52 protein-coding genes, 1 tRNA gene, 2 rRNA genes, 1 pseudogene and 1 other annotated feature are annotated in these 57,671 nt (G+C 28.9%); of the genes and pseudogenes, 48 read left to right on the forward strand and 8 right to left on the reverse strand.

Features of this window, described 5'->3' with window-relative positions:
- The 4 genes from WJW32_RS02385 to WJW32_RS02400 form a co-directional block, all read left to right on the forward strand.
- Positions 1 to 82 (forward strand): 23S ribosomal RNA (locus tag WJW32_RS02385); the annotation flags it as partial.
- Positions 83 to 131: 49 nt separating this feature from the next.
- Positions 132 to 205: transfer RNA gene (locus WJW32_RS02390), tRNA-Gly, on the forward strand.
- Between the two features lie 4 nt (positions 206 to 209).
- Positions 210 to 326: ribosomal RNA gene (gene rrf, locus WJW32_RS02395) — 5S ribosomal RNA — on the forward strand.
- Positions 327 to 353: 27 nt separating this feature from the next.
- A complete protein-coding gene (locus tag WJW32_RS02400; protein ID WP_340254428.1) occupies positions 354 to 815 on the forward strand; it encodes a CPBP family glutamic-type intramembrane protease in 462 nt (153 codons plus the stop codon).
- Positions 816 to 888: 73 nt separating this feature from the next.
- Here WJW32_RS02400 and WJW32_RS02405 read toward each other — a convergent pair whose 3' ends face one another.
- Positions 889 to 1,245: a hypothetical protein gene (locus WJW32_RS02405; RefSeq protein WP_340254431.1), complete on the reverse strand. Its 357-nt coding sequence runs from the start codon at positions 1,243 to 1,245 to the stop codon at positions 889 to 891.
- 194 nt (positions 1,246 to 1,439) lie between these two features.
- On the opposite strand from WJW32_RS02405, the gene WJW32_RS02410 reads away from it, so the two are divergent.
- The 5 genes from WJW32_RS02410 to WJW32_RS02430 all read left to right on the forward strand — a co-directional run bounded on the left by WJW32_RS02410 (position 1,440) and on the right by WJW32_RS02430 (position 7,545).
- Positions 1,440 to 1,883 carry a YkvA family protein gene (locus WJW32_RS02410; RefSeq protein WP_340254434.1) on the forward strand — a complete coding sequence of 148 codons (444 nt, stop codon included), beginning with the start codon at positions 1,440 to 1,442 and terminating at the stop codon, positions 1,881 to 1,883.
- Positions 1,884 to 2,095: 212 nt separating this feature from the next.
- Positions 2,096 to 3,184 carry a DNA-processing protein DprA gene (gene dprA / locus WJW32_RS02415; protein ID WP_340254437.1) on the forward strand — a complete coding sequence of 363 codons (1,089 nt, stop codon included), beginning with the start codon at positions 2,096 to 2,098 and terminating at the stop codon, positions 3,182 to 3,184.
- An 18-nt stretch (positions 3,185 to 3,202) separates the two neighbouring features.
- Entirely contained in the window at positions 3,203 to 5,269 is a 2,067-nt protein-coding gene (topA, locus tag WJW32_RS02420) for a type I DNA topoisomerase (protein ID WP_340254440.1), read from the forward strand.
- Between the two features lie 134 nt (positions 5,270 to 5,403).
- Complete coding sequence (codY, locus tag WJW32_RS02425) at positions 5,404 to 6,183, forward strand: GTP-sensing pleiotropic transcriptional regulator CodY (RefSeq protein WP_340254443.1); 780 nt, start codon at positions 5,404 to 5,406, stop codon at positions 6,181 to 6,183.
- Positions 6,184 to 6,276: 93 nt separating this feature from the next.
- Complete coding sequence (locus tag WJW32_RS02430; RefSeq protein WP_340254446.1) at positions 6,277 to 7,545, forward strand: replication-associated recombination protein A; 1,269 nt, start codon at positions 6,277 to 6,279, stop codon at positions 7,543 to 7,545.
- A 176-nt stretch (positions 7,546 to 7,721) separates the two neighbouring features.
- On the opposite strand, the gene WJW32_RS02435 is transcribed toward WJW32_RS02430, so the two are convergent.
- The gene (locus WJW32_RS02435; RefSeq protein WP_340254449.1) at positions 7,722 to 9,053 is read right to left on the reverse strand and encodes an aminotransferase class V-fold PLP-dependent enzyme; all 1,332 of its coding nucleotides are present in this window, start codon (positions 9,051 to 9,053) and stop codon (positions 7,722 to 7,724) included.
- A gap of 364 nt (positions 9,054 to 9,417) precedes the next feature.
- Between WJW32_RS02435 and WJW32_RS02440 the strand changes: the two genes are divergently transcribed.
- The 29 genes and pseudogenes from WJW32_RS02440 to WJW32_RS02575 all read left to right on the forward strand — a co-directional run bounded on the left by WJW32_RS02440 (position 9,418) and on the right by WJW32_RS02575 (position 43,488).
- Complete coding sequence (locus WJW32_RS02440; protein ID WP_340254452.1) at positions 9,418 to 12,852, forward strand: pyruvate carboxylase; 3,435 nt, start codon at positions 9,418 to 9,420, stop codon at positions 12,850 to 12,852.
- Positions 12,853 to 13,136: 284 nt separating this feature from the next.
- The gene (locus tag WJW32_RS02445; RefSeq protein ID WP_340254454.1) at positions 13,137 to 13,430 is read left to right on the forward strand and encodes a hypothetical protein; all 294 of its coding nucleotides are present in this window, start codon (positions 13,137 to 13,139) and stop codon (positions 13,428 to 13,430) included.
- Between the two features lies 1 nt (position 13,431).
- The gene (locus WJW32_RS02450; RefSeq protein WP_340254456.1) at positions 13,432 to 13,809 is read left to right on the forward strand and encodes a ribosomal maturation YjgA family protein; all 378 of its coding nucleotides are present in this window, start codon (positions 13,432 to 13,434) and stop codon (positions 13,807 to 13,809) included.
- Positions 13,810 to 13,948: 139 nt separating this feature from the next.
- On the forward strand, positions 13,949 to 14,212 hold the full coding sequence (locus WJW32_RS02455) for a hypothetical protein (protein WP_340254459.1): 264 nt from the start codon (positions 13,949 to 13,951) through the stop codon (positions 14,210 to 14,212).
- A gap of 57 nt (positions 14,213 to 14,269) precedes the next feature.
- Positions 14,270 to 14,335, forward strand: a pseudogene (locus WJW32_RS14865) (TetR family transcriptional regulator); the annotation flags it as partial.
- A gap of 39 nt (positions 14,336 to 14,374) precedes the next feature.
- Positions 14,375 to 14,674 carry a hypothetical protein gene (locus tag WJW32_RS02460; RefSeq protein WP_340254462.1) on the forward strand — a complete coding sequence of 100 codons (300 nt, stop codon included), beginning with the start codon at positions 14,375 to 14,377 and terminating at the stop codon, positions 14,672 to 14,674.
- Positions 14,675 to 14,842: 168 nt separating this feature from the next.
- Positions 14,843 to 15,757, forward strand: coding sequence for a tetratricopeptide repeat protein (locus tag WJW32_RS02465; protein WP_340254465.1), 915 nt, complete (start codon positions 14,843 to 14,845; stop codon positions 15,755 to 15,757).
- A gap of 20 nt (positions 15,758 to 15,777) precedes the next feature.
- Positions 15,778 to 17,826: a YgiQ family radical SAM protein gene (locus WJW32_RS02470; protein ID WP_340254468.1), complete on the forward strand. Its 2,049-nt coding sequence runs from the start codon at positions 15,778 to 15,780 to the stop codon at positions 17,824 to 17,826.
- A gap of 151 nt (positions 17,827 to 17,977) precedes the next feature.
- Positions 17,978 to 20,029: a methyl-accepting chemotaxis protein gene (locus WJW32_RS02475; RefSeq protein ID WP_340254471.1), complete on the forward strand. Its 2,052-nt coding sequence runs from the start codon at positions 17,978 to 17,980 to the stop codon at positions 20,027 to 20,029.
- Between the two features lie 139 nt (positions 20,030 to 20,168).
- Positions 20,169 to 21,737: a murein biosynthesis integral membrane protein MurJ gene (gene murJ, locus WJW32_RS02480; protein WP_340254474.1), complete on the forward strand. Its 1,569-nt coding sequence runs from the start codon at positions 20,169 to 20,171 to the stop codon at positions 21,735 to 21,737.
- A 347-nt stretch (positions 21,738 to 22,084) separates the two neighbouring features.
- Entirely contained in the window at positions 22,085 to 25,324 is a 3,240-nt protein-coding gene (gene hsdR, locus WJW32_RS02485) for a type I restriction-modification system endonuclease (RefSeq protein ID WP_340254477.1), read from the forward strand.
- Positions 25,325 to 25,326: 2 nt separating this feature from the next.
- On the forward strand, positions 25,327 to 26,745 hold the full coding sequence (locus WJW32_RS02490) for a class I SAM-dependent DNA methyltransferase (RefSeq protein WP_340254480.1): 1,419 nt from the start codon (positions 25,327 to 25,329) through the stop codon (positions 26,743 to 26,745).
- Entirely contained in the window at positions 26,746 to 28,194 is a 1,449-nt protein-coding gene (locus WJW32_RS02495) for a restriction endonuclease subunit S (protein ID WP_340254483.1), read from the forward strand.
- Positions 28,195 to 28,284: 90 nt separating this feature from the next.
- A complete protein-coding gene (locus WJW32_RS02500) occupies positions 28,285 to 29,265 on the forward strand; it encodes a hypothetical protein (protein ID WP_340254486.1) in 981 nt (326 codons plus the stop codon).
- Between the two features lie 165 nt (positions 29,266 to 29,430).
- Positions 29,431 to 29,856, forward strand: a complete 426-nt coding sequence (locus WJW32_RS02505; protein WP_340254489.1) for an RrF2 family transcriptional regulator — start codon at positions 29,431 to 29,433, stop codon at positions 29,854 to 29,856.
- 30 nt (positions 29,857 to 29,886) lie between these two features.
- Positions 29,887 to 31,074, forward strand: coding sequence for a cysteine desulfurase NifS (gene nifS / locus WJW32_RS02510; RefSeq protein WP_340254492.1), 1,188 nt, complete (start codon positions 29,887 to 29,889; stop codon positions 31,072 to 31,074).
- Positions 31,074 to 31,517, forward strand: coding sequence for a Fe-S cluster assembly scaffold protein NifU (gene nifU, locus WJW32_RS02515; RefSeq protein WP_445330195.1), 444 nt, complete (start codon positions 31,074 to 31,076; stop codon positions 31,515 to 31,517). The genes nifS and nifU overlap by 1 nt, the downstream gene beginning before the upstream one ends.
- Positions 31,518 to 31,697: 180 nt before the next feature.
- Positions 31,698 to 32,783, forward strand: a complete 1,086-nt coding sequence (gene mnmA, locus WJW32_RS02520; RefSeq protein ID WP_340254498.1) for a tRNA 2-thiouridine(34) synthase MnmA — start codon at positions 31,698 to 31,700, stop codon at positions 32,781 to 32,783.
- Positions 32,784 to 32,853: 70 nt separating this feature from the next.
- Complete coding sequence (locus WJW32_RS02525) at positions 32,854 to 33,039, forward strand: hypothetical protein (protein ID WP_340254501.1); 186 nt, start codon at positions 32,854 to 32,856, stop codon at positions 33,037 to 33,039.
- Between the two features lie 54 nt (positions 33,040 to 33,093).
- Positions 33,094 to 33,317: a binding site (T-box leader), on the forward strand.
- Positions 33,318 to 33,416: 99 nt separating this feature from the next.
- Entirely contained in the window at positions 33,417 to 36,053 is a 2,637-nt protein-coding gene (alaS, locus tag WJW32_RS02530) for an alanine--tRNA ligase (RefSeq protein ID WP_340254503.1), read from the forward strand.
- 222 nt (positions 36,054 to 36,275) lie between these two features.
- Positions 36,276 to 36,533, forward strand: a complete 258-nt coding sequence (locus WJW32_RS02535) for an IreB family regulatory phosphoprotein (RefSeq protein ID WP_340254581.1) — start codon at positions 36,276 to 36,278, stop codon at positions 36,531 to 36,533.
- Positions 36,534 to 36,543: 10 nt separating this feature from the next.
- Positions 36,544 to 38,685: a hypothetical protein gene (locus tag WJW32_RS02540; protein WP_340254506.1), complete on the forward strand. Its 2,142-nt coding sequence runs from the start codon at positions 36,544 to 36,546 to the stop codon at positions 38,683 to 38,685.
- 65 nt (positions 38,686 to 38,750) lie between these two features.
- Positions 38,751 to 39,701, forward strand: a complete 951-nt coding sequence (locus WJW32_RS02545; RefSeq protein WP_340254508.1) for an aldo/keto reductase — start codon at positions 38,751 to 38,753, stop codon at positions 39,699 to 39,701.
- A 9-nt stretch (positions 39,702 to 39,710) separates the two neighbouring features.
- Positions 39,711 to 40,130, forward strand: a complete 420-nt coding sequence (gene ruvX / locus WJW32_RS02550; RefSeq protein ID WP_340254511.1) for a Holliday junction resolvase RuvX — start codon at positions 39,711 to 39,713, stop codon at positions 40,128 to 40,130.
- A 72-nt stretch (positions 40,131 to 40,202) separates the two neighbouring features.
- Positions 40,203 to 40,463, forward strand: a complete 261-nt coding sequence (locus WJW32_RS02555; RefSeq protein WP_340254514.1) for a DUF1292 domain-containing protein — start codon at positions 40,203 to 40,205, stop codon at positions 40,461 to 40,463.
- Between the two features lie 133 nt (positions 40,464 to 40,596).
- Complete coding sequence (locus tag WJW32_RS02560; protein ID WP_340254517.1) at positions 40,597 to 40,815, forward strand: FeoA family protein; 219 nt, start codon at positions 40,597 to 40,599, stop codon at positions 40,813 to 40,815.
- 11 nt (positions 40,816 to 40,826) lie between these two features.
- Positions 40,827 to 42,689: a ferrous iron transport protein B gene (feoB, locus tag WJW32_RS02565; protein WP_340254520.1), complete on the forward strand. Its 1,863-nt coding sequence runs from the start codon at positions 40,827 to 40,829 to the stop codon at positions 42,687 to 42,689.
- Positions 42,690 to 42,762: 73 nt separating this feature from the next.
- Complete coding sequence (locus WJW32_RS02570) at positions 42,763 to 42,909, forward strand: hypothetical protein (RefSeq protein ID WP_340254523.1); 147 nt, start codon at positions 42,763 to 42,765, stop codon at positions 42,907 to 42,909.
- A gap of 144 nt (positions 42,910 to 43,053) precedes the next feature.
- Positions 43,054 to 43,488: a Fur family transcriptional regulator gene (locus tag WJW32_RS02575; protein WP_340254526.1), complete on the forward strand. Its 435-nt coding sequence runs from the start codon at positions 43,054 to 43,056 to the stop codon at positions 43,486 to 43,488.
- A gap of 33 nt (positions 43,489 to 43,521) precedes the next feature.
- Here the strand turns inward: WJW32_RS02575 and WJW32_RS02580 are convergent, their stop codons facing one another.
- On the reverse strand, positions 43,522 to 44,262 hold the full coding sequence (locus WJW32_RS02580) for a metal-dependent hydrolase (RefSeq protein ID WP_340254529.1): 741 nt from the start codon (positions 44,260 to 44,262) through the stop codon (positions 43,522 to 43,524).
- A 196-nt stretch (positions 44,263 to 44,458) separates the two neighbouring features.
- Between WJW32_RS02580 and WJW32_RS02585 the strand changes: the two genes are divergently transcribed.
- Positions 44,459 to 46,132, forward strand: a complete 1,674-nt coding sequence (locus WJW32_RS02585; protein ID WP_340254532.1) for a ribonuclease J — start codon at positions 44,459 to 44,461, stop codon at positions 46,130 to 46,132.
- A 162-nt stretch (positions 46,133 to 46,294) separates the two neighbouring features.
- On the forward strand, positions 46,295 to 47,437 hold the full coding sequence (locus WJW32_RS02590; protein WP_340254535.1) for a D-alanyl-D-alanine carboxypeptidase family protein: 1,143 nt from the start codon (positions 46,295 to 46,297) through the stop codon (positions 47,435 to 47,437).
- A 174-nt stretch (positions 47,438 to 47,611) separates the two neighbouring features.
- Here WJW32_RS02590 and WJW32_RS02595 read toward each other — a convergent pair whose 3' ends face one another.
- Both WJW32_RS02595 and WJW32_RS02600 read right to left on the reverse strand, forming a co-directional pair.
- Positions 47,612 to 48,226, reverse strand: coding sequence for a YhcN/YlaJ family sporulation lipoprotein (locus tag WJW32_RS02595; RefSeq protein ID WP_340254538.1), 615 nt, complete (start codon positions 48,224 to 48,226; stop codon positions 47,612 to 47,614).
- Positions 48,227 to 48,310: 84 nt separating this feature from the next.
- Positions 48,311 to 48,553: a hypothetical protein gene (locus WJW32_RS02600; RefSeq protein WP_340254541.1), complete on the reverse strand. Its 243-nt coding sequence runs from the start codon at positions 48,551 to 48,553 to the stop codon at positions 48,311 to 48,313.
- 173 nt (positions 48,554 to 48,726) lie between these two features.
- On the opposite strand from WJW32_RS02600, the gene WJW32_RS02605 reads away from it, so the two are divergent.
- From WJW32_RS02605 to scpB, 3 genes are read left to right on the forward strand one after another with little or no spacing between them, the layout of a single operon-like run.
- Positions 48,727 to 49,320 (forward strand): site-2 protease family protein, encoded by a 594-nt coding sequence (locus WJW32_RS02605; protein ID WP_340254544.1) that lies wholly within the window; start codon positions 48,727 to 48,729, stop codon positions 49,318 to 49,320.
- Positions 49,321 to 49,330: 10 nt separating this feature from the next.
- A complete protein-coding gene (locus tag WJW32_RS02610; RefSeq protein WP_340254547.1) occupies positions 49,331 to 50,035 on the forward strand; it encodes a segregation and condensation protein A in 705 nt (234 codons plus the stop codon).
- Between the two features lie 5 nt (positions 50,036 to 50,040).
- Complete coding sequence (gene scpB / locus WJW32_RS02615; RefSeq protein WP_340254550.1) at positions 50,041 to 50,571, forward strand: SMC-Scp complex subunit ScpB; 531 nt, start codon at positions 50,041 to 50,043, stop codon at positions 50,569 to 50,571.
- Positions 50,572 to 50,630: 59 nt separating this feature from the next.
- On the opposite strand, the gene WJW32_RS02620 is transcribed toward scpB, so the two are convergent.
- Positions 50,631 to 51,170 (reverse strand): helix-turn-helix domain-containing protein, encoded by a 540-nt coding sequence (locus tag WJW32_RS02620; protein WP_340254553.1) that lies wholly within the window; start codon positions 51,168 to 51,170, stop codon positions 50,631 to 50,633.
- Between the two features lie 180 nt (positions 51,171 to 51,350).
- On the opposite strand from WJW32_RS02620, the gene WJW32_RS02625 reads away from it, so the two are divergent.
- The 4 genes from WJW32_RS02625 to WJW32_RS02640 all read left to right on the forward strand — a co-directional run bounded on the left by WJW32_RS02625 (position 51,351) and on the right by WJW32_RS02640 (position 53,828).
- The gene (locus WJW32_RS02625; protein WP_340254556.1) at positions 51,351 to 51,950 is read left to right on the forward strand and encodes a hypothetical protein; all 600 of its coding nucleotides are present in this window, start codon (positions 51,351 to 51,353) and stop codon (positions 51,948 to 51,950) included.
- Positions 51,951 to 51,953: 3 nt separating this feature from the next.
- Positions 51,954 to 52,433 (forward strand): GerW family sporulation protein, encoded by a 480-nt coding sequence (gene ytfJ, locus WJW32_RS02630; RefSeq protein WP_340254559.1) that lies wholly within the window; start codon positions 51,954 to 51,956, stop codon positions 52,431 to 52,433.
- A gap of 148 nt (positions 52,434 to 52,581) precedes the next feature.
- Positions 52,582 to 53,529: a hypothetical protein gene (locus tag WJW32_RS02635; protein WP_340254562.1), complete on the forward strand. Its 948-nt coding sequence runs from the start codon at positions 52,582 to 52,584 to the stop codon at positions 53,527 to 53,529.
- Positions 53,526 to 53,828 carry an FAD-dependent oxidoreductase gene (locus tag WJW32_RS02640; protein ID WP_340254565.1) on the forward strand — a complete coding sequence of 101 codons (303 nt, stop codon included), beginning with the start codon at positions 53,526 to 53,528 and terminating at the stop codon, positions 53,826 to 53,828. The genes WJW32_RS02635 and WJW32_RS02640 overlap by 4 nt, the downstream gene beginning before the upstream one ends.
- A gap of 5 nt (positions 53,829 to 53,833) precedes the next feature.
- Here the strand turns inward: WJW32_RS02640 and WJW32_RS02645 are convergent, their stop codons facing one another.
- A complete protein-coding gene (locus WJW32_RS02645; RefSeq protein WP_340254569.1) occupies positions 53,834 to 55,462 on the reverse strand; it encodes a recombinase family protein in 1,629 nt (542 codons plus the stop codon).
- Positions 55,463 to 55,595: 133 nt separating this feature from the next.
- Between WJW32_RS02645 and WJW32_RS02650 the strand changes: the two genes are divergently transcribed.
- Positions 55,596 to 57,269, forward strand: a complete 1,674-nt coding sequence (locus WJW32_RS02650) for an AAA family ATPase (RefSeq protein WP_340254572.1) — start codon at positions 55,596 to 55,598, stop codon at positions 57,267 to 57,269.
- A 6-nt stretch (positions 57,270 to 57,275) separates the two neighbouring features.
- Here the strand turns inward: WJW32_RS02650 and WJW32_RS02655 are convergent, their stop codons facing one another.
- Positions 57,276 to 57,539 (reverse strand): hypothetical protein, encoded by a 264-nt coding sequence (locus WJW32_RS02655; protein WP_340254575.1) that lies wholly within the window; start codon positions 57,537 to 57,539, stop codon positions 57,276 to 57,278.
- Between the last annotated feature and the right edge of the window lie 132 nt (positions 57,540 to 57,671).

Here is a 57,671-nt window from a genome sequence, read left to right on the forward strand (position 1 = left end):
GACTACCTGGTTGATAGGTTCAGGGTGTAAGCTCAGTAATGAGTTCAGCTGATGAATACTAATAGATCGAGGACTTAACCTAATTTAAATCTGGTCAATTTTGAAGGTATTAATTTGTAATATTTTAATATGCGGGTGTAACTCAGTGGTAGAGTTCTGGCCTTCCAAGCCAGCTGCGAGGGTTCGACTCCCTTCACCCGCTCCAAATATGTGGTTATTATAGCAAAGAGGATACACCTGTTCCCATTCCGAACACAGAAGTTAAGCTCCTTAGCGCCGATGGTACTTGGGGGGCAGCCCCCTGGGAGAGTAGGACGTAGCCACGTAATCTTTTTTGTTTAGGTGGAAATTGTATGTTTAAAAGATTAGATAACTTCCTAAAAAATTTACCTGCTATATTATTCATATTCACTATGCTTATTATAAATTATTGTATAGCTAGAATGAATTTGTTTAGTTTTTTATCAGATAATAACGGAACTAGGCATATATTTATATCTAAATATAATCAATTTTTAGAAAGTGTAATTATAGCACCTTTTTTTGAGACTTTAATTTATCAAAAGGTTCTAATATCATTGTGTTGTATGTGGGATGAACTTAGAAAAAGAAAATATTTGATAGTCATTATATCCTCTTTTATGTTTTCTTTAAATCATAGATATAGTCCTCAGTATGCAGTAGAAACATTTTTCTCTGGGGGGATGATATTTGCATATTCATACTTAACTTATAAAGATAAAAGTAAATATAGTTTCTGGATAGTATTTTCGATTCACTCTTTATGGAATTTATTCGTTATGATATCTAATTGAAATTATATAGTTTCGTTAAATAAAAAAAATGGATGTCTCAAGATTATCTTGAGATATCCATTTTTTTTATTATTTAACGATAGAACATAGAGAACATATAAGAGAATAGAGCTACTCTAAAGAATAAACTTCCAACAGATGTCACAATTCCTATACCTACAGCCCAATAGCCAAGTGTCTTAGCACCTGAATAGATGGAGATTACGCCAAGTATTATACCAATTACACCAAATGTTACTGGATAAGTAAATAAAGATACTATAGAAGCAAAAATAGCTAGATATCCCATAATACTTACATTAGAACTATCTTTTCTTTTTTCTTTTCTATAAAATCGACTATCTGCTGTTAATTCTGGGGCATATTCTGCTTTATCTTGTTTACCAATTGAATCATCATATCTGTTAGAATCCTTATATTCTTTGCTCACAAAATCACATCCTTTTTTATATATTTAATATTATTCTTTTCAATTTTCAAAATAATAATTAGTTTTTTAATGGATATTGAGTTAAGATTTAACTATAATATTAAGTAGTTATTAAATCTATATAAAAGCTATATATATGTATATTATTTTGATATAATATTACTATAATTAATGTAGAAAGGATGGTTTATTTAATGATAAATCCAAGTCAAGTAGCTAAAGATATATTGAGTTCTGAGTACTTTAAAAATGCTAGAAAAAATGCTCAGATTTATTCAAATGATATTAATAAAATAGAAGAGATACTTTTACAAGTAGATTATAAATTAAATAACATGAAGTTTAATGAAAATGAAGAAAAAGTAGTTGAACTTGTTAGCAATATGAAAAATTTATATAGATTAGTTAAAGTGTATTATTCGGATGAATATGAAGATATAAATATAGAATCTATAGTATGGGCTATAGTAGCGATTAACTATTTTATAAGTCCAGTTGACTTTATACCCGATTCTATGGAAAATGTAGGGTATATAGATGATATGATAGTAGTGTACTTTGTATTAAGCAATATAAAATCGGAATTAGATGAATTCTTAATATGGGAAAAGAATAAAGAAAATATCTTCGCTTTATAAAGCGAAGATATTTTCTTTATAACGAATAGGAAATTATATTCCTCGTTGAATTGTGGATAAGTATAATTTTCGTTATGAGTTTCAAAAAAGTCTACCACTGAAAGCTTTTAAAAGAAAACTTTTTTATTTTGCATTTTAATTTATTTAATGTATAATGGTATGTAAAATGTGCATAATATCCAATAAATTATAAAATGTTGAGGAGTTTATTTATGAATATGGATGATATGTACCTTTTGTTGTCTCATATAAAAGGTATAGGATATAAAACTATACAAAAAATAGATGATTATTTTACTGATATTCAAAATTTTGATATTGTATCTGATGAAGAAATATATAAAATACCAAATATAAGTTTAAAAATAAAGAAAAATATAGTAAACTATAGAAGTTCGACTTATTTAGAGCAGATAAAGGAAAATCTAAAAAAACATGAAATGAATTACATAACAATAAATAATTCTAATTATCCTAAGAGGTTAAAAAATATATATGATCCACCTCATATACTTTATTTTAAGGGAAATAAAGATTTGTTAAATGAGTTTTGTATAGCTATGATAGGATCGAGAAAACCTACGAATTATGGAGTGTTCTGTGCAACTAAAATTAGCAAAGAACTATCATTACTTGGAATTAATATAATAAGTGGTATGGCAGTAGGGATAGATTATTATAGTCATGTAGGTTGTTTAAATGGACATTCAAAGACTATAGCGGTATTAGGATCTTCTATAGACATGCCTTATCCAAAACAGAATATACACCTTATGAACAATATAATTGAAAGTGGAGGAATTGTATTGAGTGAATATCCACCTGGAACAGAGGCTAGACCAGGATACTTTCCTATGCGAAATAGAATAATCAGCGGTATATCTGATGGAGTGTTAATAGTTGAGGCAAGTGAAAAAAGTGGATCATTAATAACCATGAACTACGCTTTAGATCATGGGAAAAATGTTTTTGCTATTCCTGGAAATATTAATTCTTTTATGAGTAAAGGAAGCAACAAGATAATAAAAGAAGGTGCTAAACTTGTTTCCAGTGTAGATGACATACTTGAGGAATACGATATTGTTTATAATAATGTAAAAAAAGAAAATGAATATCAAATAGATTTGTCTAATGATGAGGGAAAAATAGTTACTTTATTAAAGAATAATGGATCATTACATGTAGATTTTATTTGTGAGTATACCAGACTAAATATAAAAGATATATTAGGTATTTTAAACATTTTAGAAATAAAGGGTATAGTAACGGAGTTAGGAAATAAAATATATAGTATAAAATGAATTGTGGGGGTGCACTTAATGGCAAAGAACTTAGTTATAGTTGAATCACCAGCTAAAGCTAAAACTATAGGTAAATTTTTGGGTAGAAATTATACAGTCAAAGCATCCGTTGGACATGTTAGGGACTTACCTAAAAGTAAATTAGGGGTAGATGTAGAAAATGATTTTGAACCTTACTACATTAATATAAGGGGAAAAGGACCTGTTATTAATGAGTTAAAAAAGGAAGCTAAAAAAGCTGAAAAAGTTTTTCTGGCTACTGACCCCGATAGAGAAGGTGAAGCAATATCTTGGCATTTAGCTCATATTCTAAAACTAGAGGAAACGTCTAACTGTAGAATAGAATTTAATGAAATAACAAAGGAAGCTATAAAAAAAGCTATAAAAAATCCAAGAGAAATAGATGAAAAGGTCGTAGATGCTCAACAAGCTAGAAGGGTACTCGATAGATTGTTAGGATATAAAATAAGTCCTCTTTTATGGCAGAAAATAAGAAAGGGTCTTAGCGCAGGAAGGGTTCAATCGGTTGCTACTAAAATAATATGTGATAGGGAAAGAGAAATAAATAAGTTTGAACCTGAAGAATATTGGAGCATAGATGCAATATCTAAAATAGAAGATAAAGAAGTTGAGTTTAAATTTTATGGAAAATCAAATGAAAAAATAGACTTAAAAAATAAAGATCAAGTAGATGCTATATTAAATGAGATATCTAATAAGGATTTAACAATAGAAAATATAGAAGTTAAGGAAAGACGTAAATCTGGTCCTAAACCATTTACAACAAGTGCTCTGCAGCAAGAAGCAGCTAATAAATTGGGATTTTCTACAAAGAAAACTATGATAGTAGCACAACAGTTATATGAAGGTATAGATATTAAAGGTCAAGGAACAGTAGGTCTTATATCTTATATAAGAACAGATTCATATAGAATATCAGATGAAGCATTAGGAAAAGGAAAAGATTATATATTAGAAAATTTAGGTGAAAACTATTATAAAGGTTTTGAAAATAAGCAAAGAAAAGGGAAAAAAGTACAAGATGCTCATGAGGCTATAAGACCTACAGGTATAGATAGAACACCTGAACTAATTAAGGAATCTTTAAGTGATGAACAATATAAGCTATACAATCTTATATGGACAAGGTTTGTATCAAGTTTGATGGAAGATGCTGTATATGAGAGTTACAATGTAAAAGCTAAGGTTGGGGATTATATATTTAAAACAACAGGTCATAAGCTTAAATTTGATGGTTTCTTAAAAGTATATATATTTTCAAATAAAGAAGATAAGTTAATTCCTAAAATAGAAGAAGGTATGGAAGTTAAGATGGATAATATAATTCCAAAACAACACTTCACACAACCACCAGCAAGATATACAGAGGCAAGTCTGGTTAAAATCTTAGAAGAACTAGGTATAGGAAGACCTAGTACATACGCTCCTACAATAGGGACTATACTTGCTAGAGAATATGTAGAAAAAAAAGGAAATAGTTTGTATTTAACTGAACTTGGACTATTAGTAAATGAAATAATGGAAGAAAATTTCCAAAAATTTATAGATTTAGATTTTACTGCAGATATGGAGAATATGCTTGATTCAGTTGAAGAAGGGGATATACCGTGGAAGGATGTAGTAAAACAGGTATATAAGCCATTAGAAGAAGCTATAGAAATAGCACAGGAAAAAATAGAAAAAATAACTATAGAGCAAGAAACAGATGAAATATGCGAAAAATGTGGATCTAATATGGTTATAAAATATGGTAGATTTGGAAAATTTCTAGCGTGCAAAAATTATCCTGAATGTAAAACTACAAAACCTCTTTTGAATAAAGCTGGCGTTAAATGTCCTAAATGTAAAGAAGGCGAAATAATAATTAGAAAAAGTAAAAAAGGAAGAATATTTTATGGATGTGATAAGTATCCTGAATGTGATTTTATTTCGTGGAATAAACCTACTGGAGAAAAATGTGAGAAATGTGGCGAGTATTTAGTTCATAAAGAAACAAAAAAAGAGAAAAAAATAATATGCTCAAATAAAGAATGTGATTACGAAAAAAAGTCGAAAATTAGCTAAAAAACGTTGATTAATTTTAAAAATTGTGATAACATTTCAGATGTGTCATGTATATAGTGTGGAAAATTATAAAAATTCTAAAAACTTTTTTTGTTTTCATATAGTAAGATATACAGTGTAAAGAGGAGGATATTATGGCTAGCGAATTACTTGACAAAACTAGAAAAATAAATAAAATATTACAAAGATCAGGTACACAACCTGTTTCTTTCCCACAATTATGTGAAATATTAAGTGAAGTGTTAAATACTAATACTTATATAATAAGTGGAAAAGGCAAAATATTAGGAGCTCATCTATCAGATATCAAAGGAAGCCTTATTATATCTGATAAAGATACTGGAGAAGAAAAACTACCAGATGAATATACAGCCAATATAATGAAGGTTACAGAGACTGTTGAGAATATAACTGGAGATAAATTCTTAGAAATATTTAATGATGATATTGAAGGTGCTGACAAGTTTACAACTATAGTTCCTATTATAGGTAGCGGACAAAGAGTAGGAACTTTACTACTTTCTAGATTTGATAATGAATTTACAGATGAAGATCTAGTATTAGCTGAGTATAGTGCTACAGTTGTATGCTTAGAAATTCTTAGAGCTAAATCTGAAGAGATGGAAGACGAAATGAGAAAAAAGGCTGTAGTTCAAATGGCTATAGGAACTCTTTCTTATTCAGAACTTGAAGCTGTCGAGCATATATTCAAAGAACTTGATGGAATGGAAGGACTAGTTGTTGCTAGTAAAATAGCAGATAGAGTAGGAATAACTAGATCTGTTATAGTTAATGCTTTGAGAAAGTTTGAAAGTGCAGGAGTTATAGACTCTAGATCATTAGGTATGAAGGGAACTCATATAAGAATACTTAATGCTAAATTATTAGACGAGCTGAATAAAATTAAAAAGTAATATTATTTAAAGTCCTGTGTTATTTATACTAAAAAGTAATAAATAATATTAGGGCTTTTTTTAATTAATAATACCAAGAGAGTGGTGGGGAATATGAAACCATTAGCTGATAGAATAAGACCTAAAGAAATAGATGATATAGTAGGACAAAGACATTTAATAGGGAAAAATAAAATATTAAGCCGAATATTAAAATCTGGATATATAACTAATATGATATTTTATGGACCTCCTGGAGTAGGAAAAACTACTGTTGCTAACATAGTGGCTAATAAAACTAATAAAAAATTTTACAAAATAAATGCAACCAATTCATCTTTAGAAGATGTAAAAAAAATTATAAAAGATTTAGATAGTCTAGAATGTATAAATGGTATTTTACTTTATTTAGATGAAATACAAAACTTTAACAAAAAACAACAGCAATCGCTTCTTGAGTTTATGGAGAATGGAAAGATAACATTGATTGCAAGTACTACAGAAAATCCATATCATTATATTTATAAGGCTATACTAAGTAGATCTACTATATTTGAATTTAAGAGTATACAAAAAAATGATATAATGCAAGGAATTAGAAGGGCTATATCAATTATAAAAAAGGATTTATTTGATATAAATATAGTATTTGACGAAAATGCAATAGAATATGTAGCCAGTGTAAGTGGTGGAGATTTAAGGCGAGCTATTAATAGTGTTGAACTTTGTGTGTATTCAACTAATCCAAATGAAAATGGAGAAATAGCTGTAAATATAGAAAAGGCTAAGGAATGTACTCAAAAAAATATTTTAGATTATGACAAATCTGGAGATAGCCACTATGATATATTAAGTGCGTTTCAAAAGTCTATTAGAGGAAGTAATCCTGATGCTAGTATACATTATTTAGCAAGACTTATAAAGGCGGGAGATCTTATAAGTATATGCAGAAGGTTATTGGTTATTGCTAGTGAGGATATAGGGATGGCTTATCCAAATGCTATTACAATAGTAAAGTCTTGCGTAGATAGTGCTAATCAATTGGGGTTTCCGGAAGCTAGAATACCCCTTGCTCAAGCAACCTTATTACTTGCCACTTCTCCTAAGTCAAATTCTGCTTATAAAGCTATAGATAAGGCTCTTTATGAACTAGATACAAAAGATGTTGGTCAAATACCTAATCATATTAAAGATTCCCATTATAATGGTGCTAAGAATCTAGGTAGGGGTGTACAGTATAAATATCCTCATGATTATAAGAATAATTATGTAGAACAACAATATTTACCTGATAATATAAAGGATTCTATATATTATAGTCCAGGTGATAATAAAATGGAAAGAAATATAGAAAGTTATCTAAAGTTTATAAGCGAAAATTAAAAGGGTTTAGTATATATTTAAATATATACTAAACCCTTTTTAATGAGTAGAAAATTAGATGATTTTAAATCTATGGATAATCTTTTAATAAAGCTATATTTACAACTATTTTTGAGCAATAAAGACCGTAGGGATTGTTGGCGATATGAGTCACTGCGTTAGCGAGTAGACGAATTTTAACATCTGTGAATCGCATTTTTATCTTCGTAGTTATCTATATAATGTTGTTTGTTATTAGCTATCTTATATAAAGCTTTTATTAATACATCTATTTCATTAAAGTCATTGTATATGCCAAAACTTACTCTGACCATTCCTGGTTTTGGAGAATTAGGAATTAACATTTTTTCTTTTATTTCTTCTTTTGATACATTAAGAAGGTTTTGTATATAAGGCTGAGCACAAAAGCACCCATTTCTAACACCTATTCCGTATTCTAAAGATAGTATTTTTGCTACTGCTTCATGAGAAATCCCTTCAATATTAAATGGAATAATACTGGTTCTGTCTTTTATATTATCAGTATCTCCATAAATTTTTATATCAGGAATATCTTTCATAAACCTCATAGCGTAATTTAATAGGTTATCCTCGTATTTTTCTAGATTTTTCATATTTATTAATGATAAAGTCTTGATTGCTCTTGTAAGGGCTATTACACCCATTAAATTAGGAGTTCCCGCTTCATCCTTATCTGGAGGATCGGCCCAGATGACAGTTTCGTGAGTAACAATATCTACTGTTCCACCTCCAACATAGTCAGGACCGTTGTTTTGAAATGTAGACTTAGGTCCTATCAATACTCCGCTTCCAAAAGGTGCATACATTTTATGAGCAGAAAAAACTAAATAATCTATATGTTCTGGTGAATCTATATTTTTCATATTTACTTTTGTATGAGGAACTAGTTGAGCTCCATCTACTAGTATTTTTGAATTGTATTTGTGTGCTATTTTAGCTATTTTGTGTATTGGATTCTTATATCCTGTTACATTGGATACACCTGTAACTGTAACAAGTTTTACGTCTCCATTATATTTAATTAATTTTTCTTCTAGATCATTTAAGTCAAGTCTTCCTAAATTATCTATTTTCACATAATCAATGTTTCCTTTTCTCCATGGCAAATCGTTAGAATGATGCTCCATACAAGTTGATAAAACAACAGAGTTATTGTTATCTTTAGAAAGTATATTAGAAAGCATATTGATACCTTCTGTTGCATTTTTTACATATATAATTTCCTTATCATTTATATCTGTTCCTACGAAATTAGCAACTATATCTCTGGATTCGTCGTATAAGTCGGAAGAAAGCTGTGATTTATATCCCTTGCCTCGATGAATGGAGGAATACCAGTTTGAGAAAGAAAGTATTTCTTTAAGTACAGACATAAAAGGTGGAGTTGTAGCAGCATTATCGAAGTTTATATAATTAACCATCTTTTTATTTTTAAGTGGGACCTTGGTATTAACTCCCGCTATTAAAAATCTATATTTATTAAACATTAAATTATTCACCTACTTTAAAGAATAAGTATTTACAATTAACTTATGTTGATTTTAATTTAAAGGTGAATGAATAATTATATGAATAAATTGAACAATAAGAACGTATTGAATGATTGACAATTTATTTAATTAAGAATATAATGAAATGAGTTAATAAAATAAAGCATAAACACTTAAAAAATTAATTAAATAAAGAAGAAAATATAAACATAAGAAATGTTTAAGATTTAAAAAACAAGTTTTGATTTAAATTAATATGATAATAATATGGATTAAGTAAAAGAAAAATATAAGAAATACAGGAAAATACGAACAATATATGATAAAATAAAGATATAATTCGAAGAAAGAGGGCGTAGAGATGATTAAAAAATTTAAAAAAGTATTGGTAGCTAATAGAGGAGAAATAGCTATAAGAATATTTAGAGCTTGTTCAGAGCTTGGAATTAGAACTGTAGGAATATATTCAAAGGAAGATAAGTATAGTCTTTTTAGAAGTAAATCAGATGAATCATATCTAATAGGAGAAGATAAGGGGCCTATTGAAGCTTATCTAGATATGGAATCTATAATTCATATAGCAAAGAAAAAGAATGTAGATGCTATACATCCTGGATACGGTTTTTTATCAGAAAATGCTGAGTTTGCTAGAATGTGTAGAGAAAATGGTATAGAGTTCATAGGACCATCTCCTGAGGTTATGGATAGAATGGGAGATAAAATAAACTCTAAAAAGGTTGCTAAAGAAGCAAATGTACCTACAATACCTGGAGTGGATCATTCTATTGAAACAGCAGAAGAAGGAATTAGAATAGCAAAACAAATAGGATACCCTATTATGCTTAAGGCCTCTAATGGTGGTGGCGGAAGAGGTATGAGAGTAATAGAGAGGGAAGAAGATTTAGCGTTAGAGTTTGATAGAGCTGTTAGTGAGTCTAAAAAAGCTTTTGGTAAGGCTTGTATATTTATAGAAAAGTACTTGAAAAAGCCAAAGCACATAGAGGTTCAAATACTTGGAGACAAAAATGGAAACATAGTTCATCTTTATGAAAGAGATTGTTCTGTTCAAAGAAGACATCAAAAGATCATAGAATTTGCTCCTGCATTTGGACTTAGTGAAGATGTTAGAGATAGAATATGTGAAGATGCTCTAAAACTTGCAAAGCACGTAGGATATCATAGTGCAGGAACTTTAGAGTTTCTAGTTGATGCTGATGAAAATTATTATTTCATAGAGATGAATCCTAGAATACAGGTTGAACATACTGTATCTGAAATGGTAACAGGAATTGATATAGTTCAAAGTCAAATACTTGTAGCTCAAGGTTATTCATTAAATAGTGAAGAAATAAATATAAAGTCTCAACAAGATATAAAGTTAAATGGATATTCGATACAGTGTAGAATAACTACAGAAGATCCTAAGAACAACTTTATGCCAGATACAGGTAAGATACATGTTTATAGAACTGGATCAGGTTTTGGTATAAGACTTGATGGAGGAAATGGATTTACAGGATCTGAAATAACACCTCACTATGATAGTTTGTTGGTTAAAACTATATCTTGGGATAGAACGTTTAAAAATTCTATAAGAAAGATGCTAAGATCTATAAAGGAAATTAGAATAAGAGGGGTTAAGACTAATATAGGATTTTTGGTAAATGTATTAAATCATCCTGATTTTGTAGAGGGTAAGTGTGATACTAAGTTTGTTGATGAAACAGATGAATTATTTGAAATAAGAGAAGGTAAAGATAGAGGAACTAAGCTTTTACAATTTATAGGGAATGTAACAATTAATGAAGCTAAAGAAATTAAAAAAGATTTTGATATGCCAAAAGCACCTAAGGTAGATGAATCTATAATAATGAATAATGGCTCTAGAGATTTACTTAAAAAACTTGGAACTAAAAAGTTTATGGAGTATGTTAAAGATGAAAAGAAGCTATTCATAACTGATACTACTATGAGAGATGCTCATCAATCATTATTTGCTACTAGAGTAAGAACTAACGACCTTTTAAAAATTTCAAAATCAGTAAGTCATAATATGAATGATTTATTTTCGCTTGAAATGTGGGGAGGAGCAACTTATGATGTTGCATATAGATTCCTTAAAGAGTCGCCATGGTTAAGACTTGAAAAGCTTAGAGAAAATATACCTAATATAATGTTCCAAATGCTTCTTAGAGCATCTAATGCTGTTGGATATAAAAACTATCCAGATAATGTGTTAAAGGAATTTATTAAAGAATCATCAAGTAAAGGAATTGATATATTTAGAATATTTGACAGTTTAAACTGGGTTGAAAATATGAGACTACCTATATACGAAGCTTTAAATACAGGAAGTCTAGTAGAAGGTACTATATGCTATAGTGGAGACATACTAGATCCTACTAAAACTAAATACACTACTAAATATTATGTGAATATGGCTAAAGAACTTGAAAAAATGGGAGTTAATATGATAGCTATAAAAGATATGGCAGGTCTTTTAAAGCCTTACGCAGCATATGAACTTGTAAAGGCATTAAAAGAAGAAGTAGGAGTTCCAATCCACCTTCATACGCATGATACTAGTGGAAATGGACTATCAACACTTCTTATGGCATCACAAGCTGGAGTTGATATAGTAGATACTGCTGTTGAATCTATGGCAGGACTTACAAGTCAACCGTCTATGAACAGTTTAGTAGAAGCATTAAAAAATACAGGTAGAGATACTAAAATAGATCTTGAAGGAATATACGAAATAGGAGAATACTATAGAGAACTTAGAAATGTATATTCTAAATTTGAAAGTGATTTAAAAACATCATCATCGGAAATATACAAATATGAAATACCTGGTGGACAATATACTAACTTAAAACCTCAAGTTGAAAGTTTAGGACTTGGAAATAAGTTTAAAGAAGTAAAAGATAATTATAAAGAAGCCAATGAAATTTTAGGAGATATAATAAAAGTTACACCTTCATCAAAAGTAGTTGGAGATTTAGCTATATTTATGACTAAAAATAGTCTTGATAAAGAAAACATAGCTACAAAAGGAGCGGAAGTTTCATTCCCAGATTCTGTAGTAGATTACTTTAGAGGAATGATAGGTCAACCAGAAGGTGGATTCCCTGCAGATGTTCAAAAGGTTGTATTAAAGGGAGAAAAACCAATTGATGTAAGACCAGGAGAACTTTTAGAAGATGTAGATTTTGATGAAATTAAGAAAATGTTAGATGAAAAGTTTAATATGAAAACTAATATGAGAAATGTGATAAGCTATTGCTTATATCCTAAGGTATATGAAGAGTATCTGTCTCACCTTAAAGAGTACAATGATGTATCGAAGCTTGAAAGTGATGTATTCTTCCACGGATTAAACAAGGGTGAAGAGTGTGAAGTAGAAATAGAGTCTGGTAAGGTTTTAACTATAAAATTGGTAGAAATAGCAGATGCTAAAGAAGATGGAAAGAGAACACTTACATTTGAATTGAATGGTATGAGAAGAGAAGTTGAAATAGAAGATAAAAACTTTGCAATGAATGTAAAAACAGTTCTTAAAGCTGACCTTGATAACAAATTTGAAGTTGGTGCTAGTATTCCTGGAAAAGTGGTAAAGATATTAGTTAACGAGGGGGATGAAGTTAAAGAAAATCAACCTGTTATAATAATAGAGGCTATGAAGATGGAGACTACTATAGTTTCTAGAAGTAATGGGATAATAGATAAGGTTTATGTAAAGGAAGCTGACGTGGTTTCTGATAGAGAGTTATTAATTGCAATAAAAGAAAAGTAGAAAAACTAAAAGAATCCTCAATTATGGGGATTCTTTTTTTGAAACTATAAAATACAAATGCGGTTAATTGAAAAATGGCACTCATTAAAATACCGCTACTTAGTAGCTAACATTTTAATGAGCGCCATTTTTTAGTTTAGGTTTGATAATGATTGTTATAAATGAATAAACCTAAATATCCAATAAGAGTAAAACAGCAATTAGTATTACAAAATATGGAACATTACTGAATTAAATGATAAAATAAAATTATTAAGAATCAAATAGTTAAAGGGGTAGCTTTTATGTATAGTATTATAAAAAAGTATGATTTTAAAATACACTTAATAATTTCTTTATGTATGTCCATGATTATAAGTTTAATAAGATATATACATAGTGCAAAAGAAGCTTATTCAATAGGGGTTATAGGAGGAGCTGATGGACCTACTGTTATATACGGATCAGATAATATATCTTATTTACTTATAAAGTTTTTGTTTATTATTAACAAATTCTGTTTTATACCAGTATTTATAATTTTGGTTTTATTGTATAAGCCGGTTAAATACAGCATAGATAAAATTAAGGAGGTGTAGAATGGATAAGCGAAATAGATATTTGTATTTTATTCTTATAATCATAGTTATAATGATGGGATTATTATCTAGAAAAGTAGATAGTATGCCAACTTTTATCAAAACATATCTTCCTGATACCTTATGGGGTCTTATGGTATTTTTTATAATGGCATTTATATTTAATAAATCTAGTACATTAAAGATTACTATATATTCTTTGATATTTAGTTACTGTATAGAAATAAGTCAACTATATCATGGCGTGTTTATAGATAATATAAGAAGAACTACACTTGGGGGATTAGTTTTAGGGTTTGGGTTTTTGTGGTCAGATTTAGTTTGTTACAGTGTAGGAGTTTTAATTGGATACTTGTTGGATAAGTATTATATAAAGTGAAACTTAATTCAGATGGAGTTTTTACTCAAACTGAATTTTAGTTGAACCAATCCAGAAAATGTAGAGTTCTTATCTATAGCCTTAAGAGGGGGTGTATTAGAACTCTTAGCTTTCGGATAAATAAAAAGGGGGATTATCAATGCATAGATTAAGTTATAAAGATATGATGTACTTAAAAGAAATAGGTTTATATTCTTATGGATACGCTTATATACTTAGATATTTACTAGAAGATGAATATGAAGGGATAAAGAAGATTGAGGATATAAAAGAACAGGTTGAAAAAGTTCTTGAAATTTTGAATAATAGAAAACAATTGCCTCAGGAATATAAGGATTTAGTAGATAATTATAATGGTTTTTGTGGAGTATTAATACCTAAAGAAGAAATAATGTGTGATTAAAAAAATTCTCTAAAGAGAATCTTCGATTGAAGATTCTTTTTATTTTTAGCTACGACAATTTTAGAAATAGCTCAAAGAGCACAAGTTGCAGAAGTAACTTTATTTAGGTATTTTCCTAAAAAGAAAGATATTTTACATTTTGCAGTTTTGGATTTTGTTGATGTGTTTACAGGGAAATTTGCTTTTAATAGTTTAAAGTTAATAGTGGATAATAATAAACATAAATCTATAAAAGAAATACTAAAATTTATTATGCAAAATATAACTGTGAGGCTTACGGCTTTTTCTCTTGTAAGGGAAAAAGGGACTTTAGAATTATTAATAGTAACACTTATAAAATCATCAGAACTTATAATAGGTAAGATGATACCTTATATTTTAATAGGAAGTATAGATTTTATAATATCATTGTTCTTTGGAACATTATGGTTTGATGTTCCTATTAAAGGGTATTGGATTTAGCTATTTAATGAAGGATGTAGTTGTTTTATTGATATTTGGAACTTTATTATTATGTATATTTTCGATTAAATTTAAGAAAAAATTAGATTAAAACTCTAAAAATGTTGTAAAATATCTAACTATTGATATAATTAATGGGTAATATAATACATTAGAGAGGTACAAAATATGAAAAATACTTATATGATAAATAATTATAAAAATATTGCCAATAAATTCTGTGAAGATGGAAATTTTATTAAGGCTATAAATTTTTACAACAAAGCTTATGATTTAGAAGGTGGTAGTGAAGATATAGATCTACTTTTAGATATGGCTCTTGCATACGATGACATGGAAAACTATGATTTTGCAAAACAAAAGTATGAAGAAGTATTGAGCATAGATAAAAATGAAGCTAGAGCTTATTTTGGACTTGGGGTTTTATATGATAATAAAGAAGAGTATATAACTTCTATTGACTATTATAAGAAAGCTGTTGAGATTGATGATAAATACGATAGAGCTTATTTTTTCTTAGCTAGTGCCTATGATGAGATAGAAGAGAGTGAAGATGCTATAAAAAATTATAAAAAGGCTATAGAACTTAATCCGGATGATTTTTGGGCATATACTAATTTAGGTTCATTGTATGAAGAAATGGATGAAAATGAATTAGCTTATGAAATGACTAAAAAAGCTTTAGGAATTATTTCTAATCACTTTACAGCACTTTTCAATATGGGAGTTATACTTAAAAAGCTAGGAAGAGAAAATGAATCTATAAAATATTATGAAATGTGTATAAAAAGGGATAAAGAAAATCCTTACTCTTATTTGAACTTAAGTATTATATACAAGGGACAACAGAAATATAAAAAAGCTAAGGATATTATAAGTGAAGGGATAAAAAATAGCCCTAAAACATCAGTTTTATATTATAATAGAGCATGTTTTTATGTTAAGCTTGGAATGTATGAATTAGCTCTTGAAGATTTAATAAAAGCAATAGAGATTAGTGAGAAACTTCTTGAATATGCAAAAGAAGATGAAGAATTGGCTCCTATTAGGGAACTCAAAGCATATAAAATTATGTTTGAATAAAAACAGGCAGGTGAATTGGTATGACACAAAATAAATTTTTACCTATTAGTAAAAATGATATGATAGATAGAGGTTGGGACGAATTAGATTTTATAATAGTAACTGGTGATGCATATGTTGATCACCACAGTTTTGGTACGGCTATAATATCTAGGGTATTAGAAAATGAAGGATATAAGGTTGGAATAATAGCTCAACCTGATTGGAAAAGTACTGATGATTTTAAAAAGCTTGGAAAACCACGTCTTGGATTTTTGGTTAACTCTGGGAATATGGACTCTATGGTAAATCATTACACGGTTAGTAAAAGAGCAAGAGAAAAAGATTTTTATTCTCCAGGTGGAAAGATGGGTCTTAGACCTGATAGAGCTACGATTGTTTATTGCAATAAGATAAGAGAGGTATATAAAGATATCCCTATAATTATAGGTGGAGTAGAAGCCAGTCTTAGAAGATTTGCTCATTATGATTACTGGGAAAATAAAGTTAGAAAATCAATGCTTGTAGATAGTGGAGCAGATTTACTTATATATGGTATGGGAGAGAGACCTGTTGTTGAGCTTGCAAATAACTTAAATGATGGATTTGATATAAAGTATATAAGACATATAGATGGAACTTGTTATATAGTAGATGAAAAAGAAGAGTTGTATGAGGATTATGTAGAGGTACCATCTTTTAAGGATGTATTTAAAGATACGGTTGAGTATGCAAAAGCATTTAAGATTCAATATGAAGCACAAGATCCTATAACGGGAACTATGATTGTGCAAAAGCATGCCAATAAGTATCTTGTTCAAAATAAACCTCAAATGCCGTTATCAAGAGAAGAACTAGATAAGGTATACAATTTACCTTATCAGAAAAACTACCATCCTATATATGAAAAACAAGGTGGGATAGCTGCTATTGAAGAGGTTAAATTCAGTATAGTAAGTTCTAGAGGATGCTTTGGAAGTTGTTCTTTTTGTGCTATAACATTCCATCAAGGAAGAATAGTTCAAAGTAGAAGTGAAGAATCTATAATTAAGGAAGCTAAGGAAATAACTAGGTATCCAGACTTTAAAGGATATATTCATGATGTTGGTGGACCTACTGCAAACTTTAGAAATCCTGCTTGTGCAAAACAGTTAAAATCAGGAGCTTGTAAGAATAAGCAATGTTTATCTCCAAGTCCATGTAAGAATATGGATGTTGATCATAGTGAATATTTAGGAGTTCTAAGAAAACTTAGAAAATTACCTAATATTAAAAAAGTATTCGTAAGATCAGGTCTTAGATATGATTATATAATGGCTGATAAGAGTGATAAATTCTTTAGAGAATTAGTAGAACACCATGTCAGTGGACAGTTAAAAGTAGCTCCTGAGCATATATCTCCTAAGGTTCTTAAGTATATGGGAAAACCAGCAGGAAAGACTTATGATAAATTTAGAGAAAAATTCTATAAGATAAATGATCAATTAGGAAAGAAACAATTTATAATACCTTATTTAATGTCAAGTCATCCAGGTAGTACACTTGATACTGCTATAGAGCTTGCTGAGTATTTAAGAGATATTAAATATCAACCGGAACAGGTTCAAGATTTTTATCCAACTCCTGGAACCTTATCTACGACAATGTTTTATACAGGACTGAATCCTTTAACTATGGAAAAGGTATATATACCAAAGACTAAGAGTGAGAAAGCTATGCAAAGAGCTCTTCTTCAATATAGAAATCCTAGAAATTATGATTTGGTTTATGAAGCTTTGATGAAAGCTGGAAGAGAAGATCTTATAGGTTTTGGTCCTAAGTGCTTAATAAAGCCAAGAGGTGCTAGAAGAAAAGAAGATTATAGTAAATTTAATAAAAAAACTAGTGGTAAGACTAGAAATAATAGAAAGTCAAATGATAAGCCAAAGGGTAAATTCGATGATAAATCTAAAGGCAAATTTAGTGAAAAATCAGATGATAAATTGAACGGCAGACCTAATAAAAAGAGTAATGGCAAGTTTGATAATAAAAACAATAAAAAAACTGATAATAGAAAAAATAAATTTAAAGGAAAAAAAAGAAAAGGGTAGTATAATATTGGGATTTAGAAAATATATAATAAAGAATAGTGATTATGTAAATATATAGTTTGATAAAGTAGGTTATAAAACTTAACTTAGAATTGAAATTAAAAAAATTTCAATTCTAAGTTAAAGTATATTATACAGGGGGTATAGACCAATGATACAATTTAAAACTATAAAAAGTACAATGTTAAGTATTATTATTCCCTTAGTTATTGTAGCAATGCTTACATTGGCAATATTAGGATATTTTTATTCGAAAGCTATTATAAACGATGAAATAAGCAAAAAGATGAATTATCAGTTAGATTATGTGATAGAAAACATTGAAAAGAGATTATCTAAGCACAATCAATTAGCATTAGGACTAGCAAAGGCTGTAGAAGCTTCTATTGAAACAGGAAAAGAAGAAACTTATTTATCTATGGTTGAAAAAGTTGTTTCTACAAATGAAGAAACATTTGGTTCTGGTATATGGTTAGAACCATATATGCTAAATGATAATGAAAAATATTTTGGACCATATGCATATAAACACAATGATAAAATTAGCCTAACAATGGGTTATAGTAATGAAAAATATGATTATTTTCAATATGAATGGTATCAAGGTGTAAAAAACATAAAGGACACTTCTATTTGGTCAACTCCTTATTACGATGAAACAACAGATATTACTATGATTACAACTTCAGTACCTCTTTATAATAAAAATGGTGAATTCATAGGAGCTGTTACAGCGGATACAAATTTAGGGAGCATTCAAAAAATGATTCAGGATACAAAGGTAGGAATAGAAGGAAGGGCATTTTTAATTAGCGAAGATGGAACTTATATTGCAGATAAAGATAAGGAAAAGGTTATGAAAGTAAAAGTTCTAAATGATTCTAATAAAAGCCTTGCTAATATTGGGAAAAAATTAGTACAAAGTGAAAAAGGAAATGGCATTTATAAAGATAAAAATGGAGATAATGAGATATATTATGCAAGAATTCCACAAACAAAATGGATTGTTGCATTGACTATTCCACAAAAAGAATTATACGCACCTCTAAAAAACTTAGTAAAAAATATAATTATTACCATAATAATAAGTTTATTTATTGTAATTAGTGGTATCGTAATGTATGCAAATCGTTTAAGTGAAAATATTTCTATATTGAAAGAAAGTGCACACTCTATAGCACAGGGAGATTTTACGGTAAAATCAGATATTAAGTTAAAGGATGAAATTGGACAATTATCAAGTAACTTTAATACAATGGTACAAAATGTTAAAATCCTCTTGTTAGATTCAAAAGAAGTAAGTGAAGCGGTATCAGAGTCTGCAATTAATTTAGCAGCAACATCTGAGGAAACAAGTGCTTCAGCAGAAGAAATAGCAAGAGCAATTGAAGAAATAGCAATGGGAGCAACTAAGCAGGCACAAGATGCAGGAGAAGGAGCAAAAATTTCCTCTAATTTAGATAATAAGTTTACAAAATTAACAAATAATAGTGAAAATATGTACCAAAAGGCAAATGAAGTAAGCGAAATAAATAAATTAGGTGTGGAAGTAGTGAAAGAGTTAAAAGAAAATACGGATTTAAATAATACATCTATTGATAATATAGAAATGGCAATAAAGCAATTGAGTATGAAATCCAATAATATTGGTGGAATATTAGAAACGATAAGATCTATAGCAGAACAAACAAACTTATTAGCACTTAATGCATCCATAGAATCAGCTAGAGCAGGAGAGGCAGGAAGAGGATTTGCAGTGGTTGCTGATGAAATTAGAAAACTTGCGGAAGGATCACGAGAAGCAACAGATAAAATAAAAGAAATTGTAGAAGATATTCAAAAAGAAAGTTATAATACAGTAGAACTGATGAATGAAGTAAAAGAGATATCCTTAAAGCAGACAAAATCTGTAGTAGATGTAAACGGTGCATTTCAAAAAATATCTTATGGAATAGAAAGTATTGCAATCAATATAAATGATGTAAATGAATTTATTAATAATATGATTTACGATAAGAATGAAATTGTAAGGTCTATAGAAAATATCTCAGAGGTATCAGAGGAAACAGCTGCTTCGTCTGAAGAAGTAACTGCATCTGTAGAACAGCAATCCATGGCAGTAGAAGACGTAGCAAATAATGCAGAAAAACTCACACAATTATCTTTAAAATTAAATGATCAAATAAATAAATTTAAAATATAAGTGTAGCATAGCCATCAAGCTAAGACGTATAAAAGCTTGATGGCTTGTAATTTATGTTAGAGAAATACTGTAGTTGACACAATAATAAGATAAAATTATAATTACATAGTAACTTACATATAACGAGAGGGAGTACTATATGAAAAATAACAAAAAAACAACAACTAAAACAGTAGTATTTGTAATGTTAATAATGATACTTAGCAGACTACTAGGATTTATACGAGAAATCATAATGACCAATAAATTTGGTATAGGAGTAGAAACTGATGCGTTCTTTGCAGCATTTACTATTCCTGATATGATGTATTATCTTTTAATAGGGGGTGCTTTAAGTTCTGCATTCATACCTGTATTTACTAGCTATTTATCAAAGGGAGATGAAGAGGAAGCTTGGAAGGTTGCTTCTACTTTTATAAATATAACTGTACTACTTTTGATGGTACTATCTATTTTAGGGATTACATTTGCGCAATATTTAGTTCCGCTTGTAGCTCATAAATTCCAAGGAGAACAGTTGGATCTTACTATAGAACTTACGAGATTTATGTTTCCTGCTGTAACATTTACTGCACTTGCGGGTCTTGAAACTGGAGTTTTAAACTCTTATAAGATATTTAATGCTCCATCAATAGGACCTATACTGTATAATTTTGGTATTATATATGGAACTATATTTTTAACATCTAGATTTGGGATAAGAGGTATGGCCATAGGAGTTGTTATAGGTGCTATATCAAATGCTCTATATCAATTTATATTTGTATCTAAAAAGGCTAAACACTATAGATTTACATTTGATCTAAATCATCCTGGTGTTAAGAAAATATTTAAGCTAATAGTTCCTGCTATGATAGGTTTATCTGTTACTCAAATAAACCTTGTAGTAAATCAAAATATAGCTTCGGCTTTTGATAAGGGAAGTATAACAGCATTAAGACTTGCAAATAGAATAATGCAGCTTCCACTTGGTATTTTTGCTATGAGTATATCAACTGTTATATTTCCAACTATAACTGCTCAAATAGCAAAAGGAGAAATAAGTGATTTTAGAGATACTTTTGCCATGGGTATGAGAAATATATTCTTTGTTACAATACCATCAGCAGTAGGTCTTATGACTTTAGGGGTACCATTGATAAGATTATTATTTGTAAGAGGTGCTTTTAATGAAGACGATGCAATGGTAACTGCTACAATACTTGTTTTTTATACATTGGGACTAGCTTTTCAAGGTGGAGTACAGCTTTTAACAAGAGGTTTTTATGCAAATCATGATACCAAAACCCCTGTAAAAATAAGTTTTATGGCTATGTTTGGAAATATAATACTAAGCTTATTGTTAGCTTATTATACACCTTTAAAGGTAAATGGATTAGCGCTTGCATATTCTATAACAAGCTTTGTAAATATGACTATGTTATTTAAAACTTTAGGCAAAAAAATGGATGGAATAAACTCAAAAGAAATAGTTTCTTCTTTCTTCAAATCTACGATTGCATCTATTGTTATGGGTGTGGTAATAGTTATATTAAATGTAATATTTAATAAATATTTTGATGTTAATGATAAGACTATACAGATAATTCAAGTAACAGTTGATACATTAATTGGAGCTGGAGTATTCTTTGTAGTTGCGAATATTTTAAATATGCAAGAGGTAAATGATATTAAAGAAATAATCAAGAGGAAGAGAAGTAGAAGATAAGGTATTGAGAATAATGTGCTTAACCCCAAAATAAAGGGTATCAAAATACCGCAAACGTGTTAAATGTTTTTAATAAAACTAGGAATTACATCTTATTGAATATCCTAAAAGTTCTAAACTCCCTAAGGGTCAGACAACGAACTTTCTTAACGGATATTCAAACGATGTAATTCAAGTTTTCTACAAAAACATTTAAATCATTTGCTAACATTTTGACACCCTTTATTTTTTATTGTAGCTCTTAAATTTTAAATTTGTAAAGTCCATCTATGATATACTAGTATAAGAATATATTGGAAAATAATATAATTATATGCAAAAATAGATATGTATTTGGAGGGATAGGCTTGGTTAAAAGCAACTTTACTTTTTTAGAATCTAAATGGCCAGTTCTTAGCGATTTAGGAAAACTTGCAGAAAAGAATATATACAATGATTCAAACACTACATTGATTAAATTAGGGATGATTGGAGAACATATAGTTGATTATATGTTTGCGTATGATGATTTAGATAGTCCCCAAGATAATAAACAAATTACAAAAATAAAAATATTAAAAAATAATGACTTATTACCTTATGAAATAGATCAAATACTATATGTACTTAGAATAAATAGAAATAAAGCAGCGCATAAAAATTATAGCAATGTAGAAGATGCTAAAACTAATACAAGTCTAACTTTTAAATTAGGGGTATGGTTTATGCAAACTTATGGTGACTGGGATTTTGAACCAGATAAGTTTATTATGCCAGATGAAAGTACATATATATTATCAGAAAATAATGAGATACTTAAGGATTATGAAGAAAAGTTGTTGATTTTAGAAGAGGAACTAAAAAAACTTAGAACAAATGAAAAGAAAATAACAGTAGAAGAAAGACAAGAAAAATCATTGAAATCAGCATCTTTAATTCAACTTAGTGAAGATGAAACTAGACAAATAATAGATATGCAGCTTAGAAACTGTGGTTGGGAAGTTGATACAAAGAACTTAAGATATGCTAATGGGACAAGACCTGAAAAAAATAAAAATTTAGCTATAGCTGAATGGCCAACTAAAGGTGGAAGAGCAGATTATGCTTTATTTATTGGTGAAAAGTTTGTAGGAATTATAGAAGCTAAAAAAGGAAGTAAGGATATATCGTCAGATATTAATCAAGCTAAAGAATATGCTAGAAATATAAAAAAAGAACATTTTAAATATATTATAGATACGTGGAATGATTATTGTGTACCATTTATATTTGCGACAAATGGAAGACCGTATTTAAAACAATTAGAAGAAAAATCTGGAACATGGTTTTTAGATACAAGAAAGAGTACCAATCATTCAAGAGCTCTTCAATCATTCTATACACCTGAAGGAATTATGGATTTAATTGAGAGAGATATTGAAAAAGCACAACAAACTTTAGAAAATGAATCTTTTGATTACTTAACAGATAAAAATGGACTTTCACTTCGAGATTATCAAGTAAGGGCTATAAAAGCTGTCGAAAATGCAATTTCAAATTATAAAAAGAATATTTTACTATCTATGGCAACTGGTACAGGAAAAACAAGAACCATAGTAGGTCTTATATATAGATTTATAAAAGCTAAAAGATTTAAAAGAATACTGTTTTTAGTAGATAGATCAGCTCTTGGAAATCAAGCGGAAGACACGTTCAAAGAAGCAGTAATAGAAGATTTACTTACATTTACTCAGATATATGATGTGAAAGGATTGGAGCATAAACATCCAGATCAGTCAACGAAACTACATATAACAACAGTACAAGGTATGGTAAAAAGAATAATGTATAGTAGTGATGAAGAAATGATTCCTAATATTGATGATTATGATTGTATAATAGTAGATGAAGCTCATAGAGGATACATACTAGATAAAGAAATGGGAGAAGATGAGCTTAGATTTAGAAACCAGAATGATTATATAAGTAAATATAGAAAAGTCTTAGAGTATTTTGATTCTGTAAAAATAGGTATTACAGCAACTCCAGCACTACATACAAGTGCTATTTTTGGAAAACCAATATTTGAATATTCATATAGAGAAGCTGTTATAGATGGATATTTGGTAGACCATGAACTTCCACATCATTTACAGACAACACTAAATACAGAAGGGATTAAATATAAAAAAGGAGATGTTGTCCCTATATACGATCCTTTTACCAATCAAATAGTCAATAGTGATGAGCTAACAGATGATATTAATATAGAGGTGGATAAGTTCAATAAAAAAGTTATAACAGAGAGTTTTAATAGAGTAGTTCTAGAAGAAATAACAAAAGATATTTGTCCAGATGGACCAGAAAAAACACTAATATTTGCAGCTACAGATATTCATGCAGATATGATAGTTAGACTTATAAAAGAAATTTATGAAAAAAGAGGAATAGAAATAGAAGATGATGCAGTAATGAAAATTACAGGTTCTATTAATAAACCACTAGAAACAATTAAAAAGTTTAAAAATGAATTATATCCAACTATTGCAGTTACAGTAGATTTATTAACTACGGGAGTTGATGTACCTTCTATTACAAACTTAGTATTTCTAAGAAAAGTAAAATCAAGAATATTATATGAGCAAATGCTTGGAAGAGCTACAAGATTGTGTTCTGATATAGAAAAAACTCATTTTAATATATATGATCCAGTAAGACTTTATGAAACTTTAGAATCTGTAAACAATATGAAACCAGTTGTGGCAAATAATACTGTAAAGTTTAATACACTATTATATGAATTATTAAAGCTTGAGACAGAGGAAAAACAAAAAACACATATAGATCAAATAATAGCAAAACTTCAAAGAAAGAAGAAAAATATAAAAAATGATGATATAGATATGTTTATATCTTATGCTGATGGATTAGATATTGATGAATTTATTAGTAATTTAAAAACAAGTAGTACAATAGACTCTGTAAATAAGTTAAAAGGTAAAAAAGACTTATTTGAATTCTTGGATAAACCTAGAAAGGTATATGATGATCCAACTATAGTTTCATACCATGAAGATGAATTAAAAGAACATTCGCTAGGATATGGAGATGGAAAAAAACCAGAAGATTATATGATTGAGTTTAAAGACTTTATCGATAATAATATAAATAAAATACAAGCACTTCAAATTGTTTGCCAAAGACCTAAAGAGCTTACAAGAGATTCTTTAAAATCATTAAGACTTGAGCTGAACAAACATGGTTTTTCAGAAACACAGCTTAATAGTGCTTATAAAAATATGACTAATGAAGATATAACAGCAGATATAATAAGTTTTATTAGACAACAAGCAATAGGAAGTGCATTAATTGACCATGAAGAAAGAATAAAAAAAGCTATGAAGAAAGTCAAAAATCTTCAAACTTGGACTAAGGTTCAAAAACAATGGCTAGATAAAATTGAAAAGCAGCTTCTAAAAGAATGTATAATAGATAAAGAATCTTTTAACAGTGGAGCATTTAAAAAGAATGGTGGATATGATAGAATTGATAAGTATTTTGAAGGAAAACTAGAAAAAGTAATAGATGTTATAAATGATAACTTGTATGATGAGAGGGGACTAGCATAATAATGAATAATCAGGAAATAGTAACTAAACTATGGAATTTATGTAATGTACTAAGAGATGATGGAATTACATACCACCAGTATGTAACTGAACTTACCTATATACTATTCTTAAAAATGGCAAAAGAAACAAGCGTTGAGGGTAATATTCCGGAAGAATATAGATGGGATAAGCTTGTAGAAAAAGAGGGAGCAGAGCTTAGAAGTTTTTATAGAAGATTGCTTCTTGACCTTGGAGAAAAAGGAAATGGTAGAGTAAAACAAATATATGCAGATGCCAATACTAATATAGAAGAACCTAAAAATCTTGAGAAAATTATTAAGTCTATAGATTCACTAGATTGGTATAGTGCAAGAGAAGAAGGATTGGGTAATTTATACGAGGGACTTTTAGAAAAAAATGCAGGTGAGAAAAAATCAGGAGCAGGACAGTACTTTACACCAAGACCGTTAATAAATGTAATAGTACAGCTAACAGATCCAAAACCAGGAGAAAGATGCAACGACCCTGCTTCAGGAACTTTTGGATTTATGATAGCAGCAGACCATTATATAAAAGAAAAAACTGCTGATTTATTTGATTTAAGTGAAGAAGAGCAGGAATTTCAGATAAAAGAAGCTTTTTCAGGATGTGAACTAGTACATGAAACTCATAGACTAGCACTTATGAATGCAATGCTTCATGATATAGAAGGAAATATATATTTAGGAGATTCATTATCTAATATTGGAAAACAAATGAAAGGTTATGATGTAGTTATGACTAACCCTCCTTTTGGAACTAAAAAAGGTGGAGAAAGACCAACTAGAGATGACTTAACTTATCTTTCATCAAATAAACAACTTAACTTCCTTCAGCATATTTATAGATCACTTAAGAAAGATGGAAAAGCAAGAGCGGCAGTAGTTCTTCCTGATAACGTGTTATTCCAAGATGGTGATGGACAAAAGATAAGAGAAGACTTAATGAATAAGTGTAACCTTCATACTATACTTAGACTTCCAACAGGAATATTCTATGCTCAAGGAGTAAAAACTAACGTATTATTTTTCACTAGAGGTATTACTGAAAAAGACAATACTAAAGAAGTATGGTTCTATGATCTAAGAACTAATATGCAATCTTTTGGTAAGAGAAATCCACTTACAGAAAAACACTTTGAAGATTTTATAAAAGTATATAATGCTGAGGATAGAACAAAAGTAGAAGATGAAAGATTAAGCGTATTTAAAAGAGATGAAATAAGAGAAAAAGGAGATACACTAGACTTAGGACTTATAAAGGATGAATCTTTAACTAGTTATGAAGACTTACCAGATCCTATAGAAAGTGCAGAAGAAGCAGTAGCAAAACTAGAAGAAGCAACAGACCTTCTTTTAAGTGTTATAAAAGAGCTTAAAAGCTTAGAAGGAGGAAACTAGATGGCTAAGAAGAAAAAGACATTAGAGGAATTACTAGAAGAAGCTGTGGTGCCAGAGGATGAGGTTCCTTATAAAGTGCCTGACAATTGGTTGTGGAGTAGGCTGGGAAACATAGCGAAGTGGGGTTCTGGTGGAACTCCAAAATCTTCTATTTCTCAATACTATGATGGTGATATGCCATGGTTAGTTATAGGAGATTTAAATGATGAATATATATATAAGTCAAATAAACGTATTACTGAATTAGGGCTTAAAAATAGTAGTGCTAAATTAGTAAATATTGATTCTGTATTAGTAGCAATGTACGGAAGTATAGGCAAATTAGGTATAAATAAAATTAAATGTACTACAAATCAAGCAATAGCATTTACTCAAGAGATATATGATTTAACATATAATAAATTTTTATTTTATTATTTATTAAGTATTAGAAGTAAGTTGATTAGTTTAGGCAAAGGAGGAACGCAACAAAATATAAGTCAAACGGTTATTAAAGCTGTAGAGTTTACAATTCCTCCACTTTCAGAGCAAAAGAGAATAGTTAAAAAAATAGAATCTTTATTTTTAAAACTAGACAAATCAAAACACCTTATAGAAGAAGCTAGAGACGATTTTGAGAATAGAAAATCATCAATACTTGCAAAAGCTTTTAGAGGAGAATTAACTAAAAAGTGGAGACAAGAAAATACTGATGTAGAAAGTGCAGAGGAGTTACTTAAAAAAATAGAAGAATCAAGTAGTAAGAAAAAGAAAACTAATGTTATTGAAAATATAGAACCACCTTATGAACTTCCAGAAAAGTGGAAGTGGGTAAAGTTAGGGGAAATAGGTATTCTTGAAAGAGGAAAATCGAAGCATAGACCTAGAAATGATGAAAGATTATTTGGAGGACCTTATCCATTTATACAGACTGGAGATGTAGCACAATCAAAGGATAAGATATTATATCATAAGCAAACATTAAGTGAATTTGGATTACAACAAAGTAAGCTTTTTCCTAAGGGAACAGTATGCATTACTATAGCTGCTAATATTGGAGATACAGCGATTTTAACTTATGATTGTTGTTTTCCTGATAGTGTAGTTGGTTTTACACCATTCAAAGACATTTCTATTTCAGAATATGCAAACTATTATTTTAGTGTTATAAAAAGTGATTTAGAGAACTATGCACCTGCTACTGCACAAAAGAATATTAATTTAGCAATTTTAAGAGAAGTTTTAGTACCACTACCTCCATTTGAAGAGCAAAAGAAAATGTTAAAAATACTAGATAAACTTCTAGAAGAAGAATCTAAAATAGAAGAATTAACGCAGCTTGAAGAGCAAATAGAGCTTATAAAAAAATCAATACTTGCAAAAGCTTTTAGAGGGGAGCTTGGAACTAATGATCCAAGTGAAGAAAGTGCATTAGAATTATTAAAGGATATATTAAAAGAAAAATTATAATATAAACCTCATGGATATTTTATTCATGAGGTTATTTAGTTTTTGTTATATAATGGCATTATAATAAATATCAAAGGGGATGTTGAAGAAATGGAGAAGCTAATATTTAATAACAAAGAATTTGTTTATTATGAATACGAATATGAAAATGAATTTGAAGAAGATGTAGTTGAAAACTCTAAAAAAATATTTGGAAATCAATCTATATACATTGATATAAAAAAGAGAATAGGACAAGACAAGATACTATCAATACCAGATGGATATTTATTAGATTTTTCATTTATAAATCAACCAAAACTGTATATTATAGAAAATGAATTAGCAGTACATGATCCTTATAGACATATAGGACAGCAAATATTAAAATTTGCAATTTCATATAAAGCAAGTGGAAGAAAGATTAAAAAAATTTTATTAGAAGAAATACAAAAACAAGAAGAGGATCTAAAATTAGTTGAAGAAGTAATTCGAAAATCTGGATATAGAAATATAGATAATCTAATTGAAGAAATTGTATTCGATAGAGAAGTTGGATGTATTGTAGTTATAGACAAAAACTCTGATGAATTAGAAAATGTATTAAGTCAACTAACAATGAAAACAGATATTATACAGTTTCAAACTTTTATTAATGATAAAGATGAAATCATTAATAAATTTGAACCATTTCAAGGTGACATTAAAGTAGATTTAGATATAAAAGATGAATTATCAGTTGAAGAATTAGATACAATAATTGTTCCAGCTAGAGAAGATGGATTCAATGAAGTATTTTTAGGAGAGGATTGTTGGTATTCAATTAGGATGTCTAGCTCTATGATAAATAGAGTGAAATATATAGCAGCTTATCAAACTTCTCCAATCTCAGCTATAACCCATTATGCACAGATAAGTAAGATAGAAAAGTATGATAATACAAATAAATATATTGTTTATTTCAAAGATAGTGCTAAGGAAATAAAACATATTAAATTACCTAAAGACAATCCAAGACTTGCACCTCAAGCACCTAGATATACTAATTTTAATAAGATGATTAAAGCTAAAACGTTAGAAGATATATTTTAAAATCTAAGAACTAAACTCACAAAATGAAGGGGATTAAGCACCTGCAAAATTTGGAGAAATCTCCCTAAAAAATTTATAAAAATCAATGTTGACAAAATTGGTTGGGTATAATATACTGAAGTCAGAATTCATAGTTAAACACTAGGAATTAAAAGAGGTGATATATTGAAATTATCTACTAAAGGAAGATATGGATTAAAGGCCATGTTTGAACTAGCTTTAAATCAAGATGATGGACCAGTTCCACTTAAACATATAGCACAAAATCAAAATTTATCAGAACAGTACTTAGAACAAATATTTGCAAAGCTTAGAAAAGCTGGGCTTATAAAGAGTATAAGAGGAGCACAGGGAGGTTATTTATTAGCTAGAGAAGCTAGTGATATAACTGTAGGAAATATAATAAGAATATTAGATGGTCCTATAGCTCCATCTGATTGTGTTCTTGAAAAAGAGACAGAATGTAAAAGGTCGGGACATTGTGTAACTCAAGTTGTATGGGAAAAGATTAAAGAAAGTGTAGACAGTGTTATAGACTCGATTACATTACAAAATATGATAGATGACCACAGAAAACAAAAACAAAAATAAAGATGAAATGAAGCAGAGGAGGGTGCAAAAATGGAAAAAAGAAGAGTTTATATGGATTATGCAGCTACAACACCTATGAAGAAAGAAGTTCTTGAAGCTATGCTGCCGTACTATAATGATTTATTTGGAAACGCATCTAGTGTACATGCTTTCGGAAGAGAAGTTAAGGGGTCTTTAGATGAGGGTAGAGATCAAGTTGCTAAGCTTATAAATGCTGAATCTTCAGAAATTTACTTTACTGCTGGTGGATCTGAATCAGATAACTGGGCAATCAAAGGGGTTGCATTTGCTAATAAAGAAAAAGGAAATCATATTATAACTACTAAAATAGAGCATCATGCTGTACTTCATACTTGTGAATACTTAGAAAAACATCATGGATTTGAAATAACTTATCTTGATGTTGATTCTGAAGGAAGAATAGATTTAGAAGAACTTAAAAATAGTATTACAGATAAAACTATACTTATATCAGTTATGTTTGCTAATAATGAAATAGGAACAATTGAGCCTATAAAAGAAATAGGACAAATAGCTAAGGAAAGAGGAGTATTATTCCATACTGATGGAGTTCAAGCTCTAGGAAATGTACACATAGATGTTAAAGATTTAGGTGTAGATTTAATGGCTATGTCAGCTCATAAAATATATGGACCAAAAGGAATAGGAGCTTTATATATAAGAAAAGGTGTAAAACTACATTCAATAATTCATGGTGGAGCACAAGAAAAAAGAAGAAGAGCTGGAACTGAGAATATGGCTGGAATAGTAGGTTTTGGTAAAGCTGCTGAAATAGCAAGAATTAATTTAGATGAAAATATAAATAAATTAACTAACTTAAGAGATAAACTTATAAACGGTGTTTTAGAAAAAATACCTTATACAAGAGTTAATGGAAGTTTAGAACATAGATTACCTGGAAATACAAGCTTTTGTTTTGAATTTATAGAAGGTGAATCTCTTTTATTAAGCCTTGATATGATGGGAATAGCAGGATCTAGTGGATCAGCTTGTACATCAGGATCGCTTGATCCATCTCATGTATTAATGGCTATAGGTCTTAAGCATGAAATAGCACATGGATCTTTAAGATTATCATTAGGATATAAAAATACAGAGGAAGATATAGACTACGTTTTAGAAACTCTTCCAAAAATAGTAGATAGATTAAGACAGATGTCACCATTATATGAAAAGGTAGCTAAGGGAGGAAACTAATAATGTACTCAGAAAAAGTAATGGACCATTTTATGAACCCAAGAAATGTTGGAGAAATAGAAAATGCAGATGGTATAGGAGAAGTTGGAAACGCTAAGTGTGGAGATATAATGAAAATATACTTAAAAGTAGAGGACAACATTATAAAAGATGTTAAGTTTAAAACATTTGGATGTGGTTCTGCAATAGCAACATCAAGTATGGCTACAGAAATGGTAATAGGAAAGAGCCTTCAAGAGGCTTTAACTCTTACAAATAAAGCCGTTGCTGAAGCTTTAGACGGACTTCCTCCAGTTAAGATGCACTGTTCAGTTTTAGCAGAACAAGCTATAAAGTCAGCTATAATAGATTATTCTAATAAGCACAATGTTCATATAGATGGACTTGAGGATATAGAGATAGATGATGATCATGATCATCATGATATAGAGGAAGAAGAATAAAAAAATTGCCCGGGAAAATTCTCGGGTTTAATTTTTTTTAAAATAATATATAATGTATTTATATATTATTTTAAAAAAAATCGAAAATACGAATAATTTAGTCTAATAAATCAATCATAAGAAAAATACGAATAATTTAGTCTAATAAATCAATCATAAGAATAGATAGAGGTGGTTTTTTTGAAAAAAAGAGTAATGATAGGTATGAGTGGTGGAGTAGATAGTTCTGTTGCAGCGTATTTATTAAAAGAACAAGGGTATGACGTTATCGGAGTAACGATGAAACTTTGGCAAGATGAAGACGAGGAAGTAATGGAAAGAGAAGGGGGTTGTTGTTCTCTATCCGCGGTTGAAGATGCTAGAAGAGTTGCAAATAAAATAGGGATTCCTTTTTATGTTATGAACTTTAAACAAGCTTTTAAAGATAAAGTAATAGATTATTTTGTAGATGAGTATATAAAAGGAAGAACTCCTAATCCTTGTATAGCTTGTAACAAACATATTAAATCGGGTGAATTTTTTGAAAAAGCTAAGCAATTAGATTGTGATTATATAGCTACTGGGCATTATGCTAAGATAGAATATGATGAATCATCTGATAGATATTTACTAAAAAAATCTATAACTGAGGCAAAAGACCAAACATACGCTTTATACAATATGAGTCAGCATGAGCTTGAGCATACTTTATTTCCTCTTGGATATTACACAAAGGATAAAATCAGAGAAATAGCAGCTGAAGTTGGACTTATAGTTGCAAATAAGCCTGATAGTCAGGAAATATGTTTTGTAGAAGACAATGATTATGCAGGATATGTAAAGAGTCATACGAATAAAAAAATAAAAGAAGGATATTTTATAGATAAAGAAGGAAATATCCTAGGAAAACATAAGGGAATAATACACTATACTATAGGTCAAAGAAAAGGACTTGGAATAGCTCTTGGAAAGCCTATGTTCGTAGTTGATATATTGCCTAAGAAAAATGCAGTAGTTTTAGGAGATCCAGAGGATGTATTTAGTCAAGGATTAATAGCTAGTGACGTAAACTTTATACCGTTTGATGAGATAGATGAACCTATTAGAGTTCAAGCAAAAGTTAGATATTCTGGTAAAGTAGCACCTGCTACAGTTTATAAAGAGGAAAAAAACAAAATAAGAATAGTATTTGATGAAAAGCAACGAGCTATAACTCCAGGACAATCTGTAGTTATGTATGATGGAGATATTGTAATAGGTGGAGCTATAATAGAAAAAAGGATATAAAAATGTAAATTTTACTCAGTATATATTTTGCCCCTTTGTAAAAAATAGTTTTAGAAAGGGGTGAATATCATTGAAAAATAATAATAACATGATGACAAATCCTATGGTTATAGGTGGAATGATAGGAGCAGCAGCTTCTATGTATGCGGTATCTAGAATGAATATGGGACAAAGAAGAAGAATGTATAGAACAGGAAGAAATGTTGCTAAAGTTGCAAATAACGTGATGAATAGAATGGATAGAAATTTCTTTTAATTATTGACATAATTTGATTTTGAATATAAAATTTAATTATGTAAAATTTCATACTTAAATACTGTGAAGAGAATGAGTAGATTGATTGATTCTTATAGAGAGGAAATCCTAGGCTGGAAGGTTTCTAGATAGATTTATCGAAGCTGTCTCGGAGTAGCGCTTTTGAAATAATTAAGTAGAAAACGTCGGATGTGACTCCGTTAAAACTAAGGCTTTATCCTGAGACTGTTTTGCAGTTGAAGTAGGGTGGTACCGCGAAATCAATCCTCGCCCCTATGTTCTTTCATAGAGGCGAGGATTTTATTTTTTTGAGCGATGTAAGTAGTAAGAAGGGAATTTTGTACATAATTATAATTAAAAATTTAGGAGGAGTATAAATGCAAAAACTAGGATTAAATGAAATAAGAAAAAGATTTTTAGATTTTTTTGAAACAAAAGGTCATTTAGCACAAGGAAGTTTTCCACTAGTTCCACAAAATGATAAAAGTTTACTTCTTATAAATGCTGGAATGGCTCCACTTAAGCCGTATTTTATGGGAAAAGAAGTTCCACCTAATAAAAGAATGGCTACTTGTCAAAAGTGTATAAGAACTGGAGATATAGAAAATGTAGGTAAAACAGCAAGACATGGTACTTTCTTTGAAATGTTAGGTAACTTTTCTTTTGGAGATTATTTTAAAAGAGAATCTATAAGTTGGGGTTGGGAGTTTATAACAAAAAATTTAGAAATTCCTCAAGATAATATATGGGTATCTGTATATGAAAATGATGATGATGCGTATGATATATGGAGTAAAGAAATGGGATTTCCAGAAGAGAGAATGGTCAGACTGGGAAAGGATGATAACTTCTGGGAAATAGGAACTGGACCTTGTGGACCTTGTTCAGAGTTATACTATGATAGAGGCGAAGAATATGGATGTGATAATCCTGAATGTAAACCAGGATGTGATTGCGATAGATATATAGAGTTTTGGAATCACGTGTTTACACAATTTGATAAAGACGAACAAGGAAATTACAATGAACTTCCAAATCCAAATATAGATACAGGTATGGGGCTTGAAAGAATAGCTTGTATAATGCAGGATGTAGATAATATATTTGAAGTGGACACTATTAGATATATATTGGATTCGGTAGTGAAATTATCTAGTGTTGAGTATGGAAAAGACAATAAAATAGATACATCTATAAGAATAATAACTGATCATATAAGAGCTACTTCTTTCTTAATAGCAGATGGAGTATTACCTTCTAATGAAGGGAGAGGATACGTTCTTAGAAGACTTTTAAGAAGAGCAGCAAGACATGGTAAGTTACTTGGTATAAAAGGAGCGTTTTTATATGAATTAATGGACAAGGTTATAGATATAAGTGGAGAGGCTTATCCAGAACTTGTTGAGAAAAAGGATTATGTTAAAAAGGTTCTTAAGATAGAAGAAGAAAGATTTGAAGAAACTATAGATCAGGGTATAGAAATATTAAAGTTATATATAGATGAATTAAAAGAAAACAATAAAAAAGTTTTATCTGGAGAGAATGCATTTAAATTATACGATACTTATGGATTCCCAATAGATTTAACTAAGGAAATACTTGAAGAGGAAAATCTTGAAGTTGATGAAAAGTCTTTTGCTGAAGAAATGCAAAAGCAAAGAGAAAGAGCTAGAAATGCAAGACAAAATGGAGAATCAGAAGGATGGAAAGAAGATGTGTTCTCAAAGCTTGATAAGGAGATAAAGAGTGAATTTGTAGGTTATACATCTCTTAACCACGACTGTGTAGTTAAGGCTATGGTAAGAGGGAATGAAATAGTAAATGAGGCTCATAATGGTGAACGTGTAACTATAATACTTGATAAAACTCCTTTTTATGCAGAAAGTGGAGGGCAAGCAGGGGATAAAGGTATATTATCAAATGATAACTTTGAAGGTGATGTATTAGATACTAAAAAAGGTATAAATAATAGAATACATCATGATGTTATAATAAAATCAGGAAGCTTGAAGTTAGGCGATAATGTATATGCTTTAGTAGAAAAGAATATAAGGATGAATAGTGCTAGAAATCACTCTGCAACTCACATTCTTCATAAAGCATTAAAAGAAGTTTTAGGAGATCATATACAACAAGCGGGATCGCTTGTAACTGATGAAAGACTTAGATTTGATTTTACTCACTTTGAATCGATTTCAAGTGAAGAACTTTCAAAGATAGAACTAATAGTAAATAGTCAAATTATGAACTCATTAGATATTAATTCAACTGAAATGTCTATAGCTGATGCTAAGAATATGGGAGCTACAGCTTTATTTGGAGAAAAATATGGAGAAGTTGTAAGAGTTGTTAATATGGGAGAATACTCTGTTGAGCTTTGTGGAGGAACTCATTTAACTAATACTTCTCAAATAGGAATGTTTAAAATAATTTCAGAATCAGGAGTAGCATCAGGAGTTAGAAGAATTGAAGCTATAACTGGAATGAGTGTTTACGAATATTTAAACAAAAAGGAAATTGTTATAAATGAAGTGTGTGCTACTTTAAAGGTTAAAGAAGATAACATGATAAACAAAGCTAAGTCTATTGTAGAAGAACTTAAGGAATCTAATAAAGAATTAGAAACTATAAAAAATAAATTAGCAATGGCTTCAGTTGAAGATACAATAATTAGAGAAGAAATCAAGGGTGTAAATTTAATAACAGCAAAGTTTGAAGATATGGATATGAATGCTCTAAGAAATATGGGAGACAATTTAAAAGATAAATTTGAATCAGGTGTTGTAGTGATTGCCAATAAATCTGGAGACAAGGTTAATTTTATAGTTACTGCTACTAAAGATGTAGTCCAAAGAGGAGTGCACTCTGGTAATATAATAAGAGAGGTTGCTAAGGTAGCTGGTGGAAATGGAGGAGGAAGACCTGACATGGCACAAGCTGGAGGTAAGGATTCTTCTAAAATAACAGAGGCTTTAATTAAAGCAAAAGAAGTGTTAGAAAATCAAATCAAGTAATAATAAAACAGGAGCAAGATAATGCTCCTGTTTTATGTTATAATAGGATATAATAGTGAGGAAATTATATAGTTGTCAATTGGTGAACATCTTTAATCAAAGAACTGTACTTGCAACTATTTTTGAGCAACGGAGCCCGTTAGGACTCGTTGGGGATATGAGATAGCATAAAGCGAATTTTATGAAGAAATTAAATTAATAAAATATACAAAAGAGGTGTTAATTATGGAAAATATGGATTATACTATGAAGTTTGAAGCACCAAAAGAGGAACACTTAAGCGTTGATCAAATAATAGAGAGTGTTTATTCTGCTTTAGTTGAAAAAGGATATAACCCTATAAATCAATTAATAGGTTATTTACTGTCTGGAGACCCTACATATATAACTAGTCATAATAATGCGAGAAGCTTAATTAAAAAATATGAAAGAGATGAGATATTAGAAGAAATTTTAAAAAAATATTTACAAGGAAAGTAGGTAGACGAATTTGAAAAAGAAGTTGTTAGTATTATTTTTACTAATAGTTGTACTAATTAATTCTGTACCCGATATGAGTTTTGCAAATGAAAAAGGAAAAGTCATATTAATAAATATAAACAGAAGTAGTATAAATGATTTGAAAAATATAGAATATCTAAATAATCAAATGAATGAAAACGGATATGTAGGACTTATGAATATAAAGGGTTCAAATGGAACTTCTGATGTAAGGTCTTATGCAAGTATAGGCGCTGGAACTAGAGTTTATATAAATCCGTCAGATATAGACTTTGAAACTTTAAATGAAAATAATAAAGAAGTATATCTAAGAAGAACTGGAATAAACCCTGGACATATAAATAATTTAGATGTTAATAAAACTAATGCGTCTAATGAAAAAGGAGAATATGGAGCATTTTTAGGAGCTATTGGATATGAGTTCAATAATAACAATCTCGATTTAGCTATTTTGGGAAATTCAGATACAGACGAAGAAAAAAATAGAGAGATAGGTCTTATAGGAATGGACCAAAATGGACAGGTACAAAATGGAAATATAGATGATATAAATATTAAAGATCAAACTATGCCATTTGGAATAAGAACAGACTATGATAAATTAAAAAAAGAAACACAAAAGTATTATGATGAAAGTGATCTACTTATTGTAGAACTTGGAGATACGTATAGATTAGATCTTTATAAAGAAAATTTAAATGAAGCTTCTTATGAAAAAATGAAAAGAGAAATATACTCTAATATAAGTGGGTATTTAAAAGAAGTATTCGAAAGTGCAAATAAAAACGATAGAATATATATAATTAGTGCTTATCCTGAAAAGCAAGACTATATAGATGGATATAGTCTATCTCCTATAGTTATATTTGATGGAGAGGAAAAAGGATTACTAACATCGGGTACAACTAGAAGAAAAGGTGTTTTATCAAATCTTGATATATCAGCGGATATATTCGACTATTTTGGAATAAAGTCAGATGTTATAGTTGGAAAAACCATACAAAAAATTCCGAGTGATAATAATATGGAATTTTTATCAAAAGATTATGATAAAATAGTATCTAATATGCAAATAAGAATACCTGTACTTTACACTTATGCTGCATTTGAGATGATAATGTGGATAATAATGCTAGTTGCAATATTATTTAGACATAAGACACCTAAAAATACATTTAGAGTGCTATGTGCTATATTGAAATTTACAATATCTATACCGTTTGTATTGTTGATAGCGCCTTTGCTTAATTATTCAAGTAAAGTATCTATAATAACTTGTATAATAGGATTATTAATAGTTGTTTATTTTGTAGTATATAAATTTGTAAAAGACGATTTAAGTAAACTTATACTTCTTAGTGCATTAGTTGCAATTGGGGTATTAATAGATGGTGCTACAGGACAGAATATGATAAAAAACTCATTACTTGGATACGATCCTATAATTGGAGCTAGATACTACGGTATAGGAAATGAATATATGGGAGTTTTAATAGGTTCTTTAATATTCTCTGTTGTTGGTTTTTTACAAAAGAAAGTAATAAACAAAAAGGTAGCATCTTTGATACTTATTGTATCAATAGTAATACTTGGACATCCTAAAATGGGAGCTAATGTAGGAGGTACTATAACAGCAGTATTTTCATTTTTATATTTAATAATGACACTTTATGATATAAAAATAGATCTGAAGAAGATAATATTTATAGGAGTTGCTGTGGTTGGAGTAGTATCCACTATGGCAATAATAGATATTTACTTCATAGGAAGTCAATCGCATTTAGCAGGGGCTATAAAGAAAATAGCATCTGGAGGACCTTTGGTAATCCTTCAGATAATAACAAGAAAAATTGAGATGAATATGAAGCTGATAGGAGTATCTATATGGAGTAAGGTTTTAATACTAGGACTTTTAATAGTAGTTGTACTATTTCAAAAGCCTGTTGGAATACTTAAAAAAGTATGTGATAGATACCCATACCTTACTAAAGGATGGACTAGTATTATAGTTGCAAGTATAGTAGGATTTTTAGTCAATGATTCAGGTGTAGTTGCAGCTGCAACTAGTATCGCTTATGTTATAATACCTGTACTTGTATTACTCGCAAAAGAACTAGATACATCAAAATGATTTTAAGTCCCTGTGTAACAGGGACTTATTTTAAGGGAAAAATTTTTTGAAGGATGGGGAGAATTATGGAGTACAATATACTAGGTAAAAGTGGATTCAAAGTTTCTAAGATGTGTTTTGGAGGATTAACAATAGGACCGCTTCAACGAAACTTTAGTGCAAAAGATGGAGCAAAAATTATAATTGAGGCCTTTGAAAGAGGTGTCAATTTTATAGATACAGCAGAACTTTATGGTACATATAAGCATATAAATGAAGCATTTAAAAGTTATCAAAGAGATAAGATAACTCTTATAACTAAATCATATTCTTATTCTAAAGAAACAGCGGAGAAGAGCTTAAAAAAAGCAATGGAAGAGATGAATACTGATTACATAGATGGATTCTTGCTTCACGAACAAGAAAGTGAACATACGTTAAGAGGTCACTGGGAGGCTATAGAGTATTTTATAAAAATGAAGGAAAAAGGGTATATAAGATCGGTTGGAATATCTACGCATACAGTAGCTGCAGTAAAAGCAGCTTCTAAACTTAAAGAAATAGATATTATTCATCCTATAGTTAATAAAGCAGGTATTGGGATACACGATGGAAGTATAGAAGATATGCTAGGAGCTATAAAAGAAGCGAAAGAAAATAATATAGGAATATACGCTATGAAACCTCTTGGAGGAGGAAACTTGATACATTCATATGATGAAGCGTTGGATTTTGCGCTGAATCTAGATATACTGGATTCAATAGCTATAGGAATGCAATCAAAGGAAGAAGTAATAGCGAACATCTGCAAATTTGAGGGAAGGGATATACCTCAAAATATAAAAGAAAAACTAAATGATAAAAAAAGAGAACTTAAAATAGCTAATTGGTGTGAAAGATGTGGTGCTTGTGTATCAAAGTGTCAACACAGGGCATTATCTATAATAGATGATAAGGTAGTCATAGATAAAAATAAATGTGTACTATGCGGATATTGTTCGAAATACTGCAAAGACTTTTGTATAAAGATAATTTAGGAGGAAAGTATGAAAAGAATAATGGGACTTGATGTAGGTAACAAAACAATAGGTGTAGCGGTTAGTGATTTAATGCAACTTACAGCTCAAGGAATTACAACCGTAAGAAGAAAAGGAATAAAAACAGATTTAGAAGAACTAGATAAAATAATAAAAGAAAAAGAAGTTTCAGAAATAGTTGTAGGTCTTCCTAAAAATATGAATGGAACATTAGGACCTCAAAGTGAAAAAGTAGTGAAATTTACTGAAAAATTAAAGACTATAACTGACCTTGAAATAAAATTTTGGGATGAGAGACTTACAACTGTTGCAGCTGAAAGATCTTTAATTGAAGCTGATGTTAGTAGACAAAAAAGAAAAAAAGTAATAGATATGCTAGCTGCGGTACTTATTTTACAAGGATACCTAGACATGAAAAGAAATATATAATATTTATATATTAAATTTTAAAACTTTGGTATATAATAATAGTAAATAATAAATTTTGATGAGGTGACTTTAATGGAAGAAAACATAGTAACATTAGTAGATGAAGATGGATTAGAAATTCAATTTGAAGTTATAATGACTTTGGAAGCTCAAGATAATGAATATGCAATCCTTATGCCTTTAGATGAAAATGATGATGAAGAAGCATACATATTCAGAATGGAAGAAGAGTTAGATGGAGAATATGCTATAGTTCCTATAGAAGATGATGAAGAGTATGAAAATGTAGTAGCTGTATATCATACTTTAATGCAAGAAGAAGGATTAGAATAATAGTTTTTAAAAATCATACTATAAATAGTATGATTTTTTTTGTGGAAATACAACATTGACATTCATTATCATATGAAATATAATGTATTTATGAAATGAGAACTATTTTAAATTAAGAGTGGGAGGAACCGCAATGACTTTAGATAAAATAAATAGAGGACAAAAAATAGAAATATTACAAATACCAAACGAAAAGATTAGAGTACAGGCTATAAGGATAGGTCTTTATGAAGGTGCTAATTTAGTTTGCTCTCAGAAAGTATTTGCAGGTCCTATAGTACTACAAAATAGATTTCAAGAAATAGCTATAGGAAGAAAATTAGCTCAAACAATAAAAGTAAAAGCAGTATAGGGGGAAATTAAATGTCTACATGTCATACTTATAATCCAAGCGTAACTATAAAAAATGGTGATATAAAATTAGTCCTAGCAGGTAATCCAAATGTAGGTAAATCTGTGTTTTTCAATTATTTAACAGGTATTTATGTTGATGTATCGAATTTCCCAGGTACTACGGTAGATATAAGTTCTGGAAGATTTGAAAATTATGTTGTGATGGATACTCCTGGAGTTTATGGAATATCTTCGTTTAATGATGAGGAAAGAGTAGCAAGAGATGTAATACTTTATGCAGATGTAATATTAAATGTTGTAGATGCTCTTCACTTAGAAAGAGACTTATTTTTAACTCAACAATTAATAGATACAGGAAAACCTGTAATAGTAGCTCTTAATATGATGGATGATATAAAGAGAAATGGAATAGAAATAGACATAGATAAGTTATCAAAAGAACTAGGTGTAAAAGTAATACCTACTAGTGCTATAAAGGGACAAGGTCTTGAAGCGGTTAGAAATAGCTTAAATGAAGCAAGGGTTGGTAATAGAATAGATTTAGTAAAAGATAAAACTAGTGAGATAAAAGAAATTGCAGATTTTGATTCGGAAAGATTATTAATACTTGAAGAAGATGAAAATCTATTAAAAAGACATGATGTAAGTAATTCTCCTAAATTAAGAGAAGAGATATACAAGCAAAGAAGAACGAGAATAGATTATATTATCTCTAGTATAATACAACAAACTAATGAAGGTGCATCATTTAGAACTAAACTAGGTAGATGGATGGTTGAGCCTTTAACAGGAATACCTATATTACTTTTAACATTATATATAATATATCAAGCTGTTGGAGTATTCATTGCACAAACTGTTGTTGGTGTAACTGAAGAAGTTATAATGGGACATTATTATTATAATATAATAATGAGTACTGTAGGAAAATTTGTGTCTGATACTTCGTTTATAGGACACTTATTAATAGGTGAGTTTGGAATTTTAACTATGGCCCCTATATACTTATTTGGTCTATTATTACCACTTGTTGTAGGTTTTTACTTTTTCTTGTCTTTATTAGAAGATACAGGATACCTTCCAAGGATAGCGACATTAGTGGATAGAATGTTAAATTTTATAGGACTTAATGGTAGAGCGATAATACCTATAATATTAGGATTTGGTTGTGTAACAATGGCAACTGTAACCACAAGAATATTAGGGTCTAAAAGAGAAAGATTCATTGCTACTATGCTTTTAGGTCTTGCAATACCATGTTCAGCACAATTAGGAGTTATAGCAGGTCTTATTGCATCGTTAGGAGCTAAATATACGTTTATTTATATAATTACAATAGTACTTGTATTTGGTATTGTAGGAGTTTTATTAAATAAATTTATGAAGGGTGAATCTACTGACTTATTGATAGATCTTCCACCACTTAGAATGCCTAAATTTTCAAATATTATGAAAAAGACATATTTAAAGTCTAAAATGTTTATAATAGAAGCGGGGCCTTTATTTGTATTAGGAGCTATTATAATAACAGTTCTTCAAGATACAGGTGCTTTAGATGCTACAATAAATTTATGTGCTCCTATAACACAAGGATTTTTAAAGCTTGACCCAAGGGTTACTCAAACTTTTATAATGGGTATTATAAGAAGAGACTTTGGAGCTGCTGGACTTACGGATTTAGCATCTCAAGGAGTTCTAAATGCACCTCAGCTTTTAGTATCTTTAGTAGTTATAACTTTATTTGTTCCTTGTATAGCAGCTATTATGGTTATATTTAAAGAAAGAAGCTGGCAAGAATCTGCTGTTATATGGATAGGAAGTTTTGTTATATCTTTCTTAGTAGGAGGAATATTAGCGCAGTTTATAATATAATAATAAGCATAGACAAAAAAATTCTTGAGCATAACAACTCAAGAATTTTCTTGTATAGAAAGGTGGGGTTATTATGGAGATTAAATGTCCAACGTGTGGTTATACTATAAAGGATAATAAAAGTCTAAAGTGCCCGAGATGCAGTACTAGTTTAGTTGAATTTTTTAAATGTAGTGGAGCTTGTAAAAAATGCAATCTAAAAAAAGAATGTAGAAAATAATATTTATTTGAGCCATGCGTTAGCATGAAGCAAATTTTTCATTTTCAATTGAAAAAATATCAATTGATAAAGCTTGACATAATCATAAAATTTGGATAAAATATTAAATGAAAAGAATTATTATTTGAAAATGTAGGTGATTATATGGAAAATTATATAGAAGTAGTAAAACTTAAATTAAAAGAAGAAGGCTATAAATTAACTCCTCAGAGAAGATCTATAGTTGACATAATGATAAAAAATGAAGGAAAACATTTAAATAGTGAAGAAATATATGATTTAGTTAAGATAGCGTGTCCTGAAATTGGACTTGCAACGGTATATAGAACTCTTCAGCTATTAGATGATATAGGAGCTGTATCTAAGCTTAACTTAGACGATGGATGCTGTAGATACGAAATCAGTACAGATGATGAAACACATAATCATCATCATCTTATATGTAAAAAATGTAATAAAATAATAGAAGTTGAAGAGGATTTACTTGAGACGTTAGAAGAACAAATAGAAAAAAATTATGGATTTAAGATATTTGATCACGATGTGAAGTTTTTTGGGATGTGTAATAGCTGTAAATAAACCCCGTGGCATTTGCCATGGGGTTTTTAAAAATCAAAGCTTATATTTAAATGTACATATGACTATCACAAAATATACGAATGTATATACTAATTCAAATATATTACCAGACAAGCTACCAACTTTAAATGGCGCTAGAGAAAATTTTTTATTAGATATTGGATAAAATATAGGTATACCCATTTTAGTGAATATATCACCTAAAAATATATGTGAAGCATAGCTAATTGAGCTAAATAATGCTAGCTGTGGAGAGTTTATCAATGTTTCTATTTCCTTTAATAAAAAATAAAGAAGTAAAATTCCTATTAAACTATGAGTAAAGCCTCTATGTTTTAGCCATGGAGCTACGCCTATAAATATAGCTATTGAAATAAAAGCAAATGGGGTTTTTATATAATATAAAGATAAGCATAGTATAAATGATAAAGCAGAAAATAACGATTTTCGAAGTATAGTATGCTTTAATTTATTTTCTATGAGGACTATCAATACAAAACTTAGTATAAAATTAAAAGTCAGATTTTTATTTATATGTATTAATATAAAAAAGGTAATCATGTTGATCAAGTAAAGTGTATACCTATAAACAGCCTTAGAAAATGAACTTTTTATTAATAAATTTGAAACTGTAGAATGGGATTCATCTATGTCTGGAAGTAAGGAACAAAATGACGAAAGCATGAATGTTAATGGAGAAAGTGGTTTGTCGATTAATATCGAAGTTTCAACAACTGTTAATACTCCTATTGCAAAGTGACTTACGCCTCTCATGGGTAACCTCCTTAGTTTAGATAATATTTAATTTGAGGATATCAAAATAGAATAAATTTGTCAAAAATTTATTCTATTAAATATATATGTATGTATGATAAAATGTATAAGTACTATGGTAATAGTTGGACGTTTTTTATTATTACCTATTTAAAAAAATGAACGGGTAAAACGGACAATTTAAATATAAAAGGAGATGATTTTATTGATGAGAAAATCGAATAAGTTAAAAATAATTCCTCTTGGAGGATTAAGTGAGATAGGGAAAAATATGACTGTTATTGAGTACAAGGATGAAATAATAGTTATAGATTGCGGCCTTAGCTTTCCGGAAGATGAAATGCTAGGTATAGATATAGTTATACCTGATATTAGTTATCTTTTAAAAAATAAAGATAGGGTTAAGGGAATATTTTTAACTCATGGACATGAGGATCATATAGGCGCTCTTCCGTATGTATTAAAAAAATTAAATGTGCCTGTATATGGAACAAAGTTGACTATAGGACTTGTAGATGTTAAGTTAAAGGAGCATAGACTTAATAATGTAAACCTTAACATAGTTAAGCCTAAAGACATAATAAAGACTGGTTTAATGGAAGTTGAATTTATAAAAGCTACTCATAGTATACCGGATGCGTGCTCAATAGCGATTCATACAGAATTAGGTGTGATATTCCATACAGGAGATTTTAAAATAGATTATACTCCTATTGATGGAGATGTAATGGATTTTCATAGAATAGCAGAGCTTGGCAAAAAAGGAGTCTTACTTATGTTGGCGGACTCAACTAATGCTGAAAGATCAGGTTCTACAATGTCTGAAAAAACAGTTGGTTTATCTTTTGATGATATATTCAAAGGAGCTAAAAAAAGAATAATAGTTGCAAGTTTTGCTTCTAATATACATAGAGTACAGCAAATAATAAACTCTGCATATAAGTACAATAAAAAAGTAGCTGTATCTGGAAGATCTATGGTCAATGTAGTTAATGTAGCTAAAGAATTAGGATATTTAACTCTTCCAGAAGGTATATTAATAGATCTTAATGATATAAATAATTATGCTCATGATGAATTGGTTATAATAACTACAGGATCTCAAGGAGAGCCTATGTCTGCACTTTCTAGAATGGCAGCATCAGAGCATAAAAAGATAGAAATTGAAAGAGGAGATTTAGTAGTAATCTCTGCTCATGCTATACCTGGAAATGAAAAGACAGTTTCAAGAGTTATAAACCAGTTGTTTGAAAAGGGAGCAGAAGTTATATATGACGATTTAGAGCATATACACGTTTCTGGTCATGCATGTAAGGAAGAATTAAAGCTTATGCATAGACTAGTTAATCCTAAATACTTCATACCTGTTCATGGAGAATACAGACACTTAAAGCAACATGCTGAACTTGCAAAATCACTTGGAATGCCAAGTGAAAACATATTTACTATTAATACAGGGTCTGTTGTTGAATTTGGAAAAAGTCATGCAAGACTTGCTGGATATGTTCCTTCTGGAAATATACTTGTAGATGGACTTGGTGTTGGAGATGTTGGAAATATAGTTTTAAGAGATAGAAAACATTTATCAGAAGATGGACTTATGGTTGTTGTTGTAACTATAGCAAAAGAAAATGGAAAGGTTATAGCGGGTCCTGATATAATTTCAAGAGGATTTGTATATGTTAGAGAATCAGAAGATTTGATAGAAAAAGCAAAGGTTGTAGTAAGAGAAGCTTTAATTCAATGTGAAAATAAGCAAATAAGAGAGTGGGCATATTTAAAAAATGCTATAAAAGATGAACTTAAAAACTATTTATATGAGAAAACTAAAAGAAATCCTATGATATTACCTATAATCATGGAAATTTAATAAAATAATTTATTACCAAAAAGATGCTATCGATATGTATGGCATCTTTTTTTATATGTAAAAAAATCACACAAATTTTAATGCTTTTTTTACCAAATTGTAAACTGTATAATAAATCTTTTAAAGTGTCAAAATATAACTAAAATGAGATGAGGTGAAAGAATGAAAAGAAAATTAAGTTTAGTTTTAACTATGATGATTATTATATCTTCGTTTACTTCATTTGCAAATGAAGATATGAATTTAACTTCAAAATCTGCTATATTAATAGATGCAAATAGCGGAACTGTTCTATATGAAAAAAATTCCCATGAAAAATTACCTCCAGCTAGTGTGACGAAGATAATGAGTATGCTACTTACAATGGAAGCTTTGAGCGAGGGAAGAATAAAATTAGATGATAAGGTGACTATAAGTGAAAAAGCATCTAGTATGGGAGGTAGTCAATTATTTCTAGAGCCTGGAGAAATCAAAACGGTTGATGAATTACTTAAAGGTATAGCTGTTGCTTCTGCTAATGATGGATGTGTAGCCATGGCAGAATACATCTATGGAAGCGAAGAAGCATTCGTAAAGAAAATGAATGAAAAAGCACAAGAATTAGGCATGAAGGATACACATTTTGCAAATACTAATGGATTACCTATACAAGATCACTATACAAGTGCTTATGATATCTCATTGATGTCAAAAGAGTTAATAAAGTATAAGGAAATTCATAAATATTTAAAAATATGGATGGACGAAATTGTAGTTGGTAAAAAACATAAGAAAATAGGTCTTGTAAATACTAATAAGCTTGTAAGATTTTATAAAGGGGCTAATGGTATAAAAACTGGATTTACAAATGAAGCTAAATTTTGTCTATCAGCATCAGCAACTAGAGATGATTTGACTTTAATAGCTGTGGTATTAGGTGCGCCTTCATCCAAGGAAAGATTTAATGAAGCATCATCTTTACTGAATTATGGATTTGCGAATTATGAAACTATAAAAATATACGACCAAAATCAAGTAGTAAAGAAAATAAAATTAGAAAAAGCAGATCCTGAGAATATAGAACTCACATGTGAAGGGCCACTTTATTATCTGAATAAAAAAGGAGATAAAAAAGATTTTAAAGAAAAAATAGTTATAGACGAAAATTTTAAATTCCCTATTAAGAAAGGTCAAAAAATAGGAGAGGTTCAAATATATAAAGACAAAAAAGTTGTTATGAAATCAAATTTAGTATCAAATAAAGATGTTAAAAAAGCTGGTTATATAAAAATGTTAAATAAAGTTTTAAACTCAATATTAAATTAAAAAATTCGCTTTATGCTAACACATAGCTCATGGAGCTAACAAGTCTTCGACTCTGTTGCTTAAAATAGATGCTACTTAAGTGCAATCATCAATATTGCCTATAAGTAGAAAATCATATAATTTATTTATAAATAAAAAACAGTCTAAGTTTTACTTAGACTGTTTTTTGTGTATCTATCTAGGAGCTAATCTGTTGAATATATTTTGAAGTTCATTGTTAATATCTTTTATAGGTTGTCCTGATTGAACATCTTGTCCTAATCGTTGCAATTGATCGTATATATCATTATCTTGAGTTATAACTACCTTTGTTATATTATTATCTGTATTCTTACAAATAGATTCTATTTGATTTTTTAAAGATTCATTTAACGTCCTATTTGGATCTACAGCAACAACACAAGTATCTCCGTTTACTGCTACTGAACAATCTTCAACTCCCTTTAGATTGTTACATTTGCTTCTGATTGTATTATTTAAACCAGCATTTTTTCTACTCAGATTGTTTTGATAATTAGGATTTAGATTGTTAGTGTTTCCTACATATCCAGTATATTGATTCGGATTGTAATTTCGATCTCTAGTATCTCCTATATAACCAGTATAACGTGTTCCTCTAAAGTCATTTACTGTATTGGGATACGTTGCTTGATAATTAGGTGATACCATCCCTACATTTCGATCATCTACATTTCTTCTAGCTTGATCATTAGTACATCCTATCATAAATGTAGATAAACCTAATACTGTTATGACAGTATAAATCAATGGTTTTGAATTTTTTTTCATAAATACACCTCCTGTAGTTAGTTTTTCTTTTTGTATAAATTTTATAACCTTAGATAATTAACAAGATATGAAAAAAATTCAAAATTAATCAGAGAAAGTAAATATTCTAGTTATTCTTGTAAGTGGATTTATAACTACTGTTACTGTAAGTATTGCTGGTGATCTAGGAGATTTTGAAGTAAATACAGTATCAAAATCTATATTATTTTTTATAAGTAATGAAGTTAATGCATTCACTTGTGCTAAATGAAGATTATCTGAATTCAAAAAACATTTGAATGCTTCACTTTCTAGTAGACATGATAGTTCACTGCAAAATTTTTTCATAAAAATCTCCTTTCTATGTAAAATATAAAAATATTCTTCTTTTTATAATATGAACTGTACATATTTATGCTACTTTATTATTAAATGTAGCTATATAATGAAATTTCTTTAAAAAAATATCTGGGTTTGTTATAATAGGTAGTATCGTAGAATAAGAATGGAGAATGAAAAATATGATTGATTTTTTAATAACTCTTCCAGGTATATTAATGGCAATATCTATACATGAATTTGGACATGGATATGCGGCATATATATTAGGGGATGACACAGCAAAAAAAAGTGGAAGGCTTTCTTTAAGTCCTTTAAAGCATATAGATCCTATGGGATTTTTAATGCTAATTATTGCGCATTTTGGATGGGCAAAACCCGTACCTATTAATTCGAATAAATTTAAGAATGAAAGGATGGGACTTTTCTTAGTTTCAATAGCAGGTGTTGTGTGTAACATATTGCTTGCGATATTATGTATATACTTATATAAATATGAAAAGATATATATAGATATGTATGCACTAAATAGCATAATTTCAAGTGCAGTAAGAATAAATGTTGGCTTTGCGGTATTTAATTTATTACCTATACCTCCTTTGGATGGTTCAAAAATTATACTATCTATTCTGCCCAATAAATTACATTATTATTATTTCAAATATGAGCATGTAGGAAGTATTATATTAGTAATATTAATTATTACTAACAGTATAGGTATCGTGATATATCCTATATATAATGTTATACTAAATTTAATAAATATTATAGTTTAAGGTGATTGAGATGGGATATAATGTAGCTTTAAATTTTTATGAAGGACCAATGGATCTTTTATATGATCTAATAGTAAAAAACAAAATAGATATATATGATATATCTATTTTTGAAATAACAAAGCAGTATCTAGAATATTTAGATGAAATGGGAAGCATGGATCTTGAAATAACTAGTGATTTTATAATAATGGCGTGTAGGCTTCTTGAAATTAAATCTAAATACTTATTGTATAAAAAAAATGAAGAAGAAGAAGATCCGAGAACAGAGCTTATGCATCAGCTTATAGAATATAAAAACTTTAAAAAGGCATCGAATTATTTAAAAGATAGAATGTATTTAGGAGAAGGTATATTTTATAGAAAAAAAGAAGAAATTTATATAGAAGAAAAAATGGATTTGTCAAATTTAAATATAGATATGCTTATGAAATTCTTACCGAGTGTTGTTAAGGAAATAAGAAAAGAAAAAACAGAGAATAAATTAGATACAATATATAAAAAGCCTACTATTTCAATAGAAGAAAAAATTTATTATGTCAAAAACCAATTGGATAAAAAAGGAACTTTGCTATTTAAAGATTTAATTAAAACTTCAGATAAAGAAGAAATTATAGTTACTTTTTTATCGGTTTTAGAACTTATAAAAACAAAAAATATAGTAGTAAAACAAGAAGATTACTTAGCAGATATAATAGTTAAAAAGGTAGAGTGATTTTTATGAATAACAAAAGAATAAAAAATATTATAGAAGCTATATTGTTCTCATATTCAGATCCTATAACAGTAAAGGAAATAAAAGAGATAATAAATGAAGATATGAACTTGCGTGATATAGAAAATATATTAATAGAATTAAAGAAAGAATATGAAAATCAAGATAGAGGGATGCAAATATATAATGTTCAAAATAAATATCAAATGGGAACCAATAAAGAGTACCAAGAGTATGTACTAAAGTTATTTGAACCTAAAAAGAAAAAAAGCTTAACACAAGCTACTCTAGAAACATTAACTATAATAGCTTATAAACAACCTATAACTAAGGTAGAAATAGAAGAAATACGCGGTGTTAAGTGTGATAAGGCTATATCTACCTTAATTGAACATGATTTTATAAAAGAAGCTGGAAGACTTAATAAAATAGGAAAGCCTATAATATACAAAACCACTGAGGAGTTCTTAAAACTATTTGGACTTGATAAGATAGAAGACTTACCACCTGTTCAAGAAGAAGAAAAGCAAGAATAAAAAAATTTGATTTATGATATAAAAAAATCGCATTATGCCATGGCATGATGCGATTTTTTCTAGAAAGATGGTGGAGTAGAAACCCAAAGTATAGAAGCCGCTTTGTTTGTATTATTTACAATATAATGTTCTTTGTCTGGAGTAAAGTAAAAACTTTCTCCTTTTTTTATTTTAAATTTCTTATTGCCGATATGAATTATTACAGAACCTTTTACTATGTAACCGAATTCTTGCCCTTGATGAGGTCTATCTATTACAGTCTTACCTCCTGACTCGATATCTACTAAAATAGGTTCCATATCATTCTTTTGAGAATTTGGAATAAGCCAATGGATTGTATGGTTTAATTCCTCGTTAACAGATTCGTATATATCATCTTTTTTGTAAACAATCTTTTCTTCTACAACTTCATTAAAGAATGCCTTTAAATCGGTTCCTAAGGCTTCTAGAATATCCATTAATGTTGCAATGGATGGAGAAGTCAAGTCTCTTTCAATTTTAGATATAAACCCTTTTGTAAGGTCACATCTTTGAGCCAATTCTTCTTGTGTCAATTGGTTTAATATTCTCAATCTATTAATTTTTGTTCCGATTTTCAAAATAATCACTCCTATAATTAAGGGAAAAATGTTTTATGAATTAAGTATGAATGAATACTACTTTATAAGTATAATATATAATGAATAATATATCTATATTAGATAATAAGAAAATAAAAAAAAGTCAATAGATTTTATAAAAAAAAGTATGCATTTTACTTTTTAGGAAACAATAAATGTATGAAAATTATTGTTTATATATTCTTATGTTTGGTATTTTTAGTAATAATTATATTAAGTTCCAATATGAAAATAAGCATACGATTGATTAAAAATGGACAAAATGATGAAATAGCATTTAAAATAAAAGGTTTATTTGGAATTATAAAGTATGAAAAAAAATATTCTTTTTTGGATTTGTCTCTCAATCAAAAAGGAATAAATTTAGAAGCTGAAGAAGATGCTTCTACGAAAGGAGAATTAATTAATAGTCTTAAAGAAAAGCTTAATAATAAAGATATATTGAAGGATTTTGAAAATCTAAAAAAATCACTTGAATATCTTTTTAAAAAGGCTGATATTAAAAACATAAAAATAGATACATATATATCTAATGAAGATGTATTTTTAAGTATATTTTTATTTAACTTTGTAAATATAATATACAAATATATATACGATAAGGTAGATACTGATAATTTGAAACTAAATATAAAACCTGGATTTAATGAAAATGTATTTAAGATATATATAATAACAGATATTAATTTGAAAATCATAAACTTTATAAAACTTTTAAAAAATTACAAGATTTTTAAAATAAACAAAGGTGGTGCATAAACAATGCCAGAACAACAACAACATCCAATAGAGAGTTTGATGAAAACTACTATGGAAAATATGAAAGCAATGATAGATGTTGACACTATAGTTGGAAATCCAGTTGAAACATCAAATGGATCAGTGCTAATACCTATATCAAAAGTTTCGTTTGGATTTGCGTCTGGAGGAGGCGAGTATAAGAAGGGAGGTGCATCCGATGAAGATTCAAATGATGCATATCCATTTGCAGGAGGTACTGGAGCAGGTATAACTGTTCAACCAGTAGCTTTTATGGTAGTAGAAAAAGAAGAGACAAAGCTTATGTATATAGACCAAAATGCAAATATGCTAGATAATATACTTAATAAAACACCTAAGCTTATGGAGAATATACAAAGTATGTTTTCTGGAAAAGGTAAAAGTAATAATCAATCTAAAAAAGAAGATGAAAATAAGCAACAAAATAATGACTCCCAAAATAATAATAATCAACAAAATTAAAGCTGAAGGCAAAAACTTGCCTTCAGCTTTTCCTATTTGTAACCAAAATGATCAAATGTAAATAAATTATATTAATGAGTATAGTTTGAAATGAATTAATATAATTTATTTACATTTGTTATGCATATTGTGTGAAAGGGGGATTGTTATGGGGAATAAAATATGTGTTGATGCAGGTAGTATGTATTGTCCTTGTCACTTAGCTAAAAGTGGAGATTGTATAAGTTGTTCTTTGTTATCGGGTAAAGAATTATGTGAGTGTGATTTAAAAGGAATATGTATATACCAAAATTTCAAAAAAAATAATGAAAAAATAAGTGACTCTAGAGAAGGTATATTATGCAAGGTATTAAAAAACAAACAAATAAAGACAAATATATACTTACTCAGTATAAGTATACCAAAATCCTTGGCATGTGAATTGATACATCCTGGATCATATATACTTTTAAAAGATAAAAAAAGAAAAGATGATATGTTTAATAGTCCTGTTTCTGTAATGAATATAGACTTGAAAAACAATATACTGGATATAGTTGTTGAAAGTATAGGACCTAAGACAAAAGATTTATTAAATAGTGATACAGTATTTATAAAAGGACCATATACTAATGGTATATTTGGAATCAAATACTTTAAACAATTAAAAAGTAAAAAAGTATTGATTTTAACAAAAGGACTCTCAAGTGTTACATTGATAAATGTAGTTAATAATCTTTTGAAGAATAATAATGAAGTAAAAGTATTTTTTGATAACTCTGGTAAAAAAATTGAAGAGTTAGAAAAAAAACTAAAAGAATTAAATATAGATTTAAAGTATTTTCATTTTAAAAACAATGAAAACTTAATAAAGGAAGAATTAAAAAAAGGTGTGGATATGGTCTTTAGTGCAGGATCTAATCACTTTAATAAAAATAGTATGAATATAGTTGATAGTATAGACGACACAATAAATTTAGCTATAACTAATAATAATTTGATTTGTTGTGGAGAGGGCATATGCGGTGCTTGTATTGTAAATGTTAAAGGTGAAAAAATAAAAACTTGTAAGACTCAAATAGAGCCAAGAGTATATCTAAAGGAGGCTTTGAAATGAGAAAAGTTATAGTCATAGGTGGCGGTTGGGCAGGATGTGCTGCTGCTATTAGTGCTAAAAAAGCAGGGGCTGATGTTACTTTAATAGAAAGAACCGATATGTTGCTTGGACTTGGAAATGTGGGCGGTATTATGAGAAACAATGGAAGATATACAGCTACAGAAGAAAATATACTCTTAGGGGGTAGAGAATTATTTGAAATCACTGATGAATATTCAAGACATAAGGATATTGATTTCCCAGGACATAATCATGCACGACTTGTAGTATTGCGACTTTTTGGTACCATATGGAATTGAGGGATCTATTTTTTTTTAGTCCCCCATAAATCTATATTAATATTATTTGTTTCTCCATCCCATGTAACTCTATCTACTAGAGTTTCGAGTAAATGTCTTTTCTTCATTATTACATTCTCATCATTATTTAAATCTTCTACATTATCAAAAAATGAATTAAATTCTTTAAGAGTATCTACTATAAGAGAAGTATTTGTTATATTAGTTGAGGCTTTCTTTTTTTCATTTTTATTATTAGTCAATTTCATTTCTAATTCTTTAATTTCTTTTCCTAGTTCATCTATTTTAGAAATAATAAATTCAGACGCTACAGAATTAGAATCTATTTTTGCTAATTGATTTAATAAAGAGTCCATATGCTTTTGTTTTTCTTCAATATCTTTTTTTATATTATCAATTAAAGAAGAAGTTTGAGTGAGTGCTGTTTGCTTTTTATATTCTTCTAACTCTTTTATAACTATATCTGTATTTAAGTTTTTAATATGGTCAATTACAAGTTTTTCCAATCTATCTCCTCTAACATTTGGATTAGCACATCTACTTTTAGCACTATGGGCCTTCATAGTACACATATAGTAGTAGATTCTTTCACCAGTATCTTTTCTAGGTCTTCCATAACTTATTCTCATAGGAGCACCACATTTAGAACATTTTAAAATGCCGCTGAGTAGGGACTTTCTAGATGTACCTTGTCTTGGATTTTCTTTTTTAGAGTTCTTATCTAGTTTTCTTTGTACTTCAAGCCAATCATTAGCAGATATTATACCTTTATGCTTAGAAACAGCTGCTATCCATTTGCTCATATCTCTTTGTTTAGATTTAGAATTACATTTATTATACGTAAGGATTCCATTGCCATTAGGCGTACCACATACTAACATTCCTTTTCCTTTTAAATATTCGAATACATCGTCATTAGATTCTACATAAACAGGGTTGCGAAGGATATCATTTACAGACATAGAAGCAAAATCTCCACCATTTTTACCTTTTATATTATTTGCAAGAAGGTATTTTAGTACTATATGAATAGATCCACCCTGGATGTATTTATCAAATATTAGTCTTACTCTATCTAGTTCATCTTTAACTGGAATAAGTTTTGACATAGATCGTTCCTTAAATTCAGAATCTAAATAAGTAATTTGTTGACTTTTAAATCCTAAAGAAGTTTGTCCTCCAAGCCAACGGCCTGTTTTAGCGAGTTCCATCATATTGTCACGAATTCTTTCTGCTATAGTTTCTCTCTCAAGCTGAGCAAAAACAGAAGCTATATAAACCATAGCTTTACCCATAGGAGTAGAAGTATCGAACTGTTCCTTTATAGATACAAAACTTATATTGTTGTCTTGTAATAATTCTAGAGTAGAAGAAAAGTCAGCCACATTTCTACTAATACGGTCCAATCTATAACAAATAAGTACATCGAATTTTTTCTTTTTAATATCTTGAACAAGTTCTTGGAACTTAGGTCTATTTGTATTACCTCCAGAAAAACCTTCATCTTCATATATTGTGAATTCAGTAATATCTAGATGCTTTGCAGCATGTTCTTTACACATTTGTACCTGGTTTTCAACTGAGTCACCTTTACCAGTAAAAACAGATTTACGAGAATAAATTGCAGCTTTCATAATGAGCTCCTTTCTAATTTGTTATATGTAAATTATATCATAAAGAAGAGTAGCTATTGAAATGAGCTAAGGTATTTTTCCTACTAAGTATGCTATAATAAAGGAATAACCTTAAACTAGAGGAGAGAAATATATGAAAAAATTACCTATTGGAATAAGTGATTTTAAAAAATTAATAACTGAAGGTCATTATTATGTAGACAAAAGCTTATTTATAAAAGAAATAATAGATGATGGCTCGGAAGTTATATTGATTCCAAGACCTAGACGATTTGGTAAAACTCTGAATATGAGTATACTTAAATACTTTTTTGAAAATACAAAGGTAGATAATAAATATTTATTTAAGGATTTAAAAATAAATGAGTTCAAAGAAATAATGGACACTCAAGGAAAGTATCCAGTTATATATATAACGTTTAAAGATATAAAGTTCTCTAATTGGGAAGATTGCAATAACGGAATAAAAACATTAATAAGTTCATTATATGAAAAACATGACTATCTTGTAAAAGAAAATTTTTTAAGTGAATTGCAAACAAACTACTATAATAAAGTAATAAGTGGAAATGTTAATATGGTAGAACTTTGCCAAAGTTTAAAAATGCTTACAAAATACTTATGTGAATATCATAATGAAAAGGCTATAGTATTAATAGATGAATATGATGTACCTATTCAAAGTGGTTATTTAGATAATTACTATGATAAAATAATTGAATTCATGAGAGTGTTTTTAGGTAGTGCTCTTAAAGATAACGAATACTTAAAAAGAGGAATATTAACAGGAATATTAAGAATAGCAAAAGAAAGTATATTTTCAGGTCTTAATAATTTACATGTATGTACAATACTCAAAAAACACTATACTAAGCATTTTGGATTTTCACAAGAAGAAGTAGAGCAAATTCTAAAGTATTACAATATAGAGTATAAAATAGATGATATAAAAAAATGGTACAACGGATATAACTTTGGTGATAATGTAATATACAATCCTTGGTCAATACTTAATTACATAAAAAATCATAATGATGGATTTAGACCTTATTGGGTAAATACAAGCAGTAATGATTTAGTCAAGATAGTACTTACAAAAGCAGGAGAAACAGTTAAAAAAGAACTAGAGGATCTTATTCAAGGAAAAAATATTGTAAAACAAATAAATGAAGATATAGTAATGAAAGAAATAGAAAATGGAGCAGAAAATGTATGGAGCTTTTTACTATTTAGTGGATATTTAAAAGTTATAAAAGAAGATTTAAAAATGGGAAGAAGTTTTTGTACATTAGAAATACCAAATCTTGAAGTAAAGTACTTATATGAAGAGATAATAATGTCTTGGTTTAAGGAAAGTATCAACAGTGAAAAATTCAATTATATGTTAAAAAGTCTAACAACAGGTGATATAGAAACATTTGAAGAAATACTTAGTGAATATTTGATAAAAAGTGCAAGCTATTTTGACATAGAAGAAAGTGAAAAGTTTTATCATGCATTTGTACTTGGAATCTTAGTAGCTCTAAATGAAGATTATGAAGTGAAATCAAATAGAGAAAGTGGTTATGGAAGATACGATATAATGGTGATTCCTAAAGACCAAACTAAACTTGCAATAATAATAGAATTTAAAAAGGTAAGTAAAAGAAGAAAAGAAACTCTTGAAACAGCAGTTGATAAAGCTATAGCTCAGATAAAAGATAGAAATTATAGACAGGAATTAGTAGATAGAGGAATAAATAATATAATAGAGCTTGGAATTGCTTTTGAAGGAAAAGAAGTTTTGGTTAAAGAAGTGAATAGATAGGATTGATTAAAATCTGCCATGGTTGGGATACCTGATATGGCAGATTTTATTATTGTAGGGAATTATAGTAGTTTGATTATTACTTGTAGTTTCTGCAAAAGCTACAGTTGATTCATTTTCATTTGATGAAGATTCTGCTTGTTGAATTTCTGTCTTAGCTTTTTCAAACTCATTTGTAGAGCTATTAGCTTCTGTAGATCCACAAGCTGTAAATAATAGCATTAGTAGAAAGCATAGTAGTATAGATGATATTTTATTATGTCTTTTCAATTTAAATAAACCTCCTTTTTATATAGAGTATATATATAATTTTATAAATATACAACATATAGGAAAATATAGAGTTTGGATTGTATGAGTTTTAAGAATGGAAAATAATTGAAAATGATTTAGGGTTTTGTA

This window comes from Tepidibacter sp. Z1-5, assembly GCF_037844525.1.
Lineage (GTDB): Bacteria > Bacillota > Clostridia > Peptostreptococcales > Peptostreptococcaceae > Tepidibacter_A.

What these genes read in the sequence shown, in the direction of transcription:
- WJW32_RS02400 (WP_340254428.1), top strand. Translation starts at nt 354, where the DNA reads ATGTTTAAAAGATTAGATAACTTCCTAAAAAATTTACCTGCTATATTA.
- WJW32_RS02410 (WP_340254434.1), top strand. Translation starts at nt 1,440, where the DNA reads ATGATAAATCCAAGTCAAGTAGCTAAAGATATATTGAGTTCTGAGTAC.
- dprA (WP_340254437.1), top strand. Translation starts at nt 2,096, where the DNA reads ATGAATATGGATGATATGTACCTTTTGTTGTCTCATATAAAAGGTATA.
- topA (WP_340254440.1), top strand. Translation starts at nt 3,203, where the DNA reads ATGGCAAAGAACTTAGTTATAGTTGAATCACCAGCTAAAGCTAAAACT.
- codY (WP_340254443.1), top strand. Translation starts at nt 5,404, where the DNA reads ATGGCTAGCGAATTACTTGACAAAACTAGAAAAATAAATAAAATATTA.
- WJW32_RS02430 (WP_340254446.1), top strand. Translation starts at nt 6,277, where the DNA reads ATGAAACCATTAGCTGATAGAATAAGACCTAAAGAAATAGATGATATA.
- WJW32_RS02435 (WP_340254449.1), bottom strand. Translation starts at nt 9,053, where the DNA reads ATGTTTAATAAATATAGATTTTTAATAGCGGGAGTTAATACCAAGGTC.
- WJW32_RS02440 (WP_340254452.1), top strand. Translation starts at nt 9,418, where the DNA reads ATGATTAAAAAATTTAAAAAAGTATTGGTAGCTAATAGAGGAGAAATA.
- WJW32_RS02445 (WP_340254454.1), top strand. Translation starts at nt 13,137, where the DNA reads ATGTATAGTATTATAAAAAAGTATGATTTTAAAATACACTTAATAATT.
- WJW32_RS02450 (WP_340254456.1), top strand. Translation starts at nt 13,432, where the DNA reads ATGGATAAGCGAAATAGATATTTGTATTTTATTCTTATAATCATAGTT.
- WJW32_RS02455 (WP_340254459.1), top strand. Translation starts at nt 13,949, where the DNA reads ATGCATAGATTAAGTTATAAAGATATGATGTACTTAAAAGAAATAGGT.
- WJW32_RS02465 (WP_340254465.1), top strand. Translation starts at nt 14,843, where the DNA reads ATGAAAAATACTTATATGATAAATAATTATAAAAATATTGCCAATAAA.
- WJW32_RS02470 (WP_340254468.1), top strand. Translation starts at nt 15,778, where the DNA reads ATGACACAAAATAAATTTTTACCTATTAGTAAAAATGATATGATAGAT.
- WJW32_RS02475 (WP_340254471.1), top strand. Translation starts at nt 17,978, where the DNA reads ATGATACAATTTAAAACTATAAAAAGTACAATGTTAAGTATTATTATT.
- murJ (WP_340254474.1), top strand. Translation starts at nt 20,169, where the DNA reads ATGAAAAATAACAAAAAAACAACAACTAAAACAGTAGTATTTGTAATG.
- WJW32_RS02490 (WP_340254480.1), top strand. Translation starts at nt 25,327, where the DNA reads ATGAATAATCAGGAAATAGTAACTAAACTATGGAATTTATGTAATGTA.
- WJW32_RS02495 (WP_340254483.1), top strand. Translation starts at nt 26,746, where the DNA reads ATGGCTAAGAAGAAAAAGACATTAGAGGAATTACTAGAAGAAGCTGTG.
- WJW32_RS02500 (WP_340254486.1), top strand. Translation starts at nt 28,285, where the DNA reads ATGGAGAAGCTAATATTTAATAACAAAGAATTTGTTTATTATGAATAC.
- nifS (WP_340254492.1), top strand. Translation starts at nt 29,887, where the DNA reads ATGGAAAAAAGAAGAGTTTATATGGATTATGCAGCTACAACACCTATG.
- alaS (WP_340254503.1), top strand. Translation starts at nt 33,417, where the DNA reads ATGCAAAAACTAGGATTAAATGAAATAAGAAAAAGATTTTTAGATTTT.
- WJW32_RS02545 (WP_340254508.1), top strand. Translation starts at nt 38,751, where the DNA reads ATGGAGTACAATATACTAGGTAAAAGTGGATTCAAAGTTTCTAAGATG.
- ruvX (WP_340254511.1), top strand. Translation starts at nt 39,711, where the DNA reads ATGAAAAGAATAATGGGACTTGATGTAGGTAACAAAACAATAGGTGTA.
- WJW32_RS02555 (WP_340254514.1), top strand. Translation starts at nt 40,203, where the DNA reads ATGGAAGAAAACATAGTAACATTAGTAGATGAAGATGGATTAGAAATT.
- WJW32_RS02560 (WP_340254517.1), top strand. Translation starts at nt 40,597, where the DNA reads ATGACTTTAGATAAAATAAATAGAGGACAAAAAATAGAAATATTACAA.
- feoB (WP_340254520.1), top strand. Translation starts at nt 40,827, where the DNA reads ATGTCTACATGTCATACTTATAATCCAAGCGTAACTATAAAAAATGGT.
- WJW32_RS02570 (WP_340254523.1), top strand. Translation starts at nt 42,763, where the DNA reads ATGGAGATTAAATGTCCAACGTGTGGTTATACTATAAAGGATAATAAA.
- WJW32_RS02575 (WP_340254526.1), top strand. Translation starts at nt 43,054, where the DNA reads ATGGAAAATTATATAGAAGTAGTAAAACTTAAATTAAAAGAAGAAGGC.
- WJW32_RS02580 (WP_340254529.1), bottom strand. Translation starts at nt 44,262, where the DNA reads ATGAGAGGCGTAAGTCACTTTGCAATAGGAGTATTAACAGTTGTTGAA.
- WJW32_RS02585 (WP_340254532.1), top strand. Translation starts at nt 44,459, where the DNA reads ATGATTTTATTGATGAGAAAATCGAATAAGTTAAAAATAATTCCTCTT.
- WJW32_RS02590 (WP_340254535.1), top strand. Translation starts at nt 46,295, where the DNA reads ATGAAAAGAAAATTAAGTTTAGTTTTAACTATGATGATTATTATATCT.
- WJW32_RS02595 (WP_340254538.1), bottom strand. Translation starts at nt 48,226, where the DNA reads ATGAAAAAAAATTCAAAACCATTGATTTATACTGTCATAACAGTATTA.
- WJW32_RS02600 (WP_340254541.1), bottom strand. Translation starts at nt 48,553, where the DNA reads ATGAAAAAATTTTGCAGTGAACTATCATGTCTACTAGAAAGTGAAGCA.
- WJW32_RS02605 (WP_340254544.1), top strand. Translation starts at nt 48,727, where the DNA reads ATGATTGATTTTTTAATAACTCTTCCAGGTATATTAATGGCAATATCT.
- WJW32_RS02610 (WP_340254547.1), top strand. Translation starts at nt 49,331, where the DNA reads ATGGGATATAATGTAGCTTTAAATTTTTATGAAGGACCAATGGATCTT.
- scpB (WP_340254550.1), top strand. Translation starts at nt 50,041, where the DNA reads ATGAATAACAAAAGAATAAAAAATATTATAGAAGCTATATTGTTCTCA.
- WJW32_RS02625 (WP_340254556.1), top strand. Translation starts at nt 51,351, where the DNA reads ATGAAAATTATTGTTTATATATTCTTATGTTTGGTATTTTTAGTAATA.
- ytfJ (WP_340254559.1), top strand. Translation starts at nt 51,954, where the DNA reads ATGCCAGAACAACAACAACATCCAATAGAGAGTTTGATGAAAACTACT.
- WJW32_RS02635 (WP_340254562.1), top strand. Translation starts at nt 52,582, where the DNA reads ATGGGGAATAAAATATGTGTTGATGCAGGTAGTATGTATTGTCCTTGT.
- WJW32_RS02640 (WP_340254565.1), top strand. Translation starts at nt 53,526, where the DNA reads ATGAGAAAAGTTATAGTCATAGGTGGCGGTTGGGCAGGATGTGCTGCT.
- WJW32_RS02645 (WP_340254569.1), bottom strand. Translation starts at nt 55,462, where the DNA reads ATGAAAGCTGCAATTTATTCTCGTAAATCTGTTTTTACTGGTAAAGGT.
- WJW32_RS02650 (WP_340254572.1), top strand. Translation starts at nt 55,596, where the DNA reads ATGAAAAAATTACCTATTGGAATAAGTGATTTTAAAAAATTAATAACT.